The organism is Gordonia prachuapensis, assembly GCF_036350515.1.
Taxonomy (GTDB): domain Bacteria; phylum Actinomycetota; class Actinomycetes; order Mycobacteriales; family Mycobacteriaceae; genus Gordonia; species Gordonia prachuapensis.
On record NZ_JAZDUE010000020.1, the window covers coordinates 1 to 57,671 of the forward strand.

General features: G+C 67.4%; 49 protein-coding genes and 3 tRNA genes (1 of these 52 running past the window's edge). 24 read left to right on the top strand and 28 right to left on the bottom strand.

The features are described 5' to 3' along the window. Positions 1-93: 93 nt before the first annotated feature. Both V1Y59_RS20265 and V1Y59_RS20270 read right to left on the bottom strand, forming a co-directional pair. Positions 94-504, bottom strand: a complete 411-nt coding sequence (locus V1Y59_RS20265; protein WP_330506852.1) for a type I restriction-modification system subunit M N-terminal domain-containing protein — start codon at positions 502-504, stop codon at positions 94-96. Between the two features lie 404 nt (positions 505-908). Then, a tRNA-Leu gene (locus V1Y59_RS20270) sits at positions 909-994 on the bottom strand. Between the two features lie 413 nt (positions 995-1,407). Between V1Y59_RS20270 and V1Y59_RS20275 the strand changes: the two genes are divergently transcribed. The 7 genes from V1Y59_RS20275 to pknB all read left to right on the top strand — a co-directional run bounded on the left by V1Y59_RS20275 (position 1,408) and on the right by pknB (position 11,106). Further along, on the top strand, positions 1,408-2,673 hold the full coding sequence (locus V1Y59_RS20275; RefSeq protein WP_330506853.1) for an FHA domain-containing protein: 1,266 nt from the start codon (positions 1,408-1,410) through the stop codon (positions 2,671-2,673). Between the two features lie 178 nt (positions 2,674-2,851). Then, positions 2,852-3,319: an FHA domain-containing protein FhaB/FipA gene (locus V1Y59_RS20280; RefSeq protein WP_330433578.1), complete on the top strand. Its 468-nt coding sequence runs from the start codon at positions 2,852-2,854 to the stop codon at positions 3,317-3,319. Next, a complete protein-coding gene (locus V1Y59_RS20285) occupies positions 3,316-4,758 on the top strand; it encodes a PP2C family protein-serine/threonine phosphatase (RefSeq protein WP_330506854.1) in 1,443 nt (480 codons plus the stop codon). Before V1Y59_RS20280 ends, V1Y59_RS20285 begins: the two co-directional genes overlap by 4 nt. Beyond that, positions 4,759-6,189 (top strand): FtsW/RodA/SpoVE family cell cycle protein, encoded by a 1,431-nt coding sequence (locus V1Y59_RS20290; protein WP_330506855.1) that lies wholly within the window; start codon positions 4,759-4,761, stop codon positions 6,187-6,189. Beyond that, positions 6,186-7,691, top strand: coding sequence for a penicillin-binding protein 2 (locus V1Y59_RS20295; protein WP_330506856.1), 1,506 nt, complete (start codon positions 6,186-6,188; stop codon positions 7,689-7,691). The genes V1Y59_RS20290 and V1Y59_RS20295 overlap by 4 nt, the downstream gene beginning before the upstream one ends. After that, positions 7,691-9,094, top strand: coding sequence for a serine/threonine-protein kinase (locus V1Y59_RS20300; protein ID WP_330506857.1), 1,404 nt, complete (start codon positions 7,691-7,693; stop codon positions 9,092-9,094). The genes V1Y59_RS20295 and V1Y59_RS20300 overlap by 1 nt, the downstream gene beginning before the upstream one ends. 86 nt (positions 9,095-9,180) lie before the next feature. Continuing rightward, the gene (pknB, locus tag V1Y59_RS20305; protein ID WP_330506929.1) at positions 9,181-11,106 is read left to right on the top strand and encodes a Stk1 family PASTA domain-containing Ser/Thr kinase; all 1,926 of its coding nucleotides are present in this window, start codon (positions 9,181-9,183) and stop codon (positions 11,104-11,106) included. 10 nt (positions 11,107-11,116) lie between these two features. Here pknB and V1Y59_RS20310 read toward each other — a convergent pair whose 3' ends face one another. Further along, complete coding sequence (locus V1Y59_RS20310; RefSeq protein ID WP_330506858.1) at positions 11,117-11,800, bottom strand: aminodeoxychorismate/anthranilate synthase component II; 684 nt, start codon at positions 11,798-11,800, stop codon at positions 11,117-11,119. 211 nt (positions 11,801-12,011) lie between these two features. On the opposite strand from V1Y59_RS20310, the gene crgA reads away from it, so the two are divergent. Both crgA and V1Y59_RS20320 read left to right on the top strand, forming a co-directional pair. After that, positions 12,012-12,302, top strand: coding sequence for a cell division protein CrgA (gene crgA, locus V1Y59_RS20315; protein WP_330433585.1), 291 nt, complete (start codon positions 12,012-12,014; stop codon positions 12,300-12,302). A gap of 100 nt (positions 12,303-12,402) precedes the next feature. Further along, positions 12,403-12,909: a PH domain-containing protein gene (locus V1Y59_RS20320; protein ID WP_330506859.1), complete on the top strand. Its 507-nt coding sequence runs from the start codon at positions 12,403-12,405 to the stop codon at positions 12,907-12,909. A 6-nt stretch (positions 12,910-12,915) separates the two neighbouring features. Here V1Y59_RS20320 and V1Y59_RS20325 read toward each other — a convergent pair whose 3' ends face one another. Continuing rightward, positions 12,916-13,863, bottom strand: coding sequence for a rhomboid family intramembrane serine protease (locus tag V1Y59_RS20325; RefSeq protein WP_431309247.1), 948 nt, complete (start codon positions 13,861-13,863; stop codon positions 12,916-12,918). Next, positions 13,860-14,381: a peptidylprolyl isomerase gene (locus V1Y59_RS20330; protein ID WP_431309243.1), complete on the bottom strand. Its 522-nt coding sequence runs from the start codon at positions 14,379-14,381 to the stop codon at positions 13,860-13,862. Before V1Y59_RS20330 ends, V1Y59_RS20325 begins: the two co-directional genes overlap by 4 nt. A 125-nt stretch (positions 14,382-14,506) precedes the next feature. On the opposite strand from V1Y59_RS20330, the gene V1Y59_RS20335 reads away from it, so the two are divergent. Then, on the top strand, positions 14,507-14,689 hold the full coding sequence (locus V1Y59_RS20335) for a hypothetical protein (RefSeq protein WP_330506861.1): 183 nt from the start codon (positions 14,507-14,509) through the stop codon (positions 14,687-14,689). A 646-nt stretch (positions 14,690-15,335) separates the two neighbouring features. After that, on the top strand, positions 15,336-15,848 hold the full coding sequence (locus tag V1Y59_RS20340) for a DUF4190 domain-containing protein (protein WP_330506862.1): 513 nt from the start codon (positions 15,336-15,338) through the stop codon (positions 15,846-15,848). Between the two features lie 24 nt (positions 15,849-15,872). Here V1Y59_RS20340 and V1Y59_RS20345 read toward each other — a convergent pair whose 3' ends face one another. The 3 genes from V1Y59_RS20345 to V1Y59_RS20355 form a co-directional block, all read right to left on the bottom strand. Next, the gene (locus V1Y59_RS20345) at positions 15,873-16,580 is read right to left on the bottom strand and encodes a hypothetical protein (protein WP_431309244.1); all 708 of its coding nucleotides are present in this window, start codon (positions 16,578-16,580) and stop codon (positions 15,873-15,875) included. Between the two features lie 112 nt (positions 16,581-16,692). Beyond that, a complete protein-coding gene (locus V1Y59_RS20350; protein ID WP_330506863.1) occupies positions 16,693-17,982 on the bottom strand; it encodes a hypothetical protein in 1,290 nt (429 codons plus the stop codon). A 67-nt stretch (positions 17,983-18,049) separates the two neighbouring features. Next, the gene (locus V1Y59_RS20355; protein ID WP_330506864.1) at positions 18,050-18,910 is read right to left on the bottom strand and encodes a DUF8176 domain-containing protein; all 861 of its coding nucleotides are present in this window, start codon (positions 18,908-18,910) and stop codon (positions 18,050-18,052) included. Positions 18,911-19,640: 730 nt separating this feature from the next. On the opposite strand from V1Y59_RS20355, the gene V1Y59_RS20360 reads away from it, so the two are divergent. Next, entirely contained in the window at positions 19,641-20,420 is a 780-nt protein-coding gene (locus V1Y59_RS20360) for an ABZJ_00895 family protein (RefSeq protein WP_330506865.1), read from the top strand. A gap of 68 nt (positions 20,421-20,488) precedes the next feature. Here V1Y59_RS20360 and V1Y59_RS20365 read toward each other — a convergent pair. The 10 genes from V1Y59_RS20365 to dnaA form a co-directional block, all read right to left on the bottom strand. Further along, positions 20,489-20,564: transfer RNA gene (locus tag V1Y59_RS20365), tRNA-Ala, on the bottom strand. 7 nt (positions 20,565-20,571) lie between these two features. Continuing rightward, positions 20,572-20,648, bottom strand: a tRNA-Ile gene (locus V1Y59_RS20370). Positions 20,649-20,712: 64 nt separating this feature from the next. Next, positions 20,713-21,546, bottom strand: a complete 834-nt coding sequence (locus V1Y59_RS20375; RefSeq protein WP_330506866.1) for a DUF3566 domain-containing protein — start codon at positions 21,544-21,546, stop codon at positions 20,713-20,715. An 86-nt stretch (positions 21,547-21,632) separates the two neighbouring features. Next, entirely contained in the window at positions 21,633-24,119 is a 2,487-nt protein-coding gene (gene gyrA / locus V1Y59_RS20380; protein WP_330506867.1) for a DNA gyrase subunit A, read from the bottom strand. A 138-nt stretch (positions 24,120-24,257) separates the two neighbouring features. Beyond that, complete coding sequence (gene gyrB / locus V1Y59_RS20385; protein ID WP_330506868.1) at positions 24,258-26,336, bottom strand: DNA topoisomerase (ATP-hydrolyzing) subunit B; 2,079 nt, start codon at positions 26,334-26,336, stop codon at positions 24,258-24,260. A gap of 360 nt (positions 26,337-26,696) precedes the next feature. Beyond that, positions 26,697-27,260 (bottom strand): DUF721 family protein, encoded by a 564-nt coding sequence (locus V1Y59_RS20390; protein ID WP_330506869.1) that lies wholly within the window; start codon positions 27,258-27,260, stop codon positions 26,697-26,699. Then, positions 27,257-28,441 carry a DNA replication/repair protein RecF gene (recF, locus tag V1Y59_RS20395; protein ID WP_330506870.1) on the bottom strand — a complete coding sequence of 395 codons (1,185 nt, stop codon included), beginning with the start codon at positions 28,439-28,441 and terminating at the stop codon, positions 27,257-27,259. Before recF ends, V1Y59_RS20390 begins: the two co-directional genes overlap by 4 nt. A gap of 1 nt (position 28,442) precedes the next feature. After that, complete coding sequence (gnd, locus tag V1Y59_RS20400) at positions 28,443-29,366, bottom strand: phosphogluconate dehydrogenase (NAD(+)-dependent, decarboxylating) (RefSeq protein WP_330506871.1); 924 nt, start codon at positions 29,364-29,366, stop codon at positions 28,443-28,445. A 68-nt stretch (positions 29,367-29,434) separates the two neighbouring features. Next, a complete protein-coding gene (dnaN, locus tag V1Y59_RS20405; protein ID WP_330506872.1) occupies positions 29,435-30,598 on the bottom strand; it encodes a DNA polymerase III subunit beta in 1,164 nt (387 codons plus the stop codon). Positions 30,599-31,136: 538 nt separating this feature from the next. After that, positions 31,137-32,654 (bottom strand): chromosomal replication initiator protein DnaA, encoded by a 1,518-nt coding sequence (gene dnaA, locus V1Y59_RS20410; RefSeq protein ID WP_330506873.1) that lies wholly within the window; start codon positions 32,652-32,654, stop codon positions 31,137-31,139. A gap of 539 nt (positions 32,655-33,193) precedes the next feature. Between dnaA and rpmH the strand changes: the two genes are divergently transcribed. The 9 genes from rpmH to V1Y59_RS20455 all read left to right on the top strand — a co-directional run bounded on the left by rpmH (position 33,194) and on the right by V1Y59_RS20455 (position 40,367). Beyond that, positions 33,194-33,337 (top strand): 50S ribosomal protein L34, encoded by a 144-nt coding sequence (gene rpmH / locus V1Y59_RS20415; RefSeq protein WP_330433603.1) that lies wholly within the window; start codon positions 33,194-33,196, stop codon positions 33,335-33,337. Positions 33,338-33,390: 53 nt separating this feature from the next. After that, entirely contained in the window at positions 33,391-33,813 is a 423-nt protein-coding gene (rnpA, locus tag V1Y59_RS20420; RefSeq protein WP_330506874.1) for a ribonuclease P protein component, read from the top strand. Continuing rightward, positions 33,810-34,157 carry a membrane protein insertion efficiency factor YidD gene (gene yidD / locus V1Y59_RS20425; protein ID WP_330506875.1) on the top strand — a complete coding sequence of 116 codons (348 nt, stop codon included), beginning with the start codon at positions 33,810-33,812 and terminating at the stop codon, positions 34,155-34,157. Before rnpA ends, yidD begins: the two co-directional genes overlap by 4 nt. Positions 34,158-34,160: 3 nt before the next feature. Further along, positions 34,161-35,468 carry a membrane protein insertase YidC gene (gene yidC, locus V1Y59_RS20430; protein ID WP_330506876.1) on the top strand — a complete coding sequence of 436 codons (1,308 nt, stop codon included), beginning with the start codon at positions 34,161-34,163 and terminating at the stop codon, positions 35,466-35,468. Between the two features lie 141 nt (positions 35,469-35,609). Further along, positions 35,610-36,290 (top strand): Jag family protein, encoded by a 681-nt coding sequence (locus tag V1Y59_RS20435; RefSeq protein ID WP_330506877.1) that lies wholly within the window; start codon positions 35,610-35,612, stop codon positions 36,288-36,290. A 324-nt stretch (positions 36,291-36,614) separates the two neighbouring features. Beyond that, positions 36,615-37,199, top strand: a complete 585-nt coding sequence (gene rsmG, locus V1Y59_RS20440; RefSeq protein WP_431309245.1) for a 16S rRNA (guanine(527)-N(7))-methyltransferase RsmG — start codon at positions 36,615-36,617, stop codon at positions 37,197-37,199. Between the two features lie 146 nt (positions 37,200-37,345). Continuing rightward, on the top strand, positions 37,346-38,293 hold the full coding sequence (locus V1Y59_RS20445) for a ParA family protein (protein WP_330506879.1): 948 nt from the start codon (positions 37,346-37,348) through the stop codon (positions 38,291-38,293). A gap of 52 nt (positions 38,294-38,345) precedes the next feature. Then, positions 38,346-39,395: a ParB/RepB/Spo0J family partition protein gene (locus tag V1Y59_RS20450; RefSeq protein ID WP_330506880.1), complete on the top strand. Its 1,050-nt coding sequence runs from the start codon at positions 38,346-38,348 to the stop codon at positions 39,393-39,395. 141 nt (positions 39,396-39,536) lie between these two features. Further along, entirely contained in the window at positions 39,537-40,367 is an 831-nt protein-coding gene (locus tag V1Y59_RS20455; RefSeq protein WP_330506881.1) for a hypothetical protein, read from the top strand. A 66-nt stretch (positions 40,368-40,433) separates the two neighbouring features. Here V1Y59_RS20455 and V1Y59_RS20460 read toward each other — a convergent pair whose 3' ends face one another. The 6 genes from V1Y59_RS20460 to V1Y59_RS20485 form a co-directional block, all read right to left on the bottom strand. Beyond that, positions 40,434-41,612: an N-acetylmuramoyl-L-alanine amidase gene (locus V1Y59_RS20460; protein WP_330506882.1), complete on the bottom strand. Its 1,179-nt coding sequence runs from the start codon at positions 41,610-41,612 to the stop codon at positions 40,434-40,436. Between the two features lie 216 nt (positions 41,613-41,828). Continuing rightward, a complete protein-coding gene (gene trxA, locus V1Y59_RS20465) occupies positions 41,829-42,167 on the bottom strand; it encodes a thioredoxin (protein WP_330506883.1) in 339 nt (112 codons plus the stop codon). A 68-nt stretch (positions 42,168-42,235) separates the two neighbouring features. Beyond that, entirely contained in the window at positions 42,236-43,228 is a 993-nt protein-coding gene (gene trxB, locus V1Y59_RS20470; RefSeq protein WP_330506884.1) for a thioredoxin-disulfide reductase, read from the bottom strand. Positions 43,229-43,383: 155 nt separating this feature from the next. After that, positions 43,384-44,148, bottom strand: a complete 765-nt coding sequence (locus V1Y59_RS20475; protein WP_330506885.1) for an anti-sigma factor family protein — start codon at positions 44,146-44,148, stop codon at positions 43,384-43,386. A 147-nt stretch (positions 44,149-44,295) separates the two neighbouring features. Then, positions 44,296-44,856: an RNA polymerase sigma factor SigM gene (gene sigM / locus V1Y59_RS20480; protein WP_330506886.1), complete on the bottom strand. Its 561-nt coding sequence runs from the start codon at positions 44,854-44,856 to the stop codon at positions 44,296-44,298. A 118-nt stretch (positions 44,857-44,974) separates the two neighbouring features. After that, a complete protein-coding gene (locus V1Y59_RS20485) occupies positions 44,975-45,676 on the bottom strand; it encodes a TetR/AcrR family transcriptional regulator (protein WP_330506887.1) in 702 nt (233 codons plus the stop codon). Positions 45,677-45,794: 118 nt separating this feature from the next. Here V1Y59_RS20485 and V1Y59_RS20490 point away from each other — a divergent pair, with 118 nt between their 5' ends. Next, positions 45,795-46,766: a sterol desaturase family protein gene (locus V1Y59_RS20490; protein WP_330506888.1), complete on the top strand. Its 972-nt coding sequence runs from the start codon at positions 45,795-45,797 to the stop codon at positions 46,764-46,766. Here the strand turns inward: V1Y59_RS20490 and V1Y59_RS20495 are convergent. From V1Y59_RS20495 to V1Y59_RS20505, 3 genes are read right to left on the bottom strand one after another with little or no spacing between them, the layout of a single operon-like run. Further along, a complete protein-coding gene (locus V1Y59_RS20495; protein WP_330506889.1) occupies positions 46,745-50,527 on the bottom strand; it encodes a murein biosynthesis integral membrane protein MurJ in 3,783 nt (1,260 codons plus the stop codon). The genes V1Y59_RS20490 and V1Y59_RS20495 overlap by 22 nt on opposite strands. After that, positions 50,524-53,259, bottom strand: coding sequence for a hypothetical protein (locus tag V1Y59_RS20500; RefSeq protein ID WP_330506890.1), 2,736 nt, complete (start codon positions 53,257-53,259; stop codon positions 50,524-50,526). The genes V1Y59_RS20495 and V1Y59_RS20500 overlap by 4 nt, the downstream gene beginning before the upstream one ends. Continuing rightward, a complete protein-coding gene (locus V1Y59_RS20505) occupies positions 53,252-54,415 on the bottom strand; it encodes an NUDIX hydrolase (RefSeq protein ID WP_330506891.1) in 1,164 nt (387 codons plus the stop codon). Before V1Y59_RS20505 ends, V1Y59_RS20500 begins: the two co-directional genes overlap by 8 nt. Positions 54,416-54,560: 145 nt before the next feature. Between V1Y59_RS20505 and V1Y59_RS20510 the strand changes: the two genes are divergently transcribed. Next, positions 54,561-55,994, top strand: coding sequence for a CCA tRNA nucleotidyltransferase (locus tag V1Y59_RS20510; RefSeq protein WP_330506892.1), 1,434 nt, complete (start codon positions 54,561-54,563; stop codon positions 55,992-55,994). A 15-nt stretch (positions 55,995-56,009) separates the two neighbouring features. Here the strand turns inward: V1Y59_RS20510 and V1Y59_RS20515 are convergent, their stop codons facing one another. Next, complete coding sequence (locus V1Y59_RS20515) at positions 56,010-57,011, bottom strand: AraC family transcriptional regulator (RefSeq protein WP_330506893.1); 1,002 nt, start codon at positions 57,009-57,011, stop codon at positions 56,010-56,012. 127 nt (positions 57,012-57,138) lie between these two features. On the opposite strand from V1Y59_RS20515, the gene V1Y59_RS20520 reads away from it, so the two are divergent. Then, on the top strand, positions 57,139-57,671 hold the beginning of the coding sequence (locus V1Y59_RS20520) for a flavin-containing monooxygenase (protein ID WP_330506894.1). The gene runs 952 nt beyond the window's last position; the window shows 533 of its 1,485 coding nt (coding positions 1-533); the start codon lies at positions 57,139-57,141; its stop codon lies beyond the right edge, outside the window.

The following is a 57,671-nucleotide window of genomic DNA, read 5'->3' on the forward strand; positions in this document are numbered from 1 at the left end:
GCCGCATCCACACCGTCATCGTCGACATCGACGGCCACCCGCTGACCGCACGCACCCCGCTCGACGACGACGCCGAAGCGATCATCGCCGCTATCAACGCCAGGCACTAAGGAGGTCCAACTCAGGTTCGAGCTTCTGGTAGCCGCGCGGGAGGATGTCTTTGAGTTCGGGGTTGGCAGCCTCGATTGCCTTGATTGCCTCGTCGACTGCCTTGCCAATGTCGTCGCCCTCTGGCAGGTCATTGAGGTACGAGAGCCGCGACTCGGCGGGGACATACAGCACCGACTTGGCCTTGTAGTCCGCGATCGTTGCAGGGTTGCGGGCAGATGCCGTTGCCTCGATTTCGCCGCGGACAGCCTCGAAGCGGTTCTCCGCGTAAGCGAGGAACACTAGGCCGAGAACCGGGTTGCGATACTGCACCGGCGTCAACTTGGAGTTGGCACGCAGTTCGTCGGCAGCGGCCCAAAGGGTGTTGCGCACCTTGGCGAGGTCGGTCGTCTTCAACCATGTTCCGTTCTCTCAGGGCTTAGACGTCACGACGCATTCTGCTGCCCAGCGCACTGTCAGGCACCAGAAGGACGATGGCGTCTCACTGGCTGCACGTATTGAATGAAGCGTGCGCACCTTAGCCGTCTCGACGCATTAGATCGTATAACCGCTGCGGCGGGATGGAGTCGGGATGCTCGTCGTGGAGCCTCGGCGTGGCGCACCCTCGGCTTGCTGATTTGCACGCCGAACTGCTTTCCGGCACCGACCTGTCGCGCAGGGTCCGCACGTCGACCTCCTGGTGACGGCTAGTCCGGGAATCGCACCCCATCCGAGGCCGGGTCGATTGAACGGCGCAAAACAAAAGGCCAGGCGCATTCCGCAACCTGACCTGATGTACCGCTTTGAGCTGAACTGCTCCGTGGTGGGCGAAGGGGGACTTGAACCCCCACGTCCCGAAGGACACTGGCACCTGAAGCCAGCGCGTCTGCCATTCCGCCACTCGCCCGTGGCTGTCCGCGTGAGACTGGAAGACGATAGCAAGGGCGGGGGTGCGGAAGCAAAACACAGTTCTCGGGTGCCCAGTGGACGGGATCTGGCGCACAGTCGACGGGAAACGGCACCCAGTCGACGCGAAACGGCGCCCAGTCGACGGGAAAGGGGGCACAGTCGACGGATCGGGACGCGCGTTTGCCGAGGTAAATGTACCCATTCGTGATCGGAAATACACGGGTATGCGCTGGTCAGGGGCTATGCGGCGGGTAGGGTGGACCCCACGACGTCGGTGAGACTGATGTTGCAGGCGTTGCTGCATTGACGTCAACCCGGGCTCAAAGGGCAGAATCGGTATCATCTATCAAGGCCATACGCACGGCGACACGCCACGACCGTGTGCACGACGCCGCGAAGGGAGGGTCGCCGGTGGGTATTTTGCAGCGTATCGAACGCAAGCTCGAGGGAGCTGTCGACGACAGCTTCGCGCGAGTCTTCGGGGGCCAGGTCGCTCCCCAGGAGATCGAGAACGGACTCCAACGCGAGGCCCAGGAAGGTCTCCGAGATCTCGGTGACGGCGCGATCCTGGCGCCGAACAGCTACTCGCTGGCGTTCAGCTCCACCGACTTCAAGCACGTCGCGGCCGACTACGAGCTCAATCGCAAGACCTTCTCCAAGCACCTGGAGAACTTCATCGCCGACAACGGTTGGCAGACCTACGGCCGGGTCGTCGTAGAGTTCGACGAGTCACCGTCCTTGCACACCGGTATCTTCCGTGCCCACGGTGCGGTGAACCCGGATGTCCGACCCCGTCCGATGTCGCCCGGCCCGCAAGAACCTGCGCCGCGCGCACACGCAGAACAGCACCCAGGAAGTGCACACCGACAAGTAGGAGCCCCACAAATGACCAACAACCCCGGATACGACCAGCGCAGGGGCAGTGACCCGGCGTATGACCAGGGTGGCCAGCAGGGTGGCTATGACTACCAACAAGCGGACTACCAACAAGCGGACTACCAACAAGCGGACTACCAACACGCCGACTACCAGCAGGCCGGCTACCCACAGGGCTATGAGCAGCAGGGTTACGACCCGGCCTACGCACAGCAGGGCTACGGCCAGCCCGGGTACGACCAGGGCTACCAGCAGGGGTACGACCCCGCCTACGCACAGCAGGGTTACGCCGACCAGGGTTACGCACAAGGGTATGACCAGGGCTACGCACAGCCCGGCTACCCGCAGGGCTACCAGCAGGGCGGTTACGACCAGGGGTATGCCGACCAGGGGTATGCGCAGGGCGGCTACGACTACCAGCAGGGCGATTACCAGCAGGGCTACGGCCAGCCCGCCTACGGTTACGGCCAGGGTGGCTACGACCAGGGATACGGCCGCCCGGCCGGCTACGCGCCCGCCGCGATCACGCTGCTCCTCGAGGACGGCAGCAACCGCACCTTCCAGCTGCGGGAGGGCTCCAACATCATCGGCCGCGGCCAGGACGCCCAGTTCCGACTTCCGGACACGGGCGTGTCCCGCCGGCACGTGGAGATCCGCTGGGACGGCAGCGTCGCGATGCTGACGGACCTGAATTCGACCAACGGCACCACCGTCAACGACCTGCAGGTGAGCAGCTGGGAACTCGCCGACGGCGACCGTATCCGCGTCGGCCACTCCGACATCACCGTCCGGTTCCAGTAGTCACCTGTCATTCACCCGGTCTCTCACAGCGAGACCGGGCGTTGATACTGAACTGTCACATCTCGATGCCGGCGAAACCTCAGTCTGCCCATAAGATGCAGTCGGGTCCGTTTCTACGACCGGCGCCCGGGGTGGAACGAGCGGGCCGAGAAGTGATGGCGCTGGAGGTGAACACTTAATGCAGGGCTTGGTGCTGCAGCTGACCCGAATCGGGTTCCTGCTGCTGCTCTGGCTGTTCGTGTACGCCGTCATCCGGACCCTGCGCGCCGACATCGCATCGGCCGGCGGGAACCGTCTGACGCGACACACGCGGGCCGACAAGCGCGACCGGTCCAACACGCGCGCCGCGCGGGGATCCGCGCGCTACCTGGTCGTCACGCAGGGCACTCTCGCCAACACCCGCATCACCCTCGGTACCCAACCGGTGCTGCTCGGTCGTGCCGACGACTCGACCCTGGTCCTGACCGACGACTACGCCTCCGAGCGGCACGCCCGGCTGTCCCGCCGCGGAGACGACTGGTACGTCGAGGATCTCGGATCCACGAACGGCACCTATCTGGACCGGTCGAAGGTGACCACGGCGGCGCGTGTCCCGATCAACACGCCGATCCGGATCGGCAAGACCGTGATCGAGCTGCGCCCGTGACCTTGGTACTGCGCTATATCGCGCGAAGCGACCGAGGTCTGGTCCGCTCCAACAACGAGGACTCCGTGTATGCCGGGGCGCGGCTCCTCGCGCTCGCCGACGGCATGGGCGGACACGCCGCCGGGGAGGTCGCCAGCCAACTGGTGATCCAGGCGCTGCGCACCCTCGACGACGACGAGCCCGGCGGCGACCTTCTCGCCCAGCTCGACCGGGCCACCCACAACGGCAACTCGGCGATCGCCGCCCAGGTGGAGCACGCTCCCGAGCTCGAGGGAATGGGCACCACGCTCACCGCGATCCTGTTCGCCGGCAGCCGGATCGGCCTGTGTCACATCGGCGACTCGCGCGGCTACCTGTACCGCGATGGCCAGCTCACCCAGATCACCCGCGACGACACGTTCGTGCAGACCCTCGTCGACGAGGGACGCATCACTGCCGAACAGGCCCACTCCCATCCGCAGCGGTCGCTGATCATGCGGGCGCTGACCGGCCAAGAGGTGGAACCCACCCTCACCATCCGCGAGGCCCGCGCCGGTGACCGTTACATGCTGTGCAGCGACGGACTGTCGGATGTGGTCAGCGAGGAGACCCTGGCCGACACCCTCGGGTCGATCCCGGACCACAAGGAATGCGCCGACCGGCTCATCGAACTCGCGCTGCGTGGCGGCGGTCCCGACAACGTCACCGTGATCGTCGCCGACGTCGTCGACACCGAATACGGCGACTCGCGGCCCATCGTCGGCGGCGCCGCCGGAGACGACGACGACTACACGCCCAATCCGTCCACCGCGGCCGGTCGCGCAGCGGCACTGCGGCCACCTGCGGAGAAGCCGCAGCGACCCACCATCATGGCCGACGATGACAGCCCGCCGCCGCACCGGCCGTGGCGCCGCTGGGTGTTCGCCGGGACCGCGCTGGCCGTCATCGCACTGCTCATCGCCGGCTTCTTCGTCACGAGGGCGATGGTGCGCAACAGCTACTTCGTCGGCGCCGAGAACAGTGAAGTGGTGATCTATCAGGGGTCTCCGGACCAGGTGCTGTTCGTCGACCTGAGTTCGGCCAACCAGACGGTCTGCGTCACCGGTCTCGATCAGGAGCAACCGCAGGTGGAGTTCGTGGACTACCAGTCCTCGGACACCTGCACCCCGCTGCAGACCTCGGATCTCGCCGAGCTCGACCGCAATGCGGTAGAAGGCAACTCGATCCGCAACATGCCGCTCGCCGACGCCGAGGACCGCGTCGAGCAGTTGACGTTCCTGCCGCTGTGCCCGGAACCGCTGCCCGCGCCGGCACCCACACCGTCGCCGGCACCCCGCCCCGGACAGCCCGAACCCAGCCCCGCACCGGCCAGCAGTCCGGCGCCGGTCACCACGACCGAGTCGACCTCGACGTCACCGCAGTACGACAACGACGGCAACAAGATCTGTCGGGGCCACTAGATGAGTGAATCGTCCGCGACCGTCCACGCACCACCGCGCCAACCACCCGAACAGACCGGCCGCACCGCCGAGATGCTGCTGCTCGGTTTCGCCATCGGGCTGGTGACGGTGGCACTGCTGATCGTGCAGTCCGCCCAGGAACAGACCATCACCTGGGACCTGGCGAAGTACGTGCTCGCCTACACCGCGTTGTTCGCGGTCGCGCACCTGGTGGTGCGCCGGTACGCACCGCACGCCGACCCGATCCTGCTGCCGGTGGTCGCCGTCCTCAACGGGCTCGGTCTGGTCTTGATCCACCGACTCGACCTCGGCACCGGTGCGACCGGTGAATCCATCAACACCACCGACGTCACCAACAACGCCGACCAGCAACTGCTGTGGGCGGTGCTGGGCATCATCGCGTTCTCGGCGGTGCTGATCTTCATCCGCGATCACCGCACACTGTCGCGGTACGCCTACACCCTGGGCCTGGCCGGCCTTGTCCTTTTGATCATCCCGGCGGTGCTGCCGTCGTCGATGTCGGAGATCAACGGCTCGAAGAACTGGATCATCCTGCCGTTCTTCTCGATCCAGCCCAGCGAGTTCGCCAAGATCCTCATCATCATCTTCACCGCGGCGTTCCTGGTGTCCAAGCGCGATCTGTTCACCACCGCGGGAAAACACTTCCTGGGCATGGACTTCCCGCGTGCCCGCGATCTGGGACCACTGCTGGTGGCGTGGTTCGTGTCGATCGCCGTGCTGACCTACTCGTCGGATCTCGGTAGCTCGCTGCTGATCTTCTCGACCATCCTCACCATGGTCTACGTCGCGACCGGACGGGCCAGCTGGCTCGTGCTCGGCGTCTCGCTGTTCGTCGTCGGCGCGTTCATCGCCTACCAGATCTTCGGTCACCTGCAGGTCCGCGTGGAGATCTGGCGGGATCCGTTCAGCGACTTCGACGGTTCCGGCTACCAGATCGGGCAGAGCCTGTTCGGGCTGGCCACCGGCGGACTGTTCGGCACCGGATTGGGTTCCGGGCGGCCGAACATCGTGCCGTTCGCCAACACCGACTTCATCATCGCCACCGTCGGTGAGGAACTCGGCCTCACCGGGCTGGCCGCGGTTCTGGTGCTGTACATGATCTTCGTGATGCGCGGTCTGCGCACCGGCGTCGCGGTCCGCGACAGCTTCGGCAAACTCCTCGCGACCGGACTCTCCTTCACCATCGCGGTACAGATCTTCGTCGTCGTCGGCGGCGTCACCAAGCTGATCCCGCTGACCGGCCTCACCACCCCGTTCCTCTCCTACGGCGGGTCGTCCCTGCTGGCCAACTACATCCTGGTGGCGCTGCTCATCCGGATCTCCAACGCCGCACGCGAACCCGACCCGACCCGGCGTCGGCCGCCGCCCAAGAGCATCGAATCGCTGCCGACCCAGGCGGTGCGCCGATGAACAAGCAGATCGAACGGGTGTCGATCGCGGTGATCGTGATGGTCGTCGCGTTGCTGGCCAACGCCACCTACGTGCAGGTGTTCAAGGCAGACGAACTGCGCTCGGATCCCCGCAACAACCGGGTGCTGCTCGACGAGTACTCCCGGCAGCGCGGCGCGATCACCGCCGGCGGCGGTTCGGTGGTGGCGGTGTCGGTACCGACCGACGGCCGCCTGCGGTTCCTGCGCACCTACCCGCCGAACGGGGCCGAGGCGTTCGCGCCGGTCACCGGTTACTACTCGTTCCAATACGGCAGCACCGGCCTCGAGTTGTACGAGAACTCGATCCTCAACGGCAACGACGACCGGCTGTTCGGGCAGCGGTTCACCGACATGTTCGCCGGCCGCGATCCCCGGGGCGGCAACGTGGTCAGCACGATCATGCCGCGGCTGCAGCGGGTGGCCTACGACGGTCTGCGCAACGGCTGCCAGGGCGGATGCCGCGGCGCGGTGGTCGCGTTGCAGCCCAACACCGGCAAGATCCTGGCGATGGCGTCGTCGCCGAGCTACGACCCGAACCGGCTGGCCAGCCACGACCAGGAGGTCCGTGAGCGCAGCTGGGCGGCATGGAATCAACCGGGCGACATCAACAATCCGATGCTCAACCGGGCCATCAACCAGCTCTACCCGCCCGGGTCGACGTTCAAGGTGGTCACAACCGCGGCCGCGCTGCGCGACGGCGTGAACCCCGATATCCGGCTCACCGCCGCACCCGAGATCACCCTGCCCGACACCGTCACACCGCTGAGCAACTACGGCGGCCAGACCTGCCCCGGGTCGTCGGGCGGTACCGTGACGCTCTCGCAGGCATTCCAGTACTCCTGCAACACGGCCTTCGTCGACCTGACGACGAGCAAGATGAGGGACCCGATCACCGTGTTCAGTGAGACCGCCAACCGATTCGGCCTCGACGAGGAGCAGCCCGACACCCCGCTACCGGTGTCGCAGTCGACGGTCGGCGCGATCCCCGATCTCGCCGCGCTCGGCCAGGCGTCCATCGGCCAGCGCGACGTGCGGGTGACGCCGATGCAGATGGCGATGGTCGCGGCGACCGTCGCCAACGGCGGCGTTCGCATGCAGCCCTACCTCGTGGATCGGCTGCAGGCGGCAGACCTGCGTACCCTGCATACGACACAACCGGCCACGATCAACGAACCGATCAGCTCCGACCAGGCGGCGACGCTGACCTCGATGATGATCGATTCCGAACGCAACACCCAGGGCGCCGGCGGACCGGTGTCGATCGCGTCCAAGACCGGCACGGCCGAACACTCGTCGAGCTCCGACGTGGAGTCGGAGACCCCGTTCTCCTGGTACATCGCGTTCGGACCGTCGTCGAACGCTCAGGTCGCGGTCGCCGTTGTGGTGGAGAACGGAGATCCGGGTCCCGCATCAACCGGCGGGACCGTCGCGGCGCCGATCGGACGCGCCGTGATCAATGCAGTGGTGGGAGGTGCAAGCTGATGACGTTGCAGAGCGGCACCACCATCGCCGACCGCTACCGGCTGATGCGGCTGATCGCGACCGGTGGCATGGGTCAGGTGTGGGAAGCCCTCGACGCCCGACTCAATCGGCGGGTGGCGGTGAAGGTACTCAAGGCCGAGTACACCCACGACCCGGAGTTCACCGCACGGTTTCGGACCGAGGCGCAGACCACCGCCAAGCTCAATCACCCCGGCATCGCCAACGTCTTCGACTACGGCGAGACACCCGACCGCGGCGGCGGCGAACCACTGGCCTACCTGGTGATGGAGCTCGTCGACGGTGAGCCGCTGAACTCGGTCATCTCCCGGATGGGTCGACTGTCGTTGACCAACACCCTCGACATGCTCGAGCAGACCGGGCGGGCGTTGCAGGCCGCGCACACCCAAGGGCTGGTGCACCGCGACGTGAAGCCGGGCAACATCCTGATCACGCCCACCGGGCAGGTCAAGATCACCGACTTCGGCATCGCCAAGGCGGTCGACTCGGCGCCGGTCACCCAGACCGGCATGGTGATGGGCACCGCGCAGTACATCTCCCCGGAGCAGGCCACCGGCGACGAGGCGACCGCCGCGTCGGACGTGTACTCGCTCGGCGTCGTTGGCTACGAGGCGCTGACCGGTCGGCGGCCGTTCCTCGGGGACGGGGCGATCACCGTCGCGATGAAACACATCCGGGAGATGCCGCCGCCGTTGCCGAACACCGTTCCGGGCAACGTGCGCGAGCTCATCGACACCACGATGGCCAAGGACCCGAAGCAGCGCTACGCCAACGGCGGCGAGTTCGCCGATGCGGTGGCCGCCGTGCGCGCCGGGCACCGTCCGCCACGTCCGGGCATGATCGCGGGCGCCGCGGCCGCCGGTGCCGTGGGTGGGGCCGCTGCCGCAGCCGCGATGCGCCCGTCGCAGACCCGCGCGATGACCGGGTCGTCGACGCAACCGTCGACCGCACGCACCACCAGCCGCCCGCCGAGCCGCCCGATGCCGCCGGCCGACGACAACAGCTGGACCACCGGGCAGAAGGTGCTCGCCGGGGTCGCCGGCGCGTTGCTGCTCGCCGCGCTGGTGCTGATCGGCTACTGGTTGCTGAACCTCGACTCGTCGTCGCCGGAGGCACCCGCGACGTCGTCGACGACCACGATCACCGAGACCACCACCGCGGTCCCGGAGACCACCGAAGAAGAGGTGGAGCCGGAACCGGAGACCACGACGCGGGAGCGGCCCACCACCACGGAGCCGACGCCGGAGCCGACCACCGAGGAACCGACCGTCACCGACACCCCGCCGGACACCACCGATCCGGGTGCGCCGACCGCGGAGCAGCCGGTGTTCCCGTCGTTCACGATCCCCGGGCTGTCGGACCGCACTGATGGCGATAATGGATGAGGTGTCGGTTGTGAGGACGGTCCAGGGTTGCCCGCCGCTGGGCGGTGCACCGGATCGGAGCTGTGAAAGATGGTGAGCGCAAGGTGATGTCGACGCCGCACCATCTCTCCGATCGCTACGAACTCGGGGAGACGCTCGGGTTCGGTGGTATGTCGGAGGTCCATTTCGCCCGGGATCTCCGACTGCACCGTGATGTGGCGATCAAGGTGCTGCGCGCCGACCTGGCCCGCGACCCCACCTTCTATCTGCGCTTCCGCCGTGAGGCGCAGAACGCCGCCAAACTGAACCATCCGACGATCGTGCAGGTCTTCGACACCGGCGAGGCCGAGACCGAGGACGGCCCGTTGCCGTTCATCGTGATGGAGTATGTCGACGGGGACACGCTGCGCGACGTGCTGCGGTCCAACGGCCCGGTGTCGCCGCGTCAGGCCATGACCTGGATGGCGGATGTGGCTGCGGCGATGGATTTCTCCCACCGCAATGGCATCGTGCACCGCGACATGAAGCCGGCGAACGTGATGATCGACAAGGCCGGCGCGGTGAAGGTGATGGACTTCGGCATCGCCCGGGCCATGAGCGACACCACGTCGACGATGACGCAGACGTCGGCCGTCATGGGGACCGCGCAGTACCTGTCGCCCGAGCAGGCGCGCGGCATCAAGGTCGATCCGCGCAGCGACATCTACTCGATGGGCTGCGTGCTGTTCGAACTCCTCACCGGTCAGCCGCCGTTCACCGGCGATTCGCCGGTCGCCGTCGCCCATCAGCATGTGCACGAGGACCCGGAGTGGCCGTCGTCGATCCGCACCGAGATCCCGCGGGAGCTGGACTCGGTGGTCCTCAAGGCGATGAGCAAGAACCCCGCCAACCGGTATCAGTCGGCGGCGGACCTGCGGTCGGACCTGATCAAGGTGCTCGCCGGCGGCAAGCCCTCGGCCCCCATGCTGATGTCCGACGAGGACCGCACGGAATTCATCGACAGCACCTCGCGTCGCTCGTTGACCGACTCCGGTCCGCGCCGGGTGGTGCCGGCCGGCGGGTCGCATCGTCGCGAGGACACCGAGGATGTGGATCCGCCGCAGCGGCGCCGGTTCCGTGGGCTGGTCGTCGGGGCGATCGCCCTGGTCGCGGCGTTGGTGACGGGATTGCTGTTGTGGTCGCCGTGGGGGTCGGACACCGCGCGGCAGATTCCGGTGCCCGCCGTTGTCGGGATGCCGTCGGCCGAGGCGCGTGACAGCCTGCGCGAGGCCGGTTTCACGGTCACCGAACTCGAGGAACCGAGCTTGGAGGTGGCCGAGGGATCGGCCACCCGATCGGCGCCGGCGGAGAACGTGCTGGCCACCGAGGGTTCCGAGATCACGCTGTATGTCTCGTCGGGTCCGCAGCGCCATCCGATGCCCGACCTGCGGGGTCAGTCACCCGACGAGGCCACCGAGGCGCTGCGCGTCCTCGGGTTCTCCAACGTCCGCACCGACCGGGTCGACTCCACCCCCGAGCTGTTGGACCGGGTCACCGGGACGACGCCCCCGGTGGGCACCGAGGCCCCGGTCAACGGCGCGGTCGTGGTTCACATCGGCAGCGGGCCGAAGGAGGTCACCGTCCCCGACGTCACCGGGCAGACCGAGGAGGCGGCCCGCACGGTGCTCGAGCAGATCGGTTTGGAGGTGGTCGCCGTCGCCGGGGACTCGCAACTGCCGGCCGGTCAGGTCGTCAGCAGCTCCCCGGAGGCCGGCGCGACGGTCGAGCAGGGTTCGACGGTGCAGATCGTGGTGTCGCGCGGGAATCTCTTCGTGATGCCCAACCTGCGGGGCCAGACACCACAGCAGGCCCGGGCGCGACTGGTCGCCGCCGGCTGGGAGGACAACACCCTCACCCGCACCAACCGCAACGTGCCGATCACCAGCCCCGACGACGGCCGGGTCATCAGCCAGACCCCGGAACCGGGGTCGCGGGTGCGCAAGGACGGGTCGGTGTCGATCGTGGTCGGTCAGGCCAGCCTGCTGCCCGGCTGACGCCGCTGGATCAGCCGAGGGCGGCGGCCATCTCGGCTTCGAGCACGTCCACCCGGGACTCGGGGATGTCGATGCCGCATACCGCGAGCCAGTTGGCCAGCATCCGGTGTCCGCCTTGGGTGAGGACGCTCTCCGGGTGGAACTGCACGCCGTGGATGGGCAGCTCGCGGTGCGCCATCGCCATCACGATGCCCGACTCGGTCCGGCCGGTGACAACGAGTTCGTCGGGGATGGTCTCGGGTACCACCGTCAGTGAGTGATAGCGGGTGGCAGTGAACGGGCTGGGCAGGCCGGCCAAGACGCCGAGGCCGTCGTGCACCACCTGCGATGTCTTGCCGTGCAGCAGCTCGGGTGCGCGGTCGACGGTGCCGCCGAATGCCGCGCCGATCGCCTGATGGCCGAGGCACACCCCGAGCAGCGGCATCCCCGTCTGCCGCGCCACGCCGACCATCGGGATGGTGACGCCGGCGCGCTGCGGGGTGCCCGGGCCCGGGCTGAGCAGCACGCCGTCGAATCCGTCGACGGCCGCGGCGGGGTCGGTGAGCTGCGGGTCGTCGTTGCGCCAGACCACGGCCTCGACACCGAGTTGGCCCAGGTACTGGACCAGGTTGTAGACGAAGCTGTCGTAGTTGTCGATGACGAGGATGCGGCCCGCCGCGGCCCCGGATCCCTGCTGCACAGACGGCTGATTCACCCCGCCAGGCTACCCCGGGACCCATCGGGCCGGTCCACGGGATTTCCCGGTGCGTGAAGTGGCGGAATGCGGCGTTGCCGGGTCGGCGACCAGGTGAGATACCGTAGAGGAACACCTTTTGCGAGCGACGGACCGCCGCCCGGCGGATCATCCCGGTACTGTCGCGCCCGACAGACAGCCCGACGAGCTGTTCAGCACTACAGAGGAAGTCATGCCGAAGTCAAAAGTCCGGAAGAAGACCGACTACACCATCAACCCGGCCAGCCGGACTCCGGTGAAGGTGAAAGCCGGGCCGTCGAGCAACATCTACGTGTGGCTCATGCTCGGCCTGATGCTGTTGGGCCTGGCCTGGCTGATCGTGTTCTACCTGGTCGCGACACCGACCGCGCTGGGTGCCGAGGGCGAGATCCTGAACTGGATGTACGAGCTCGGCCCCTGGAACTTCCTCATCGGATTCGCGCTGATGGTGGTCGGCCTGCTGATGACGATGCGGTGGCGCTGACGCGGCCGGCGCTGACATTTCCGCCTGCTCACACCCGTGTGATTCATCCACACTGTGGAAATCACATGTGTGTAAGTCATCCCCACTGTGAGTAACACCTGTGGATAACTTTGCCGACTTGTCCACACATGAGTGGGCGACGCCGCGCCCGGCCGGCGCTGCCCTGGGAATCGGTGGCGTGTTCCTTCTGGTCGCCGCCGTCTTCGCAGCCGGCGACCCGGCCGGGTTGGTGCTGATGGGGGCCGCCGGGCTGCTGCTGCTCGCCTTCTCGGCTTATGCGTTGACCGTGCGTCCGCGTCTCGCCGTCACGACCGCGGCGGACGGTCAGCCGGCCATCTTCGTCCGCACCATCGGCGGTTCGCACACGTATCCGCGGGACCGGATCGACCGCATCCGGCTCCTCGACTTCCGTCGGATCGGGCGGCGCACGGGCCAGCTGGAGTTCGACTTCCTCCACGACGACGCCGCCCCGATCCCCCCTGCCGACGCGCTGCGCGACGACACGCGCCTGGTGGTGTTCAGCCGGTGGGATCTGGGCGCCGACCTGGGAACCGTCGCCGATGAACTACGGCGAGCCGGGTTCGTGGTGGAGGACCTGCGGAAATAAGGGCAGTCAGCCCACGTACACCCGGATGCCGCCGTAGGACATGCCCACCACGACACTGACCGCGAGCGCCATGACCATGAGCGCCGCGATGGCGAACCATCCGACCCGTGCCGACGCGGCTGCGGTGCGCCGTTCCGGAGTGAGCAGCCACTGCGGCAGGAAGATGATCGCGGCGGTCGCGGCGGCGCCGAACACCAGACCGCCCACATGGGCGAGCAGGGAGATGTTGGGCACCGTGATCGACAGCACCAGGTTGAGCACGATGATCGAGATGACCGGGGTCGGCGAGGCCCGCGCCTTCAACACGACGACGAGTACCGCACCCATCAGCCCGTAGATGGCACCGGACGCGCCGGCATTGATCGAGACGTCGGGTCCGAAGGCCATGACCGCGGCGCTGCCACCGAGCAGGGCGGTCATGTAGACGCCGAGGTAGCGCGGGATGCCGATCGCCAACTCGAGGTCACGACCCAGGATGAACAGTGACAGCATGTTCACCGCGACGTGCGTGATGGAGAAATGCAGGAAGCCCGCAGTCAGGAGTCGCCAGTACTCGCCGTCGGCGACCAGTGGCTTGACCAGCGCCCAGTCGAGGAACAGCGACGACTGCAGCATGTCGAAGCCGCCGGCCTGCATCGCGCACAGCGCGAAGATCGCCAGGTTGAGCGCGATCAGCGTGTACGTCGCGTAGGGACGCGACGCGACCATCGGCTTCGCAACCATCGGGCGGATGCCACGGTCACCAAACGTGGGGGCCGCGACGGATCGTTGGACGCCGTCGTTGCGCAGGCATTCGACGCAGTGCTGTCCGACGGCAGCAGGCCGCAGACACTCCGGGCACGCCGGCCGTCCGCATCGACTGCAGGCCAGTCCGGTGGGACGGTCGGGATGCCGGAAGCACACCGCCGGCGGACCGGCGGTGTGCGGAGGGCCGGGGTACTGCGGGCCGGTCAGTTGATTTCGATCTTCTCGATGACCACCTCGTCGAGCGGGCGGTCGGCACGATCGGTCGAGGTGGTGGCGATGGCGTCGACGACCTGCTGCGACTTCGGGTCGGTGACCTCACCGAAGATGGTGTGCCGACGGTTCAGGTGCGGGGTCGGTCCGACGGTGATGAAGAACTGCGAGCCGTTGGTGCCGGGTCCGGCGTTCGCCATGGCGAGCAGGTAGGGGCGGTCGAACTGCAGCTCGGGGTGGAACTCGTCGGCGAACTGGTAGCCCGGGCCGCCGCGGCCGGTACCCGTCGGGTCGCCGCCCTGGATCATGAAGCCCTCGATGACGCGGTGGAACACCGAGCCGTCGTAGAACGGTCCGCTGTCGCCACCGGATGCGTTCGGCTGGCTGTAGTCCTTGGAGCCGTCGGCGAGGCCGGTGAAGTTCGCGACCGTCTTGGGTGCGTGATTGCCGAACAGTTCGACAACGATGTCGCCGCGATTCGTGTGCAGGGTCGCGGTCTGCTTCTGAGTAGTCACGTCCTCCATCCAACCACTTCTGGCGCCGGCGGGACCCGGCCATGGGCCTGTACCGGCGCAAACGACGGGCCTGTCCGGCCACTCCGAGGTGACAGGCGGTCGGGAAGGCTGGCACGCTGTTAGGCATGTCGAAGAAGTACGTGTGGGCCGGGGCGTCGGCGCTGGCTGCGGTGTTCGCGACCGGGATCACCGCGGTGGTCGTCCGCAGGTCGCGTCGGGAACCGCCGCCGGTGTCGGCGACGGTGCCGCGAGTCGAGGATCTCACCGTGGTGAGCGACGGCGAGGACTCCGGCGCTGTGGCGTCGTGACGCTGTGATGAATCAGGCAATCGCGGCGGCGGCCACATCGGCCACCGCACGGTCGGCGAACCGACAACAACGGTAATTTGGAACAGTGACCTCCGACGACAACTCACGGCCTACGCCCGAGCCGGATGACAGCCCGGCCGGTGCGGCCGGTGATGCGGCGCCCCCGAGTCCGTCGGTGGCGGCGCCGTGGGAGCGTCCGCCTACCGCACCGGTGACGGCACCGGGTGCCCGGCAGCCACAGAATCGGCCGGAGCCGCCCCGATCCGACCGGGGCGCACCACAGGCACCTCCCTCGGGTCGTTTCGGTCCACGCCCGCCGCAACCGGGTGGCCCGCCGACCGGCGGGGCGCCACGGAACCTACCGCCGCGAGGTCCCAACGGGCCTGCCCCCGGAGGTCGTCCCGGTCCCGGTCCTGCTGGAGGCCTCCCGCCGTGGAACACCGGTCCCGCAGGTCGTAACGGTCCGCCGCCCTACCGCGGTGGACCTCCGCCACCGGGCTATCGGCCGCCGCCGGGACACCGGCCTCCCCCACCGCCTCCGGGTGCCGGCCGTCCAGGTCCGCCGCCTCCGCACGGCGGGCAAGCCGGTCCGCCCCGCCCGCCGTCATCGCGGGTGTTGCCTCCCGGCGATCTTCCGACCCGCACGGTGTCGCCCGCGGTCGCTGCGGAAGTGGCCGCCCAGGCCACGCGCCAGGGCGAGTCCGCAACAGACGCCGCCACCGAGGTCCGGCCGGCGCCCTCCCCGGACGCCGACGACTTCCGGCCCCTCGACGTCCCGGAGCGGACCGAGAAGTTCGACGCTCCTGCCGAACGGCCTCAGGCGTATTCCAGCATCAAGACCGACGACAACCCGACCATCGACGACGTCCCGGAGGAACAGGTGCCCACGCGGAGCCAGCCCGCCACCGCCCGGTCGTCGCGGCCCGCGAAGTCGCGCGGCACCAACAGAACTGCGATCTGGGCGTTGGTGCTGTCGATTTTGGGGATCACCTCACCCATCGGTCTGTACCTCGGCTATCGCGCTCGCGGCGAGATCGCCCGCACCCGTGAACTCGGTGAGCCTTTTGCGCGCGTGGCCATCTGGATCGGATGGCTGTACCTCGCGGTGATCGTGCTCGGGTTGCTCACGTACTTCTGGATATCGGGGCAGGGCGCGTAGGGGCTGCTCCGTCGCGAACCGGCGCTATCGCACCACGGTTGACGCGGCCAAACGCTGCAGAGATTCCCATGTGGTCGGCAGGAACTGTTGCTGCGCAACCTTGTCCAGCGATGTCCCCGCACCGAGGACCGGCTCGTATTCCATACCGATGACCCCGGCAACCTGGCCGGTCACCGCATCGGTGAGCATGCCGGTCAGCGCCTGATGATTCAGAGTCGGTACCTGGCAACAGATCACCACGATGGTGCGCTGCAGTAGCCCGGCATGCTCCCACTCGCTGAACACCTCACGCGACCGGTTGAGCAGGTCGGGTCGAGGTCCGACGACGAGAACTGGTGTGACGTCCGATAGTTCGGGTTCACACAGCTCAGGCAGCACTGTCAGTGGACGAGCGCCCGCGTCGACAACCGGAACGGCTCCGAACCGCCAGGCATGGACGACCACATCGGTGATCGCGGCCTCCGGCGCCGGCAAGAGTCCGGTCCCCGCAGCGGTGCGGAGCAGTGCTTCGTCGCCGGTGGCGCGCAGTCTCTGGTGAAGGTCGCCGTCGTTGCCCGCGGCATCGACCCACCACGAGGCGCCCCCCAGCGAGGTGGCAGCGCGGTATTCGGCCAAGAGGGCGGATATGATCGAGGTTCCCACTCCCCCGGCCGTCCCACAGACCACCACACTGCGCTCGTTGGTCGACGGTGGTGAGACGGGACCACCGTGTCCCTGCATATCCTCGCTCATCGTCACTTCCGAACTCGGTCTCGTCCCGACAGGCGACGTGCCCGGGACCGTGCTGGCTGTGACCCGCCGGTCAGCGGGCCACAGCCAGTCTAGGGTGAATGACTCCGCGAAATCAGTTCGCGGGCGCCGTCTCCTGCGGCCACGCCACCTCCAGGCCCGGAACCGAGTTCTTGGCCTGATCGGTACGCTGCTTGGTCGCCTGCTGTGCGGACTTCTCGGCCTGCGGGCCGGAAGCGCCGAGCAGCCCGTACGGCGCAAGAGCCTGCTCCACAGACCAGTTTGCCTCTATGCCGTTGACCGAGGCGTGCACGTCGCCACGCGAGTTCACGACGTACTCGACGGCCGGCAGACCTGCCTTCTGCGCATCCTCGGGCGACAGCTTCAGTTCGAACTGGTTCGCGTCGGGGTTCGGCAGCGGCTCGGCCTCCGGCTTGTCCTGCTTCCACGGCTCATCGGGGTTCGCACCCGGATCGCCGGCGCCGAGGGTGTAAGCGGCTGCACCGCCGATCGTTCCGCCGATGACGGCGCCGGTGGCGGCGCCTGCGGCCGCGCCCGCGGCCGCACCGATACCTGTACCGATACCCGCTCCGGCAAGCGCGCCGAGTCCGATCAGCTGCCCACCAGTAGGAATATTCCATGCGTTGAAGAAGACTCCGTTGTAGATCGCCCCGGCAATCGCACCCACCGGAAGACCGATAGCCGCACCTGCGACTGCACCCGGTACCGCCATCGCGGCCGCACCGGCGGTTCCACCCGTCGCCACCCCGATGATCGTCGCTGCCGCCTGCCGCGAGGCCTCATCCGCCGGTACACCGACCGAGATCAGACCCTGTGCGATCTTGGCCTCGCCGTAGGCAGCCCAGGCGTTGATCGAGTTGACGTCGCGATCGGGCATGCCCTCGGGGATATCCGTGATGAAGTTGCCGACGCGGATCTTTTCCGGCGGCGGCGCGATGGGGCGCACCGGTGCCACCGGCTTCGGTGCCGTCAGAGGCTGCTGGGGTACCGGGTTGTAGGCGTTCTCGTAGGTGCTGGGCTCGGTGTAGACACTCGGCCCGGTCTGAGTGCTGGGCGCCGTGTAGGTGCTGGGCGCGACGTAGGGCTGGTAAGGAGCCTCCTGCGGCGGGGCCGGGATCGCGCCCGGCCCTGGGACATTCACCGGCGCGACATCTGGTGTCGGTGAGGTGCCGCCCTGCTCGGGCACGTCGGCTTCGGGCGTGATTCCGCCCTGTTCGGGCACGCTGGGACTGGTCCCGCCTTGCTCGGGTACCGCGTATGCCGCACCGGCACCGAGTCCGGTGGCGATGGTGGCCGCGAGTGCCGCGGTGGTCATCGTCTTGCGGAACGGTGCGCGACGCTCGCAGCTCTTGTGGTGGCGTCCTCGTTCTGGCGGGTTGGCCATGGTTGTCTACTCCCCCTTGTAGGTTGAATCCACGTCGGATTCGTTGTCAGGCTGGACGATTCGTCCGCTACTCCCGCTTCTTGATGGAAGCGATGTATGTCTGGCCGTCACGTTCGACGGTTGTGATGATCTGTGGGTACACCACGGATTCGGCGCCAGCACCGGGCGGTGTCTCGGTCAGATCCACGGCATAGGTCCCCGGCTCGAGCTCGGTGATCTCGAGGCAATGCTCTGTGCCGCGCGGAACTTGGGTGTCGATATAGTTCTGAAGATCGTCCTCAGAGTTCACGGCGTTCGGCAGCGCGGCTTCTCGCGCTTCGCGAGCTGAGCGAGTGACGTAATAGCCGTAGTTGAAAGCCAGGATCGCGCCAGGACCAGACTGCTGGTCACCCGGTCCGTTGCCGGTCGTCACCGAGCCGTCCGAGGATGCCGAGCAGTCGGCAGCCGAAGGCGCGGCACTCGTGGACTCCGAAGGGGTGGACTGTGCCGCGACAACTGCATTGTCTGCGGTGCCCGACTCCTCGCCGCGACCGGAGACCAGGCCGATCGTCACAGCGCCGCCGATCGCCATCACCAGGACTATGGCCGCAGACCCGATCAGCGCCACTCGATGTTTCGCGAGGAAGCTCTCCTGCGTGTCCTTCGGCTTGACCGCACGAACCCGCATCTGTTCGAACGGGTCGCCTTCTGCCGGTTCTGTTTCGAACTCGTCCTGGGTCGAGACTGCCCACTCGCCCTCTGGGACAGGGGATTCAGACCAATGCTGAGGGGACGGGGACGTCTCCTCTATCGCCGGCTCGGACGAATTTGACCGATCCGCTCCGACCACCTTTGCTGCCGTCAGCTCGCGGGCGAGCTGGTTCGCAGGAAAGCCTTGGCCCGCGGGCCAAGAAGGCACGTCATCAAACCAATTCTGAGGTCCGGTCATTGCGTTCTCCCGTCGACTGCACGCCTGAGGGAAGAGGGACACCCGAACGCAGCGCCTGGTCCGACGTGTAGGGGTGAGGGCACGAGCGGAATTGCGGCGGTGCGTCGCGAGCGGCTAGATACTCGGCAGCGTCCCATGGCTGAAGTGCGCACAAACAGACTGGTCACGGTCGCTGAATTCGACCCCCCGGGTCCCATCGACCCCCGATAACACGCATCACTATCCTCACCCCGACAATGCTTGCTGCACGATAGCGGATCGTGGTTCCGATCTCATAATCGTCTGTTGTCGGGATTGTGCCAGCTTGACCCGGGCGTCTGCCTGGACGGGAGAGCGCAGGTGGTCGGTTTCGCCGTTCAATTCATTCGTTCGGTGGACCGGCGGGGCAGAATTGCCGCGTGAGTCACGGAACGATTGTGAGGAAGCTGACTCCACCGTAGGGGACCGGAACACGGACGGGCTGGTCCGGCACGTACGTCGCTACTCCAAAGCCTGCGGGTCCTGAACCTGAAATGATCTCCTTCACAAACTTCTGCCCGGGGCGAGGTCCGAAGGAAACGGGGTGGAAAGTCTCTCGACTGAGCGGGTGATTCGGACTGATCTCGTTGAACGACAGCAGAATGCGACAGCGCGGATTACTTCGCCAACCCGGCCCGTCGCCTGTGAACCCGTGAGAGGTCACCGTGATCCGGATCTTGCCGCGAGTTCCTTGTGGCGCCACAGCACTCACATGCATCGCTCCGCGGCAACCAGCGTGATTACCGACGGTGCCAAAATTGTCGCTGTACAGCATTATTCGCGGCAACTGCGGCTCCGCCGACGCGGCACCAACCCCCAGAAGCGTCAACGCTCCCACGACGACGGCAAGCAACGCCGAGAGCAACTTACGCATGATGATCGAGACCCCCATCGAATCGTCAACAACCCGTCAAACTTAATACACGCTCGGCGCGGGATCGCAAACCGGATGCACGACGGCAGGGTCGACTGCGCGAATGACCCCGCAGCCGACCTTGGTCAGCAAAGCGGGACAACGTCTTCGGGAGCTGACATCATCACCGCCATGTCAGTCACCGCCGTATCGCTGGGCAAGTACTTGGGTTGGTTCGCCGGGTCCTACGCCGTGCTGGCGCTGATCGTCGGTGCGATCGGTGAGTTCATCGACATCGGCTCAGGCGCATCGGTGATCGTGCCGATGCTCGCAGCGATGCTGGCCGGCGACCGGTTCGTCGCAGATCATGAGCGCCTGCCGTCGAAGCCGGAGAAGCGGGCACTCATCAACGGGTCGTTCGCGATCTCCATCGTCATCGCCGCCATCACGCTGGCAGTCATGGTGGTCGCGATACCAGACCTGACAACTGCGGTCGAGGACTCGCTGGGGTGGCCGCTGACCATCGCGATTCTGGCAGTCGGCTTCGCGCTGAACTACCTGTTGATCTGGTTCGGCTACGGCCCGATGACCAAACGGATGCTCGCGAGCCGGGAGCGGAAACTCCAACGCCAGGGCTGAGAACCCCACCACCCCGAATACACAACACCACCTTGCTTCAGAAGCAAGGTGGTGTGATCGAGACGAGGTGGTGGAGCCTAGGAGATTCGAACTCCTGACATCCGCCTTGCAAAGGCGGCGCTCTACCAACTGAGCTAAGGCCCCGGGTCCGTGGTGGGCCTAGGAGGACTTGAACCTCCGACCTCTTCGTTATCAGCGAAGCGCTCTAACCGCCTGAGCTATAGGCCCGTGAACCGAAGTGAGAGATTACCCGACCGGGGGTCGCAGGAGCAAAACGGGTGGTCAGAGCCCCTCAGTCCAGGTCGGCGAGAGTCACCTCGGCACCACCCACGAGGTCGGCGCACAGGTTGTAGATGTAGGCGCCGACGGTGGCCAGAGCGGTGAGCAGGATGGCGTTGATCGCGCCGATCAGCGTCGCCCAGCCGAACACGGTGCCGGCACCGATGATGTCGCCCTCGCTGGTGGAGCCGTCGGCGGTCACCAGCGTGCCGAACGAGCTGTTGACCTGATCCCACACACCCATGCCGTCGAGGATCAGATACAGCACGGCGATGGAGATCATCCAGATGAGGAACCCGGCCACCGACAACACGGCCGCGACCTTGAACGTCGCCCACGGATCGATGCGACGCAGCTGCACCGCCGCCCGCAGCGGCCGAGCACCGATCTCGGCGGGTGCCGACCGCTGCGGCGCGGGAGTCTGCGCAGGCGCGGGATCGTTCACGTGATGGATCGCGTCCAGATTGGGGAGCTCCTCAGCCGGCAGGTCGCCACGATCGATGTTGCGCGTCGGTGACTCGACGAACTTCTCACCGCGGGTGTCGGACTTGGTGGTCGTACCGCCACGCGAGGCACCGGCCTCACGCGGATCGTCGAGCTTGGTGATCGGTGCCTGCTGACCGGCCATGCTCGCCGCCGCGGTGACGATCCCTCGCGGCGGCGGACCGGGCTGGCGCGCCGACCCGTTGGGTGCATCCGACTGGTGACCCGCCCCGTTCGGCCCGCGTTGCCACGGCGGCACCAGGCCACCGGGAGCAGTCCCCTGCTGCCCCGGACCCGAGGCCGCGTGGGGACCGGAGTCCCCGTTGCTCGGCTTCTTGTCGTCCGGTGTGTTCGGTGAGCTCACTGGCACATCCCTCATTCGGTGGTCGTATGACCCACACTAACCGCTAGCAGTGGCCGATCCCGGTCACCACTGGCCGGAATCCGGGCCTACGTGGCGGCTTCTTCGTCCTGCTCGTCCGCATTGCGTGCAATGGCGATGACGGTGGTGCCCTCGTCCAGGTTCATCAGGCGCACACCCTTGGTCTGACGGCCGGCCTTGCGGACCTGTTTCGCACCCGTTCGGATGACGCCGCCGCCCGAGGTGATCGCATACAGCTCCGAGTCGTCGTCGACGATGAGCGCACCGATCAACTCGCCGCGTCGACGGTCGTGCTGGATCGTCAGCACACCCTTGCCGCCGCGGCCCTGGACCGGGTAGTCGTCCATGCCCGTGCGCTTGGCGTAGCCGCCCGACGTCGCGACGAGCAGATAGGTGCCGTCGCGGACCACGTTGAGCGACAGCAACAGGTCGTCGCCGTTGAAGCGCATGCCCTGCACACCAGAGGTCTGGCGGCCCATCGGACGCAGCGCCTCGTCGTCGGCGTGGAACCGGATCGACTGCCCCTTCTGCGACACCAGCAGCAGGTCGTCGTCGGCACTGCACAGCTGCGCCCCGACGAGCTCGTCCTCGCCGCGCAGGTTGATCGCGGCGATGCCGCCGGACCGGTTGGAGTCGAAGTCGACCAGCTTGGACTTCTTCACCAGACCGTTGCGGGTGGCCAGCACCAGGTACGGCGCGTCCTCGTAGGTCTTGAGCTGGATGACCTGCGCGATCCGCTCCTCCGGCTGGAAGGCCAGCAGGTTCGCGACGTGCTGACCGCGCGCCGTGCGGTTGGCCTCCGGCAACTCGTACGCCTTGGCGCGATACACGCGGCCCTTGGTGGTGAAGAACAGAATCCAGTCGTGGGTGGAGCTGACGAAGAAGTGCTTGACGATGTCATCCTGCTTGAGGCCTGCGCCCTGCACGCCCTTGCCGCCTCGACGCTGGCTCCGGTACAGATCCGAGCGGGTGCGCTTGGCGTAGCCGGTCTCGGTGATGGTGACGACCACCTCTTCGCGCGCGATGAGGTCCTCGTCGCTGACGTCGCCGTCGGCGGCGATGATCTTGGTGCGACGCTCGTCGCCGTACTTCTCGACGACCTCGGCGAGCTCATCCCGCACGATCGCGCGTTGCCGCTCCGGCTTGTCGAGGATGTCCTTGTAGTCGGCGATCTCACGCTCGATCTCGGCCAACTCGTCGATGATCTTCTGTCGCTCCAACGCCGACAGACGACGCAGCTGCATCGCCAGGATGGCGTCGGCCTGGATCTCGTCGATGTCGAGAAGATCCATCAACCCCGTGCGCGCAGCCTCGGTGTTGGCCGACGAGCGGATCAGCGCGATCACCTCGTCGAGGGCGTCGAGCGCCTTGACCAGACCGCGCAACACATGGGCGCGTTCCTCGGCCTTGCGCAGCAGATACCTTGTGCGACGGACGATCACGTCGATCTGGTGCGCCACGTAGTACCGGATCATCTGATCCAACCGCAACGTGCGGGGCACACCGTCGACGATGGACAACATGTTGGCACCGAAGCTGGTCTGCAGCTGGCTGTGCTTGTACAGGTTGTTCAGCACCACCTTGGCGACCGCGTCGCGACGCAGCGTGATGACGATGCGCAGGCCCGCACGATCCGAGGACTGATCCTCGATCCGGCTGATGCCCTTGAGTTTTCCTTCGTTGACCTGCTCGGCAACCGACTGGATCAGGTTGTCGGGATTGACCTGATACGGCAGCTCGGTGACCACGAGCTGTGTGGTGCCCTTGTTCTCCTGGATGTCGACCACGCTGCGCATCCGGATGCTGCCGCGACCGGTGGTGTAGGCATCCTTGATGCCCTGGCTCCCGACAATCAGTGCGGCCGTGGGGAAATCGGGACCCTTGATCGCCTCCATACAGGCGTTGAGCAACGACTCGTCGTCGGCGTCGGGATGCTCCAGGGCCCAGAACACCGCGGCGGCAACCTCGTTGAGGTTGTGCGGCGGGATGTTGGTGGCCATACCGACCGCGATGCCGCCGGATCCGTTGATCAGCAGATTCGGGATCCGCGAGGGCAGCACCGTCGGTTCGTTGGTCTTGCCGTCGTAGTTGGGGATGAAATCGACGGTCTCCTTGTCGATGTCCCGCAACATCTCCATCGCCAGCGGCGTCAGCCGGGCCTCGGTGTAACGCATGGCGGCCGCTCCGTCGTTGCCGCGCGACCCGAAGTTGCCCTGCCCGTCGATCAGCGGATACCGCATCGACCACGGCTGCGCGAGGCGCACCAGGGCGTCGTAGATCGCGCTGTCGCCGTGCGGATGGTAGTTACCCATCGTCTCCGCAACGGGTTTCGCCGACTTCACGTAACTGCGGTCCGGGCGGAAACCGGCGTCGAACGACGCGTAGAGCAGTCGGCGGTGCACCGGCTTGAGGCCGTCCCGCACCTCCGGCAGCGCGCGACCCACGATGACGCTCATCGCGTAGTCGATATAGCTGTTCTGCATCTCCTGGCCGAGGTCGACCGGTTCGATGCGGTCGCCCTCTCCCCCGGCGGGGGGCAGTGTGGTGTCAGTCATGGGAATCTCTTTCGTTCAGACTGTCGGCGGGCGGTCGTGGTGGTTTAGAGGCTCGTACCTCAGCCACCCGGGGAATCGGCCGCGGAGGTTTCGAGGCTCGTCGCTAGCGCTCCTCGCACCTCAACCAGCGACAGGAGGTCAGACGTCGAGGAAGCGAACATCTTTGGCGTTGCGGGCGATGAAGCTGCGGCGTGCGGCGACGTCCTCACCCATCAGGATCGAGAACAGTTCGTCGGCGGCCGCGGCGTCGTCGAGGGTGACCTGCCGCAGGACGCGCACGGCCGGGTCCATGGTGGTCTCCCACAGTTCCTTGGCATTCATCTCGCCGAGACCCTTGTAGCGCTGGATACCGTCGTCGGAGTTGATCTTCTTGCCCGCGGCGCGACCGGCCTCGAGCAGGCCGTCCCGTTCCCGGTCGGAGTAGGCGAACTCCGGTTCGGACTTCTGCCACTTCAGTTTGTACAGCGGCGGCTGCGCCAGGTAGACGTGACCGTGCTCGATGAGCGGCCGCATGAACCGGAACAACAAGGTCAGCAGCAGCGTCGCGATGTGCTGGCCGTCGACGTCGGCGTCGGCCATCAGCACGATCTTGTGATAGCGCAGCTTGGCGAGGTCGAACTCGTCGTGGATGCCGGTGCCGAACGCCGTGATGATCGACTGGACCTCGGTGTTCTTGAGCACCCGGTCGATGCGGGCCTTCTCGACGTTGATGATCTTGCCGCGGATCGGCAGGATCGCCTGGTACATGGAGTCGCGTCCCGACTTGGCGCTGCCGCCGGCCGAGTCGCCCTCCACGATGTAGACCTCGCACTTGGTGGGGTCGTTGCTGCGGCAGTCGGCCAGCTTGCCGGGCAGTCCGCCGATGTCGGTTGCGGTCTTGCGGCGCACCAGTTCTCGCGCCTTGCGGGCGGCCATGCGGGCCTGCGCGGAGTCGACCGCCTTCTTGATGATGATCTTGGCCTCGGCCGGATTGGACTCGAACCAGTGCGCGAGATGCTCGTTGCAGGTCTTCTGCACGAAACTCTTCACCTCGGTGTTGCCGAGCTTCGTCTTGGTCTGACCCTCGAACTGCGGGTCACCCACCTTGACCGAGATGACCGCGGCCAGACCCTCCCGGATGTCGTCGCCGGTGAGCTTCCCGTCCTTCTCCTTCAGCAGCTTCTTGTCGTAGGCGTACTTGTTGACGGTGCTGGTGAGCGCCGCACGGAAGCCCTCTTCGTGGGTGCCGCCCTCGTGGGTGTTGATGGTGTTGGCGAACGTGTGCACCGACTCTGAATAGCCGGCGTTCCACTGCATCGCGATCTCCACCTCGTGGCCGGTGCCCTTGGCGGTGAAGCCGACCACCGAGTTGTGGATGGCGTTCTTGGTCCGGTTGAGGTGCTTGATGTAGTCGACCAGCCCGTCCGGGTAGTGATAGGTGCGGGTGCGGACCTTGGCGGCCTTCTGCGCCTTCTCCTCTTCGGACTTGATGGTCTCCGCGGCGTCGTCACCCTCGGGATCCATCTCCGCCTCGGCGACCGCGGCCTCGTCACTGAGCCGGTTGTCGGTGAGCGTGATGGTGAGTCCCTTGTTCAGGAACGCCATCTCCTGCAGGCGGCGCGCCACGGTCTCGGCGCTGAACGTGGTGGTCTCGAAGATCGAGGAATCCGGCCAGAACCGTACGGTGGTACCGGTTTTGCGGGTGGCGTCACCCTTCTCCAGCGGACTGGGCTTGGCGTTGTTGTACTCCTGCTCCCAGTGGAAACCGCCGTAGTTGATCTCCAGCTCGACGCGTGTCGACAGAGCGTTGACCACGGAGATGCCGACACCGTGCAGACCGCCGGACACCGCATAGGCGTCGGAGTCGAACTTGCCGCCGGCGTGCAACTGCGTCATGACGACCTCGACGGTCGGGCTGCCGGTCTTGTGCATGTCGGTGGGGATGCCACGACCGTCGTCGACGACCTGGACGCCACCGTCTTCGAGGAGCGTGACCTCCACCTTGCTGGCGTAGCCCGCCATCGCCTCGTCGACCGAGTTGTCGACGACCTCCCAGATCAGGTGATGGAGGCCGCGCTCACCGGTGGAACCGATGTACATGCCGGGCCGCTTGCGGACCGCCTCGAGACCTTCCAGGATGCTGATCGAATCCGCGCTGTACTCGCCCGGTTTCTTGGACTTCCGGGCCTTCTTCGCCGCAGCGCTGTCGGACCCGTTGGTGTCGTTGGTGTCGGCCACGAGGTGCGTCCGCTCCTGTTCTGTCTCGGTGAAACCGACAGGACGGAACCGGACACACGGCCTTCAGACACACGGTCCATGGACACACGCCGGCCCATCCGCGCGGTCGCGCGGACGAGATCGGTATGCATCCCGGGCATGCAACCCGGTCGATGTCCACCCCTGTCGGGACAACTGCATACATACTACTGCCTCACCCGACCAGAAACGGTCATCCGGGGCCGCTAACAACCTCACAGATCGATTTTTTTCGTTCGATGCCGAACGACTTGTGGACAAGACCTGATTCTGCCGTCTGGCGAACGCTGGCTCGCTACCGCAGACCCCTCCGTGGAACCCGTCCGGCGAACACCCTCCCCGTCACCCGTAGGTGTCGCGCGGCCCGCGGCCGGGCACGTGTCGGGGGCCCTTGCGCCACGACGGTTGCTTCGGTCCGGTGATCCGCAGACTGGTGACCATGCCGTCGCCGGCCGCGGCGGCGATCTTGGCGAGGATCTGCCCCTGCATGTAGCGCAGCTGCGTCGCCCACGCGGTCGACTCTGCCGAGATGTGTAATACGTTGTCGTGCAGCGCGGTTGGTCTGGCATGCGCGGCGACATCGGGTCCGACGATCTGATCCCAGAGTCCGAACACCGTGCCCTGGCCGATCTGCGACTGCCAGCCGCGATCACGGGCCAGGCTCCCGGCGAGCCGACCGAGCGGCTGCGGATCCCGGGAGTCCGGGCCGGACCCGGACCAGCTGCGGCGCCGCACCGTCGTCCGACGACGATCCGTGACCGGGGACGATCTGCCCTGACCGACCGACTTGCCGGCAGCGCGGGCTGCGGCGCGGGCCTCCTCGAGTGCACGCCGGGCCAGTTCGTAGCCGGACGAGTGGCCAGACGACGGATCTGCCGGACGCCCGGCCGGTTCCGAATCGCTCATCCCGCGTCCTCCCCTGGCGTGAGATCACTCACCACGGAGTGCCGTTGTCCATTGTCCTCCACGACGCCGACACTCACGCGCGCACCGCCGATCGTGTCGGGGATGTCGTCGGGTACCGCCGCGGTGACCAGCAGCTGTTCGGCGGACTCGGTGAACGCGACGAGCTGGGCGCGGCGCTGCGCGTCGAGTTCGGCGAACACGTCGTCGAGCATGATGACCGGTTCGATCCCCTCGGCACGCACCAGTTCCACGGATCCCAGCCGGAGCGCGAGCGCCAGCGACCAGGACTCACCGTGGCTGGCGAAGCCCTTGGCGATCTCGTCGCCCAGCACGATGTCGATGTCGTCGCGGTGCGGGCCGACCAGGCTCACACCCCGGTCGATCTCCTTACTGCGCAGCTCGGCGAGTCGCCCGAGCAGGATCTCGGTGATGTCGGACGCGTCGAAGGCCTCGACGGCGATCTCCGGCCCGGCGGCCGCTCGATACCGCATTGTCGCCGGCCGTGAGTGTGGCGCGATCGACGCATACGACTCGGTCACGTGCGGCCGCAGGTCGTTGAGGACCTCGATGCGTGCGGCGGTCACCTGACCACCGAGATCGGCGAGCTGACCGTCCCAGACGTCGAGCGTGCTGATCACCGAGTCGGCCTCGGACCCACCGCGCCGTAACGCGGCGCCGGCGGTCTTGAGCAGTGCAGACCGCTGCCGCAGCACCCGGTCGTAGTCGGAACGGGCTGCGGCCCAGCGTGGTCCGCGCTGCGCGACCAGTTCGTCGATGAAGCGCCGGCGGTCGGACGGATCACCGCGGACCAACAGCAGGTCCTCCGGCGCGAACATCACCGCACGCAGGATGCCGAGGATGTCGCGGGCCCGACGCGCCGGACTGCCGTTGACCGTGGCCTTGTTGGCGCCCTCGGCATTGATCTGGACCTGCACCGTCAGTTCGCGGCCGACGTTCTCGACGGTCCCGGTGACACTCGCCGAGGACGTGCCGCTGTGCACCAGCGGTCCATCGGTACCCACCCGATGCGACCGCAACGTCGCGAGATAGTTCACCGCCTCGAGCAGATTCGTCTTGCCGAAGCCGTTGCGGCCCACGAAGATCGTCGGTCCGGGGCGCAGCGTCAGATCGATCTCCCGCCACGAACGGAAGTCGCGCAGTGCCAGCTCGCGAACGAACACGTCAGGTGGACGGGGTTCCGGACTCGCCGACCGACCGACCGGCGGTGTCACGCACCGAGTGCCCGCCGAACTGATTGCGCAGCGCGGACACGGCTTTGAGTGCCGGCGAGCCCTCGTCCTGGCGGGACGCGAAGCGCGCGAACAAGGCTGCGGAGATGACATTGGCGGGCACCGAATGCCGGATCGCCTCTTCGACGGTCCAGCGTCCTTCACCGGAATCGGTTGTGTAGTCGGAGATCTCGGAGAGTCCCGGGTCCTCTTCGAGGGCGCGGACGAGGAGTTCGAGCAGCCACGACCGCACCACGGTCCCTTGGGTCCAGGCCCGCAACGTGCCCTCGACATCGGTGATCAACGGTTCGGCGCTGAGCAATTCGTAGCCCTCGCCGTAGGCGTGCATCAGCCCGTACTCGACACCGTTGTGCACCATCTTCGCGTAGTGTCCGGCACCGACCGGACCGGCATGCACGAAACCGTCCGCTCTGTCACCCGGTGGGCGCAGGGCGTCGAAGATCGGCATGACCTGGGCGACGTCCCCGTCACTGCCGCCGACCATCAGGCCGTACCCGTTGCGCAATCCCCAGACTCCGCCGGACACGCCGCAGTCGAGGTAGCCGATTCCCTTCTCCGCCAACAGCTGTGAGTGTGGAAGGTCGTCGGTGTATTTCGAGTTGCCGCCGTCGATGACGATGTCGCCGGATTCGAGGACCCCGGCCAGCTGCGTGATGGTGCTTCGGGTCGGGTCCCCGGACGGCACCATCACCCACACCGCGCGCGGCGCGTCGAGCGCGGCCACCATCTCCGCGAGGGATCCGACGTCGGAGACCTCGGGTCGCGGATCGTAGCCGACCACCTGATGCCCGGCCTCCTGGATGCGGGTGCGCATGTTGGCGCCCATCTTTCCGAGGCCGACGAGCCCGAGTTGCATTCACGTTCCTTCGGTCGGGTGGTGCAGGTTCGCCGATTTCGTGGTCGGGTCGTGCCGAGAGCGGGGGCTCAGCCGGGTAGGCGCACCGGCATCAGCAGATAGGTGAACACGCTGTCGGGTGCGACGAAGGCGCCGGACTCGTCGGCGACAGGTTCCTCGCCGCTGGACGGGCGCAGGACCGCGGGCCGGCTGGGGGTGGTGAATCCGAAGTCAACGGTCGGCACACCGATCGCCGAGAGGCCGTCCTGCAGATATCCCGGGTTGAACGCGATGGTGAGCGGCTCGCCGTGGAACTGCACCGGCAGCTCCTCCTCGGCCTTGCCGGCCTCGTCGCCACCGGCGGTGAGCACGAGCAGCCCCTCACTGAACTCCATGCGCACCTGGGCACCGCGTTCGGCGACCAGCGCGACACGCTTGATCGCGTCGAGCAGCGGCGCACTGTCGATGGTGGCGACCGCGGTGTGACTGGCCGGCAACAACTGACGGAACTTCGGGAACTCGGCGTCGAGCAGACGAGTGGTGGTGCGTTTGGTCTCGCCGAGAATCCCCAGGATCCCTTCGCCGCCGATGCCCGAGCCGGTGCCGAACGCCAGCGACACCTCGCCGGTACCGGTGCCCGCGGTCTTGGCACTCTCGGACAGGGTCTTGGCCGGGACCAGCACCGCGCCGGTGGTGCCGGCGCCGCTGGGCTGCCATTCGAGTTCACGCACCGCGAGCCGGAAGCGGTCGGTCGCGGCCAGCACCACCCGGTTGTCATCGATCTCCACCCGCACGCCGGTCAGCATCGGCAGGGTGTCGTCGCGGCCGGCGGCGACGGCGACCTGGCCGATCGCCTCGGCGAAGACCTGGGCGGGGATGGTGCCGGTCACCGCCGGCGACTCCGGCAGCTCCGGGTAGTCCTCCACCGGCATGGTCGGCAGGGAGAACTTCGCGCTGCCGCAGGTGATGGCGACCCGGGAGCCGTCGAGGCTGACGTCGACCGGCTTGTTGGGCAGCGCCTTGGTGATGTCGGCCAGCAAGCGGCCGGAGACCAGGACCTTGCCCGGCTCCGCGATCTCGGCGGCGATCGATTCCTGGGCTGAGACCTCGTAGTCGAACCCGGATACCTCGAGGCCCTCGTCGGCCGTCAGAACCACACATCCGAGCACCGGGACGGGCGGACGGGCCGGCAGGCTACGGGCGACCCAGGCAACTGATTCTGCGAACTCGTCACGCGCGACACGGAACTTCATGCTGGGTGGTTGCCCTTCTCTGTTCAGCTGCTCTCGCCACACCCACCTTCGTCCGCCGAGCACGTTCTGAGGATCGGTGGGATTTCCAGATGGGATTCCAACTGTAGAACGAGCCTGCCAGACGGGGAGCGAATGGGGGCGAAGTGCGCGGTCGGCGATCCGACGTCGGCAGGACGGTTCTCGCTCGCTGTGCACAAGAACTTCTTTTGAAAGATTCTCTTTGGAGAGGGATCCATCTCAGTCATAGGGGCTGTGAATCTGTGCACCACAGCGATTCCGCGCAGGTCATCCGGCGTCACAGTGTGTGGATGGTTCGTGGACAACACGTGAGGGGATCCGGACCGCTGTGGGCGGCGAGGAGACTGTTCGGCCTCTGTCCACGGATGGTGCACACACGGTCCACCGTTATCCCGAGGTTTATCCACAGCTGGTGATGAACCGATCGGACGCGCGACAAACCCGGGATCCGTGGGATCCCGGGATGACAAACCCTGTGGTTCGAGTTGAGAGTTGACGGTTTTCGGGTCGAAGGAACCCGTCAGACCGCGCGCTGTTTGATGCGGGCGGTGAGTTCCTGGACGTGGTCGTAGACCTTGCGACGCTCTGCCATCTCCTTGCGGATCTTGCGCTCGGCGTACATGACCGTCGTGTGGTCGCGGTCGAACGTCTCACCGATCTTCGGCAGCGAGAGGTCGGTCAGCTCACGACACAGGTACATCGAGATCTGCCGGGCCTGGGCGATGGAGCGGGTCTTGCCGGGCCCCCGCAGCTCCTCCACGGAGATGTCGAAGTACTCGGCGGTGATCGCCAGGATGCTCGCCGCGCTGACCTCCAGCGTGCCGGAGTTGGGCAGCAGCGCCTGCAGCACCACTTCGGCGAGCGCCTTGTCGAGCTCGGCGTTGTTGAGCGACGCGAATGCCGTCACCCGGATCAGTGCACCCTCGAGCTCGCGGATGTTGCGTTCGATCTTCGATGCGATGAGCTCGAGGACGTCGTCGGGGACAGCGATGTTGTCCATCTGCGCCTTCTTGCGCAGGATGGCGATCCGGGTTTCCAGATCCGGTGGCTGGACATCGGTGATCAGCCCCCACTCGAATCGGGTCCGAAGCCGATCTTCAAGGGTGGCAAGCTGTTTCGGCGGTCTGTCCGACGAGACGACGATCTGCTTGCTGGCGTTGTGCAGCGTGTTGAAGGTGTGGAAGAACTCCTCCTGGATACCTTCCTTGCCGATCAGGAACTGGATGTCGTCCACCAGCAGTACGTCGACGTCGCGGTAACGGCGCTTGAACGCGACCCGGCGGTCGTCACGCAGCGAGTTGATGAAGTCGTTCGTGAACTCTTCCGTGGACACGTACTTCACCCGCATGCCGGGGAACAGCCGCTGGGCGTAATGGCCGGCCGCATGCAGCAGATGCGTCTTGCCCAGACCCGACTCCCCCCAGATGAACAACGGGTTGTAGGCCCGGGCAGGGGCCTCGGCGACGGCGACCGCCGACGCATGTGCGAAACGGTTGGAGGCGCCGATGACGAAGGTGTCGAACGTGTACTTCGGGCTGAGATTGGCGCTCGACGGCGATTGGCCGGCCGTGGGCCGCTCGGCGAAGTAGGTCGACCAGTCCGACGCGTCGGACGCCGCCGGGCGGTCGACCCGGCCGTCGAACCCGGTCGGTGCGGTTGCCGGCGTCGGCGCGCTCGTCGGAACGGCGGCGACGGTCGGATCGTAGTGGTGGGAGGTGACCGGTGCCGGTGGCTCGGGAACGGGATCCTCCACCATCGGGGTGGCGATCCGGACGCCGAGATCCACCGGTTGACCGAGGTGTCGGCTCAGCGCGGAGCGGATCGTGTCGCGCAGATTGCGTTCGATCTGCTCCTGCACCAGCGGCGTGGGAACGGTGAGGAGAGCGAAGCCCTCGGCGAGCGTCAGTGGCTGGACGAGGGAGAGCCACGCCTTCTGCTGGCGGGTCAGCGGCTCGTGGTGATGAGCTGAGGCATCGTCGTTGAGTTCGGCGACCACGCTCTGCCAGACCTCACCGAACGAATCACGGTCACTCACCACGGTGCTGCGCCCCTCCTGCCGGAACCACTAACGACCAGCTCTGGTCACGAGGATGCCACCATGCCGCACGGGTGCCGAGTTGTCCACATGGTTGTCCACAACTGTGTACAGATCTGGGGGTAGCTCGAGATCTGGCGGCCGGAAGGGGGTCCACTGAATCGTCTCCAGTGTCGAATCTGCGCCGTTGAGTCTGCGCCGAAGTTAACAGAGTGCAGCGCCCCCGACAAAGTGAATCGGCGGATTACGATCATCGGAGTGACAACCCGCCGCACCGTGGCCGTCGGGGTCGCTCGAAACCGCCGGTGACGGCTGCCGATGTGGCCGGCGTCACCGTGATCGGGCTTCGTATCCGCTCGTTTGATTTGCGGGGGCGTACTCAGTAGTCTCGACTGGTCATCCAGGTTACGGATTTGCGTGATGGCCCAGGTCATCCACCCGACGTCAGTTCGGCACCGCACCGGGATCAGCAGACCACCAAGAAGGATGTGGTTCGCGCGTGCTGTCGGCGCGAGATCACACAGGAGCACAAGGAGTCACCCATGGCCAAGGGAAAGCGGACCTTCCAGCCCAACAACCGTCGCCGCGCACGCGTCCACGGTTTCCGCCTGCGGATGCGTACGCGCGCCGGACGGGCAATCGTCAACGGTCGCCGCACCAAGGGCCGCGCGAAGCTCACGGCCTGAGTCGACTGCGATGTCACCGGCGGTGGCGTGACCACCGCCGGTCTTTCGTATCGATGGTGGCTGCAGCGCATCGGATCTCACGTGGATCCGACTTCGATCGCACGCTGAGAGCCGGTGTGCGGGTGACGACACGTGACCTCGTCGTCCATGTGCTCCCCCTCAGTACGGTCCCGACCGACCTCGGGGATCCGCGCAACAGCGGTGTGGCCGTGTTCGGCGGCCCCTGGCTCGGTCTCATCGTCAACAAGGCGGTGGGCAACGCCGTCGTGCGTCACCGGGTGGCGCGACGACTGCGGGCCGCGTTCGCGAGTAGCCGTGACAGTTTCCCGATCACCGAGACGATGATGGTGGTGCGGGCCCGGCCGTCGGCCGCGGACTGCGACAGTCCGGCACTCGCGGGTCAACTCGTCGAGGCGCTCGGGCGCCGCCGGGTGCGTGACGCGTTCGCGAGCACCGAGGATCGGATCCTCCGATGAGTTCGACCGAAGACGCCGACGACGCGATGACCTTGTCCCGCCGGCTTCATCTGCTGCCCCGCCGGGTGATCATCTTCCTGATCGAGCTCTACCGCACCTTCATTTCGCCGATGCGTCTGCCGACCTGTCGCTTCGAGCCGACATGTTCTGCCTACGCCGTGGAGGCCCTCACCCGACATGGATTCTTCTACGGCGGGTGGCTGTCGGTGCTCCGGCTGCTCAAGTGCGGCCCCTGGCACAAGCCAGGTTATGACCCGGTTCCCGAGCGCGGGTTCCGCCAACTCTTCATCACCAGTGATCGAACTGTCGACGAACCGACACCGTCAGAGGTTAGGGGTAACTGACCCGTGCTGAACTTCATCTACTACCCGGTCTCCTGGATCATGTGGGTCTGGCATTGGCTGTTCAGCCATGTCACGCCGGACTCTCCCGGCGGCGACGGGGTGGCATGGGCGCTGTCGGTGGTGTTCCTCGTGTTCACGCTGCGCGCGATCCTCTACAAGCCCTTCGTGCGTCAGATCCGCACCACGAAGAAAATGCAGGAGATCAATCCTCAGCTGCAGGCGATCCGCAAGAAGTACGCCAAGGATCGCGTGAAGATGACCGAGGAGATGCAGAAGCTGCAGAAGGAGCACGGCTTCAATCCGCTCCTGGGCTGTCTGCCGATGCTGCTGCAGATCCCGGTGTTCATCGGTCTGTTCCACGTGCTGCGGTCGTTCAACCGGATGGGTACCGGATTCGGCCAGCCCGGGATGTCGGCCGAGGAGACCCGAGCGGTCGGCAACTACGCGTTCAGTCCGGAACTCGTGCAGAACTTCCTCGACGCGCGACTGTTCGGGGTTCCGCTGTCGTCGTTCATCACCGAACCGATGTCGGAGTTCCAGGCGTTCGTGGAGCCCGGATCGCCGATCGACTTCACCCGGACCCAGATCGCCATCGTGGTGGTCCCGATGATGATCATCGCCTCGATCGCCACGCACATGAACTCCCGGGCGTCGGTCGCGCGGCAGCCGGAAGCGGCGCTGGAGAACCCGCAGACCCGCATGATGAACATGCTGGCGCTCTACATCTTCCCGCTCGGCATCCTGGTCACCGGTGTCTTCTTCCCCGTCGCGATCCTCCTCTACTGGATGAGCAACAACCTCTGGACCTACGGTCAGCAGCACATCGTGTTCGGCCGCATCGAGAAGGAAGAGGAAGCGGCCAAACTGGCGAAGCAGGAGAAGCTCAAGGCGAACGCGCCCAAACCGGGCGTGCGACCGGATCGTGCGAAGAAACCCGCCGACACCGCGGATGCAGTTGACGATGACAGTGACGTCACCGCCTCGTCGACGGCGGTGGCCACGGCAGCACCGGCAGGCCCCTTTGCCGGACTACAGCGGCTGCTCGGCATGGATCGATCCAAGGCCACCGCGAGCACGGGGTCACCGAACACGGAGGTGACCGCAACGGACCCGGAGACCGACGCCGCCGATGAGGTGCCCTCGGAGTCGGCTGAGACCACCGCCAGCCCGCAGTCGCCTCCGGCGGGTCAGAAACCGGCGCCGGGAGCCAAACCGGCGGCACAGAAATCCGGTACCGCGCACGTGGCGGCCAAGAACCGCAAGGGTGCGTCGCGACGGAAGAAGGGTGGCCGTCCCGGCGGACGGCATTGACCGCGAGGAATCGCAGTCAAGGCCCCATTGGAGGCACGGGCAGGTGTTCTTCCAGGACAGCCGAGAGGGTGGCCACTCCCCCAGCCCGGACGAGTGAGTACACAGACGTTGGATGAGAAGCACAGTTAGGTGGAATGTGAGATGACAGCAGAGACCGCCGCGCACGACGAGCGCGAGATCCAGGACGTCACCGACCCGGTGGCCGGTGAGGCGACCGAAGCCGGGACGGCAGCGACCGTGACGGAAGGGACCGACCCGACCCCTGCGGCTTCGGACAGCACGGGATCGGCCGAGGACGACTCCGTCGCAGAAGATGCGGATGCGGATTCCGATGACGAGGACTCCGAGGGCGACGAGGAGGATCGTCTCGTCGAAGAGGGCGAGATCGCCGGCGACTACCTCGAGCAGCTCCTCGACGTGCTCGACTTCGACGGGGACATCGATCTCGATGTCGACGGTGACCGCGCTGTGGTGAGCATCGACGGGGGCAACGATCTCGACCGGCTCGTCGGCCGCAAGGGTGAGGTGCTCGACGCACTGCAGGAGCTGACCCGTCTGGCCGTGCAGCAGTCGACGGGTGTCCGCAGCCGTTTGATGCTGGACGTCGCCCGCTGGCGTGCGGATCGCCGTGATCGGCTTGCCCGGCTCGGTACCGAGGTGGCCGAGCGTGTGGTCAAGTCCGGTGTCCGCGAGGAGCTGGATCCGATGACGCCGTTCGAGCGCAAGATCGTCCATGACGCCGTGGCTGCGGTCGACGGCGTGGTGAGCGAGAGCGAAGGCGCGGAGCCGAAGCGGCGCGTGGTGGTCCTCCCGAGCGCCTGACGTTCACTCGATATTCTCAGCAGAGTCCCGGCCGATGGCCGGGACTTTGTTGTCTCTGGAGTGGGAATTACACGTCTGTAGTTAGGCCGCCGTCGGCTGTTTCACGTGAAACGACACGACCTGGTTTCACGTGAAACACCGCGAAGGATGAGCGGCCGGGAGCCACACAGTGAAAGGATGTTTCACGTGAAACGGGACGATGACGCTGGGGTGCCCGGCGCGGACGACTCTCCACCAAAGGCACCGGACGTTGCGTCACGACTGTTTGGCGCAACCGTCGATCGGGCTGAGGCGTACTGCGCGTCGCTTGCCACAGACGGAGTCGTGCTGGGACTCATCGGGCCCCGCGAGGTCCCCCGCCTCTGGGAACGCCACATACTCAACTGCGCGGTCATCGGTGAGGCGATGCCGCCGTCGGCGAGCGTCGTCGACATCGGGAGCGGGGCCGGTCTGCCGGGCATTCCACTCGCCCTCGCGCGTCCGGATCTCCGCATCACCCTGGTGGAGCCGTTGCTGCGGCGGAGCGACTACCTCCAACGGATCGTCGACGAACTGGAACTGGACGTCCGGGTGATCCGGGGCCGTGCGGAGGAGAAGTCGATTCGCGCACAGGTGGGCGGAGCCGACGTGGTGACCTCGCGAGCGGTGGCGCCGCTGGAACGGCTGACGAAGTGGTCCGCTCCCCTGATCGCCGACGGTGGTCGACTCATAGCCATCAAAGGGTCGTCCGCCGAGGAGGAGATCGCCCGCGACGGTGACGCCGCGCGGCGGGTGGGGGTCGTCGACCTTCACGTGGAACAGTGCGGGGTCGAGGCATTGGAGGTCCCGACGACCGTTGTCGTCGGGACGAAACGAGGTACCGCCGGCGCGTCGAAGCGACGCGCTGGTGCGCCGAAACGGAAGAGGTGATCGGATTGGTGTGGAGTCCGCGGAGGGCGCAGAATGGACGGCAGACCGATGATCGATCGGTGGCCGTCGATGTCGCGGAGTCCTCAGCCTCGGATGCGACGGACGGCGGTGTCGGAGGATTCGTAGTCGGGCGAAGGAGTCCAGGCGTGGTCGAACAGGACCGAAGTGTTTCACGTGAAACGTCCGTCGGTGGGAGCTCCTCCCCCGCATCGGTCCCCGGGTACGACGACACCCCGATCGCTGCCGCGGCTGCCCGAGCGAGTCAGGTACTGACCCCGGGTGGTGCCGGCGAGCTCCCTCGGCCGTCATCGCCACGCATCATCACCATCGCCAATCAGAAGGGTGGCGTCGGCAAGACCACCACCACAGTGAACATCGCTGCCGGTCTCGCCTTGCATGGACTGGGTGTCCTCGTCATCGATCTCGACCCCCAGGGCAATGCCAGCACCGCACTGGGCATCGATCACCGGGTCCCCGATCTCGCGTCGGTGTACGAGATGCTCCTGGGCGAGGTCTCCCTGAAGGAGACGATCCAGCGCAGCCCCAACAACGACAAGCTCTTCTGTGTCCCCGCGACCCTCGACCTGGCCGGAGCCGAGATCGAACTCGTGTCTCTCGTCGCCCGAGAGAATCGCCTCCGCAACGCCATCGACGAGAATGTGCTGACGGATCTCGGCATCGACTACGTCCTGATCGACTGTCCCCCGTCGTTGGGTCTGCTGACCGTCAACGCGATGGTCGCCGCGAAAGAGGTGCTGATCCCGATCCAGTGCGAGTACTACGCGCTGGAGGGTGTGGGTCAGCTGCTCCGCAACATCGAGCTGGTGCAGGCGCACCTGAACCCGGGACTCCACGTGTCGACGGTGGTCCTCACCATGTATGACGGACGCACCAAACTCGCGGATCAGGTCGCCGAAGAGGTCCGCCGGCACTTCGGCGAGACCGTGCTCAACACGATCATCCCGCGCAGCGTCAAGGTGTCGGAAGCGCCCGGCTACGGGATGACCATCATCGAGTACGACCCGGGCTCACGCGGCGCGATGAGCTACCTCGATGCCTCGCGGGAGATCGCTTTGCGGGGCGTGTCGGCATGACGGTCGGTTTCACGGGAAACCGTTTCACGGGAAACATCGGGAGAGGACAACAGTGACTCAGCGAGATTCCGCACAGCGTCGAGGCGGCCTCGGCAGAGGACTGGCCGCTCTGATCCCGACCGGTCCCCCGGAGGGCGCCGGGCCTTCGGGCCCGCGACTGGGCACGGCCGCCGCGGATGTCGTGATCGGCCGGGGCGTGGCGGTCGACGATCCGTCGGCGAAGCCCGGTGACGCCGACGGCGTGACGGAAGGTGTCGTGTCCGACGACGTCGGCGCCGTGTACCGCGAGATCCCGCCGTCGCAGATCCAGCCGAACCCGAAGCAGCCGCGCTCCGTGTTCGACGAGGAAGCCTTCGCCGAGCTGGTGCACTCCATCAAGGAGTTCGGGCTGATGCAGCCCATCGTGGTGCGACCGCTCCCCACCCCGACCGACGACGGCGTGCGATACCAACTGGTGATGGGTGAACGCCGGTGGCGGGCCAGCAAAGAAGCCGGCTTCGACACCATCCCGTCGATCGTGCGGGAGACCGCAGACGCAGAGATGCTTCGGGACGCGCTGCTGGAGAACATCCACCGCGCGCAGCTGAACCCGCTCGAAGAAGCGGCCGCCTATCAGCAACTGTTGGACGAGTTCGGCGTCACCCACGAGGAACTCGCCAACCGATTGGGCCGGTCCCGACCACTCATCACCAACATGATCCGACTCTTGAAGCTGCCGATCTCGGTGCAGCGACGCGTCGCCGCCGGGGTGCTGTCCGCCGGACACGCGCGTGCCCTGCTGTCCCTCGAGACTGGCAGCGACGCCCAGGAGGCGCTGGCGGCGCGGATCGTCGCCGAAGGCATGTCGGTGCGGGCCACCGAGGAAGCGGTGACCCTGGCCAACCGCGGTGACGATCAGCCCGGCTCCCCCGCCGGGCCCGCCAAGCGCAAGCCGATGCAGATGCCCGGACTTCAGGACGTCGCCGAACGGCTGTCCGATCGACTGGACACGAGGGTTACAGTCAGTCTCGGGAAGCGAAAGGGCAAAGTCGTGGTGGAGTTCGGTTCGGTGGACGACCTCGAGCGGATCGTCGGCGTGATCGACCCCGGAAAGGCCGGATGACGGGCTGATCGGCGCACACCCAGGTACCCGCACGTTACGTCACAGTGACACTTCACCAGCGAGGACGACAGTGAAAGTACGAAACCCTTTGTCGGACATCACTTTCGACGCTTCGCGCGACTGCGGACCCAGGCCGACGGCATGAACCTCGCGGTGACCCGGCTGGATCTCGAGTCCTTCGACACACTGCCGCTGCACACTCGGCGATGCGTGTTCTGGGAGGTCGATCCGGCGTCGACCCGCGACACCGAGAAGAGCATCTTCGGGGATTTCGGCTCGTTCGAGAGCGAGTTCGACAAGGAGGCGTGGATCTCCGGCGTCATGCTCGAATGGGGCACCTGCGCACAGGTCGCGGTCGAGGGCCAGACCGGTCACGTCGTGGGCAACGCGTTCTATGCGCCGCCGCGACGGGTGCCGCGGTCGACCCTCTTCCCCACCTCGCCGGTCAGTGCGGACGCGGTTCTGCTGACCTCCATCCGCACCGAGCCCGGATTCGAGGAAGCGGCACCGATTCTGCTCGATGCGGTCGTCACCGATCTCGTCCGTCGCGGCGTCCGGGCGATCGAGGCGTTCGGCGTGGTGCGGGTGCCGGGTGAGACCGAGGCCGGAACGGCGGGACCGGCGCCGGCAGCGCACCCGGAGGACGTCGCGGATCTGGGCGCGCTCGAGACGATGACGACTGAGATGCGGCTGTGGGCCGACGAGGCGATCGTGGAGATCTCCCGCACCATGCATGACAGCCCGCAGCAGGGTTTGTGCCTGCAGTGCATCATCGACGCGGACTTCCTCAAGGACTCCGGATTCGACGTCGTCGCCTCACACCCGCGGTTCCCCCGGTTCCGGCTCGAGCTCGACGAAGGTCTGGGCTGGAAGCACGAAGTGGAACACGCTCTCGAGAAGCTGGTGGTGATGGCCGCACTCGATCTGGCCGGCCGGGAACGCGAGGCCGCTGTGCCGGTGGGTCGGCGCTGAGGTGACCCGGTAGCACCGAATCCGACACAGCCGAATCCGACAGTGCCGGAAGAAGTTTCCGGGGATTCAGCTCGAAAGGCGCTCGGCGGCAAGAAGTTCGGCGAAGGTGAACGAGCCGGTGGGACGGTCGTCCTCGCCGAGCAGATACAGCCGCTTCACGGCGACGAGAATCGCCTCCGCGATCACATCGCGCATCTGCGCGTCGTCGAGGGTGGCCACGTCGGCGGAGTTGGTGATGTACCCGATGTCGATGAGCGCCACCGGCATCCTGGTGAGTCGCAAGACATCCCATGTCCGCTCGTGTGTGCGGCAGTCGGTGAGCGGAGTGCGCGCGACGATCTCGCGTTGGACGAAGCCGGCGAGATTGCGGCCGATCGTGGAGAACGAACCGTGCGAGTTCCCGAAGTAGAACGAGGCGACTCCGTGTGCGCGCTCGTTCGGGTAGTGGCCACATCGGAGCGAGACCATGAGGTCGGCGCCGACCATGTTCGCGACCCGGGCGCGCTCCTCGTCGCCGGGGCGGCCACGGCCGTCGTGCGACAGGAACGTCTCCATGCCGGCCGCGGACATCCGACCTTCGAGCCGCGCCCCGAGATCCCAGAGCACCGCAGATTCCGTCTCGGCGCGGGCGCCGGTCGAGAGTTCATGTAGCCCACCGGAACCCGGATCGATCAGGATGCGTTTGCCGGCCAGCTGCGGGCCGGACCGACGGACGTGCTCCTCTTCGCGGATGGCGTGCGGTGACCCGCCGGTCACGCGGGTGCCGAGACGTTCCAGCGAGCGCAGGGTAGACGGACCGCAGATGCCGTCCGAGGAGAGGCCGAACTCACTCTGGTACAGACACACCGCGTTGTGGGTGGTCTCCCCGAACGTGCCGTCCACGAGGCCGGTGTAGTAACCGAGGTTCTGGAGGCGACCCTGGAGGGTGGCGACGTCGTCGCCGACCATCGGGGCCGACAGTCGGTACAGCAGGACCCGGGCGCCGAGCTGGTACGAGGCCTCCCGCAGTACCCGGTAGGTGGCCGGGCCGACGATGCCGTCGACGATGAGGCCGCGCTGTTGCTGGAACGCGCGCACGGCGCGGTCACACGCGTCGTCGAACACCGCCTCGGGCGGATGCCAGCCACTGATCGTGCCCGATAGACTGTCCGGCGCGGGGGTGGACGTGAGCAGCCCGAGTCCGACGAGAATGTTGCGGATCTCGGCGACAGCCGAGCCATGATCCCCGCGGCGGAACAGCGGCATCGGCAACTCCTCGTTCGTTCGGTGCGGTCGTGGCACGGGTCTCGGCATGGGTGTCAGCGTCCCCCCGGTCGGTGCTCACCGCGCACCGGCGCAAACACCAGGCATTCTTTCAGGTCGTGACGGCACGACCAAATGATGGCGCCGCTCGGGGCGCCATCATCGGTTGTCGGGATGACGTCCGCCTCGGGCGGAATGCCGTCTTCCCTGGTCGGTGGGTTATGCGGGGGATCCGACGACGTCGTCGAGCTCGCGCAGCAGCGCGGCCTTGCCCTTGGCACCGACGATCGTCTTGGAGGGCTTGCCGCCCTCGAACAGGATCATGGTCGGGATCGACATGATCTTGAAGTCACGCGCGACGGCCGGATTCTCGTCGACGTCGAGCTTGGCGACGGTCAGTTTGTCGGCGTGATCCCGGGCGATCTCCTCCAGGACGGGCGCGACCATGCGGCACGGGCCGCACCAGGTCGCCCAGAAGTCAACGAGCACCGGCTTGTCGGAGCCGAGGACCTCGTCGGCGAAGGTGGCGTCGTTGACGGCGACGGTGTTTGCTCCCATGGTGTCCTCCTATGGACTTCTCGGATGGGTGGTTCAGATCAAGCAGGGTGGCTCAGGCAGGCGAGTGGTCAAGCACTGGCGTCGACGACGTACATGTCGCTCTCGACCGACGGCGCGGCCAGGCCTTGGTCGGCCAGCCAGCGTTCGGCGTCGATCGCGGCCGAGCATCCGCTGCCGGCGGCCGTGATGGCCTGGCGGTACGTGTGGTCGACAAGGTCACCGCAGGCGAACACGCCGGGCACCGAGGTGTAGGTGGTGCGGCCGTCGACCTGTACGTAGCCCTCCGCGTCGAGGTCGATCTGCCCCTTGACCAGCTCGCTGCGCGGATCGTGGCCGATCGCGACGAACATGCCGGTCACCTCGAGCGTGCTGGTGTCCCCGGAGACGGTGTCGGTCAAGCCGAGGGCGGTGACCGATCCGTCGCCGACCACCGAGGTCACCGCCGAATTGGTGACGAACCGGATCTTGTCGTTGGCGCGGGCACGTTCGAGCATGATCTTCGACGCACGGAACTCGTCGCGCCGGTGGATCAGCGTGACGCTGCGCGCGAACTTGGTGAGGAATGTCGCCTCCTCCATCGCGGAGTCGCCACCGCCGATGACCGCGATGTCCTGGTCCTTGAAGAAGAAGCCGTCGCAGGTGGCACATGCCGACACCCCGCGTCCGAGGAGCTCCTGCTCGTTCTCGACGCCGAGGTAGCGGGCGGCGGCACCCATCGCGAGGATCACGGCGCGGGCGCGGAACACCTCGCCGCCCACCTCGACCTCCTTGACGGGACCCTCGAGCCGGACGGTGTCGACGTCTTCCATGCGGAGGTCGGCACCGAAGCGGATGGCCTGCTCACGCATCTCGTCCATCAGCGCCGGTCCCTGGATTCCGTTCTGGAAGCCCGGGAAGTTCTCGACCTCGGTGGTCGTCATGAGGGCGCCACCGAACTGGGTGCCCTCGAAGACGATCGGTGCGAGTTCGGCGCGCGCCGCGTAGATCGCGGCGGTGTAGCCGGCGGGACCCGATCCGATGATGATCAGGTCGTGGATCTGCTGGCCGTCTGCGTGGGTCATCCGTCCTCCGTGTCGACGACGCGGGTCGTCGGTGTGTGCTGCCGCGTCTCTAGGTTCTCGGCTGTGTCAACATCAGGGTAAAGGCAGATGTTCCCCGCGGTCGCGGGCGTGCCGGACGCGTCACATCAGGCGCATCAGATCACTGGGCCAGCGGTTCAGTTGCCGATCAGCGTGCGCGAGATCGTCGAGGGATTGCCGGTGGTGCAGTCGGGACCCACGACCAGCGCGTCGAACCGGCCGGCGACCCCGGTGGCCAGCAGGATCACCGCGGCCGGCCGATCGCGCAGGGTGATGGGACCCGAACCCACCACGGCCGTGCCCTCGGGCACGTCGTTCGCCGCGGTACAGCGGCGCAGCTCCGCCTCGGAACCGAATGGGGCGGCATCGTCGCGGCCGAGGACAGAGAGCATGGCCATCCGCTCCCCTGGTTCGGATGTTGCCGAGGGGACGGTTGGCTGCGCCTGTCGGGCGGGCTCCTGGGGGCCCGGTGAGCGGAAGAGGCCGACAGACACCGCTACCACCACGGCGACCGTGGCGGCACCGGCCAGCCCGGCGATGGCGAGACGGCGAGAGCGCTTCGCGCGGCCTTGATCCGGGCGCGTCAGTGGCACCGCGGTGTGCCCGCCCGCGGCGGCGACGTCGGCGCTGATCCGGTCGAGGGTCTCGCTGGTCCGCGCAGCCACCGTCGGGGGGACGGACACCGGATCGGGCGGGGCATCGCGGAGACCCGCAGTCGTGCGGTCGAGCGCGGCCAGCACCGAACGGGCCTGTGGATCGTCGGGGAGATGGGATCGGACGTGATCGGCGACCTCGGGTGGCAGGGCGTCGGCGTGCAGATCGGCGAGCAGGTCGACGGAGAACGGGGGCTGCGGGAGGTGCGACGCGTCACTGCGGTCGTTGTCTGCTCCCGGCGGGACCATCGCTCCACTCTCCCACTTCTCTGGCCATCCGATCGGCCCCTGGTCGGGGGCGGTGATCGTGCTCGTCCACTCTAGGACGCACCGGGCCACGGTCCGGTTCCATCGGGATCGGATGTGATCGGCGCGATGGATGTGGGTTCGATGTGATCAGGAGTCCCGGAGGTGGCCGAGGGACTGCGCCAGGCGGAGGCGACCGCGAGCGCAGCGGCTCTTGACGGTGCCGATCGGGACACCGAGCCGTTCCGCGGCCTCCTTGACCGAGAGTCCCTCGACATCGACGGCGACGACGGCCGCCCGCTGGTCCGGTGGCAGCGCGTCGAGGGCACGGCCGATGGACACCGACAGGTCGACGGCGGCCATCTGGTCCCGGTCGTCGGCCAGCGGCGCGACGTCGAACTCCGGAATCGGCACGGTCAGGCGCACGCGGTTGCGGCGTATGCGGTCGAGACAGGCGTTGACCACGATGCGGTGCAACCAACTGGTGACCTTCGCATCGGATCGGAACTGCTCGGCCATCCGATGGGCATTCATCAGCGCATCCTGCAGCGCGTCCGCCGCGTCGTCGGGGTTGTCGCTCGTCCGACAGGCGACCGACCAGAGATACGCGTGGTGACGTTCCACCAGCGCGGAGAATGCCCCCGGGTCACCGCGCACGTGTGCGAGCAGCAGATCTTCGTCGCTGCGCGCGTCGATGCTCCCCCGAGGCATGCGATGAAGGTTAACGGACGTGAACCGTCGATGTGCCACTGACCTGCGGGTTGTCCACAGATCAGGGGACACCGGTCAGCCTGTGGATCGACGCCCGCGATGCCCTCCGAGAAGGACGTCAGCCGAGAAGACTCCGGTAGGCCGCGACGAACAGGTCGACGCTGACGTCGAGGATCGCGTCGAGCTCGAACAGATCGCTCTCGGTGACGTCGCCGGGTGCGAACTCCCCCGCCGTGCTCGTGTACCAATCGACCAGCAGCTGGGTGACCGCCCCGACGAGCCCGATCGCGGTCAGTCGCTGCGACCGATCGGCCGACCGCTCCCCCAGTGCGAGCGACAGGATGAGGTCGGCCCACCGGTGGATCGCCGCCAGTCGTAGGCGTTCGATGTCCGGACTCACGCCGACGACCTCGACCAGCATCACCCGCGCGCGCGGGGGGTTGTCGGCCAGGGTGCGCACGAAAGCGCTCAGCGTCGCCCGGGCGACCGCCGCCGCGTCACCCGCCGCGATGCCCGCCTCGCGGGTCCCCTCTCCCCTGTCGCCGGCCACGAACTCGGCACCCGCGGTGATCGTGGCATCGCGGGCGAATGCCACACAGTCGTCGTACACGTCCGCGAGCAGCGCGAACCGGTCACGGAACGATTCGTAGAAGTAGCGCTGGGTGAGTCCGGCGTGGTCACAGATCCGCTTCACCGAGACGTTGGCGAACCCCTCCGTGCCGAACAGTTCCAGGCCCGCGGCGATCAGCTCCGCGCGTCGGCGGTCGCGGCGTTCGTCGGCGTCGGCGCCACCGTAGCGGCGGCCCTCGGCGCTGCTCATCAGGACGGCTCCTCGTGTCGGCACCCTTTACAGCTGGTCATCTGACACGCTACCGTGTCAGACCATCAGGTATCTGACACGCATTCATGTCAGATAACGGCACGAGTCAGGAGTTCCCATGATCGATCTCCTCCCGGAGGCGATGCGTGAGCCGACGGTCCTTGCCATCCCCTTCTTCGTCGTGATGGTCGGACTCGAATGGTGGGCCGCCTGGCGCCTGGACCACACCGACCACGAGCGTCCTTCGCAACGGGCACAACGGGTTCCGGCAGAGCGCGGCACCTACAACCCGAGAGACTCACGCGCGAGCCTGCTGATGGGTGTCGTGTCGATCGGGACCAGTGCGGCGTGGAAGGCGTTGGCACTCTTGGCATATGCTGCGATCTTTGCGTACGTGGCACCGTGGCAGTTGCCCGCCGACGCCTGGTACACATGGGTCATCGCCATCGTCGGGCTCGACTTCCTCTTCTATTGGGAACACCGACTGGCCCATCGGGTCCGTCTGGTCTGGGCCACACACCAGGCCCACCACTCGAGCGAGTACTTCAACTTCACCACCGCGCTTCGGCAGAAGTGGAACAACAGCGCCGGGATCGTCATGTGGCTACCACTCCCCCTGCTCGGCGTGCCACCCGCCCTGGTGTTCGTCGCGTACTCGCTGAATCTGGTGTATCAGTTCTGGATTCACACAGAGCACATCGACAGACTCTGGCGGCCAATCGAATTCACCTTCAACACGCCATCACACCACCGCGTTCATCACGGCAGCGACCGCGACTATCTGGACCGCAACTACGGCGGCACGCTGATCATCTGGGATCGCATGTTCGGCACTTTTGCGCCCGAAGCCCAGAGGCCCACCTACGGGCTCACCACGCCGGTGGACACCTACAACATCTGGCGGCTGCAAACCCACGAGTATGCGGCGATCGCCCGAGATGTGCGTGGCACCAGGGGATTACGGCAGCGGCTCGGATTCGTGTTCGGGCCGCCGGGATGGGCGCCGGAGATCGCGGATCGGGATTCTGTCGGCGAAAACAAGGTTCCGTCGGCGGGGGCGGCGGGGGATCAGCCCGCCATCGAGACCTGACCGATCTGCGCCTGGAATCCTCCGCCGGAGGCGGGCAGTGACGTCAGCCAGATCATCAGGAACGGACTCGACTGCGGTTCGGGGATCGTGATGGTGGTCGTCGGCTGTGACACCTGACCGGTGGCGACCTCGGTCGTATCGGCGAAGGTCGGTTGCGCCGACGACGCGGTCCGCAGCGACACCGCGAAGCCGGGCGTGGGCGTACGAATGGTCACCGTCGCGACGGACTGCTCGCCACCGAGGTCGAACATCAACCCGAGCCCGTCTTTCAGTCCGCCGAAATCCGGTGAGCCACGGTAATTGTCGGTGCTCCAAGGGGGAGCGGTCCCGCTGATCACGTTCGCGACGTTGGCCGAGCCGTCCGGCGGCTGATTGGAGAAGTCGAGCACGCTCACCGACCGCAGCGGGATAGGGGCCGGTGCCGCGGGTGGCGGCGCACCCTGGTTCTGTTCGGTCGGGGCGGCCGGCTCGGACGTGGTGGGCAGGATGGAGTCGATGTCGGACGATCCGTCGTCCCCGCCGAAGATGTTGGTCGCCCACACCACGACGGCGATGATCACGAACAGCGCGAGCAGGCCGGCGCCGGCCATCAGTGCGGTGTTGCGCCGACCGGCCGGCTCGGACTCGGTCGATGAGGTGCGCGTCGCCGGGGGACTCATCGCGATCGGTGCCTCGCCGGTCTCGATCACCGGCAACATGTCGGTGTTGAGATCGAGCACGGTGGCCTGGTCGAGCACATGCTGCACCGTCCCCGCGGTGCGGATTCCACGACGACCGTCCAGCGCGCGGGCGGCGACCGCGGAGATCTCGAACGGCGTGTCCGGTCGTACCGCGCGCGGTTCGACCGGGTTGCCGTCCTCGCCGGGTTCGGCGATCCGTAGCCCGCCCACCGGTTCGGTGGTGTCGGCGGTGGTCACCAGCCGGGAACCCGTCTGACCGTCCAGCGGCCATCGGGCCATCAACAACGCGTAGAGCACCGCGCCGAGCCCCCGGACATCGGTGGACTTGTCGTCGCCCGCGAGGGTGCCGGGGAATGCGAGGACCGCGTTGCCGTCGGTACTGATGCGGATGCGGTCGGGGTGATCGATGGACAGCGCGCCACCGGATCGGTGCGTGGCCTCGGCGGCCGCGGCCAGCGCGCGTACCGCGCGGGCGGCGCCGATCGGGGAGGGCTCGGACCGGGCCACCTCGGTGAGCGACGATCCGGGCACCCACTCGCTGACCACGATCCCGCCGGACGAGCCGCGCACGACGTCGAGGACCCGGGCGACCCCGGCCGACGAGATCTGTCCGAGGCGCAGGGTTCGGGACAGGACTCCCTGGGGTCCGTCGTCGGTGACCTTGGCCGTCTCGCCGCGCCGCGGCGGTGCGGCGAGCTGGTCGGCGTCGACGAAGGTCAGCGCCACCTCACGGTCCAGGTTGATGTCGAGGGCGCGCCAGAACTGCAGTCCGCGGGTCCCGCCGTGATGTTCGAGCAGGCGATACCGTCCGCCGGCGACGGCGGCGCCCGGAACCAGGCGCGGCCCGCGCGGACGCGGCGCCGACGGGGACGCCGTGGGGGAGGCGGGCGGTGCGGTCTGGGCAGATTGCGTTGCCGCGCCGGACTTCTCGGCGTCCGCCGACTTCGCCTCGGCAGGAGATTCGTCGACACTGACCGAACCATGCTTGTCGGACGGGGAGTCCGGGATGATCTCGGTGTCCTGCGTGGTCCCGATCTCGTTGTCACTCACGCGCCGAACTCCTCTCCTGCGATAGCGCATGTCGCGGGGCGCGTGGATCCGCATCTCGCCACCATCGCGAAGGCGCGCGGCTCCACCGCTGTGAACCGAGTACGACTGCCATGTGGCAGTGCCCCGGTCGAATCTCCGGAGCACCTGTACTTGACCAGAGTACGGGAGCGATTCGTCGGTAGAGGTCTGCGGAAACGCAACCGTGATCGTTGGAGTGGATTCTCTTACCGGCGTCTCAGGAGGCGCCAAGGCGGGGATGAATCTGCCCAGGACGCGGCGCACGGTGGTCCCGATCGAGACGACATCGGGCAGGCGGGCGGCGGCCAGGCCGGCGTAGGTGACGCCGAGTGCGACGACGGCGGTCAGGCCCAGGTAGACCAGCGACCCGAGCTTGCCGACGTCGGTGCTCAGCAGGTGCAGCCCGGACAGCTCGGAGACCAGCCACACGATGCCGGTGACGCCCACCGACACCACCAGGGTGACGACCGTGGTGCGCGACACGTCGGTCAGTCGTGCACCGTCGAGCCGTTTGCGCAGCAGGAAGTGGCCGACGATGGCGCCGACGAGGTAGCCGAGACCGTTGGAGAGCGCCAGCCAGCGCACCACGAGTTCGGGGTCGGAGAACAGCACCGGACCGAGCAGCGACGCGGCCACCTTGACCACCGTGATGCCGAGGACCATCGCGGTCGGGGTCCAGGCGTCCTCGCGGGCATAGAACACCCGGAGCTGGACCAGCGTCATCGAGTACGGGATGAGGGTGAACGCGCCCCACGCGAGCACCGAACCGAGCTGCGAAGCGGTCGCGGCGTCGAATCGGCCGAAGTTGAACACCGCGATGCCGATGGCGGGCCCGAAGAAGGTCATGTACGCGACGATCGGGACCAGCGCGACCATCGTCAGGCGGGTGGCCAGCGACAGGTCCGCGACCACCGCGTCGTCGTCGTTGGCGGTCGCGTTGCGCGACAGTCGCGGCATGATCGCGGTCAGGATCGTCACGCCGAGCACGCCGTACGGCAGCTGCAGCAGCTGCCAGTGGGTGGCGTAGACGCTGATGCCGGACGCGTCGGCATGGGCGGCGATGCGGTAGGTGATGACCATCCCGACCTGCAGGATGGCCACGTACAGCACGATCGCGAGGGCCATGTTGCCGAAGCGGCGCAGCCGGGCGTCGAGGCCCCACTCGAAGCGCAGCCGTACCCCCGCGCGCTTGAGCCAGGGCAGCAGGATCCCGGCCTGCACCACCACACCCAGGGTGGTGCCGATACCGAGGACGAGCAGCTGCGGGTCGGTCATCCGCACCGGGTTGAGGGTGATCTCCCCGGGCATGATCGCGTACAGCACCAGCGTGGCGATCTGGATGATGTTGTTGAGCACCGGGGCCCAGGCACCGGGCTTGAAAAAGCCCTTCATGTTCAGGATCGCCATGAACAGGGCCGACAGGCCGTAGAAGAGGATCTCCGGCAGCAGCAGGTAGGCCAGCGCGGTCGTGAGGTCGCGGTTGACGTCTCCGTCGCCGACGTTGAGGAAGGTGAGCAGCGGCGCCGCGATCAGGGCGATGATCGTCGCCACGCCGAGCGTGGCCACCGACAGGGTGAAGATGCGGTTGATGAACGATCTGCCGCCGTCGGCGTCCTCGGCCTCGGCGCGCGCCAGCACCGGGATCACGATGGCGGTGAGCACCGCCCCGAGCACCACTTCGGCGATCATGCTGGGCAGCACATAGGCGGCCTGGAACGCCGACGCGATCGCCGGGCCGAGCATCGCCAGCACCAGGACGGTGCGGATGAAGCCGGTGATGCGGCTGGTCAGCGTTGCGAGCGCGATGGAACCGCTGGTCTCGAGGATGCTGGCGTCGGAGTCGCGCTCGAGTCCGGTGGGGGATTCGTCGAGGTCGGTGCCGCCACGAGAATCAGATCCGCGGGGATCAGATCTGCGGGGATCAGGCCGCGCGGGCGGCCCCGGGGGCATCCCGCCCGGTTGAATTCGGCGGGGCTGGGCGCGGCGCGGCGGCGGAGGTCCCGGCCGGCTCATCGCCGGTCCCCGTCGCTCGTGGTCGTCGTCGTGGGCTCCTGGCTGTCGGGGTCGAGCGGGCCGGGATCGTCGTACGGGATGTTCTCGGCCTCCAGGTTGCGCCGCCGCTCCTGGTACGTGGTGCGGGCGAGCAGCCGGTCGTGTTCGTCGGGATCGGGCCGGTCCTGGTCGGCGGGATCCGGCTGACCGCGGAAACGATGCCACAACCTGCGCGCGACCAGCAGGACCAGGGCGACACCGGCGGCGATCGTCACCCAGAACAGTGGCTTGCCGTAGGCGTTGGCGTTCACCGACAGCCGGATCGGCGAGCCGACGGAGATGCCGCTGGATGTGGTCAGCCCGATGGTGACGGTGATCGCCTCCTCCGATGTCTCCGCCCGGGTGGGCAGTTGGATCTGGCGGGTGCCGCGCGCCGGGATCTCGATGACGCCGAGGTCGCCGACGTCGAGTTCGGGTGGCGCATCGACGTCGATCCGTACCCGGATCGGCAGGGACAGGTCGTTGCGGACCACGAGCAGTAGCGGGCTGCGTTCCGACGCGAGGGTGTAGCGGCCGCCCGGATCCAGGATGGTGACCGCATTGCGCATCCGTTGCAGAGTGGCGTCCACCGCGGTGAGCCGGGCCGCACGCTGGCCACGCAACTCGGCGCGAACGGCGGGTGAGGTGGTGTCGGGTGTGCGGATCGCGCGCAGCATGTCCTCACGCAGCGGCGCCACATACCGTTCCGGCGTCGCGGCGACGTCGGCGGAGCTCATCAGCGACGCCTGCAGCTGGAAGGACAGTGCCGCGTGTTCCTCGATCTCGGCGGCGACCGGATCGGTGACGGACATGCCGAGCGCGGAGAGCGGACCGACGCCGGCTGGCCGCACGAGCCGGCCGGGGGTGGTGGTCTCGTCGAGCCGGGTGACGACGTCGGCCAGCGGAGCAGGCGTGGCCGCACCCGATTCGAGCAGCAGCGTCGCGGTGGTGAACAGGGCGTTCGTGTCGTCGGCCGACGGTGCCCAGTAGGTCGGCGGCACCACGAACTCGCCGCGTCCCGCGGTGGTGTCACCGCCACCGCCGGCGGTATCGGCGGGAACGTCGATCGCCGGGTAGGCGAGGGCGGCGACCGCGCTCTGCCGGCGCGCCGCGTCGGACTCGCCGACGAACGACACCTCTTCGTCGGCGGGGGTCAGGGGAGTGGTCTGCGGGTTCCCGCCGAGGGCGGCGAGCGCCGCGGTGACGGGTGCCTGAGTGGTCTGCACCGTGAGGTCACCCACCCGGTAGCCGCCGGCGGCATCCGGACGTTCCGCGTCGACGCTGCTGGTGGAGGTGACCGCCTTGCCCACCGACGCGTCCTGGAGGACCTCGGCACCCGTGGCATCGACGGTGCCGAGGGCGGGCACGGCCAGGCCGCGCACGCTGCGCACACCGAGAACCGCGTCGACGATGTCGGCGGGGCTGGACAGTGCGGCCGCGGTCAGGCCGCTGTCTCCGACGCGTGACAGTGAGGTCAGGTCGGCCTGGGCGAACGGCAGAGCCACGACGCACATCCCGGCGGCCAGCTCACGCAGCTCGGTCAGCCATTGCAGGGCGGCGGGCTGACCGGTGCCCGGCGTGGTCGTTGACGTCGGGTCCAGCGGGTCGTCGGAGACGACGTAGCCGAGCGACATCGCGCGCACCGTCACCAGCAGGTCCGGGTCCACGGCCAAACACATGCTCCGGGCCAGCCGGGACTGTTGGCCGGCGGCAGGCGCCGCCTCGTCCGGCGTGGGTGCCGCCGAACCTGGGGAGGGGGATGCCGATGCGGCGGGCGACGATGCCGGCGGACTCGCCGGCGCCTCCGACGCACCGGCCTCGTCGCCTGTGTCGTCGCCGTCGGCGGGTTCGCCGGCCACCGACCTCGCGGCCGCCAGCAGGGTGTTGAGCCGGCCGCCGGCGGACAGCGACCGGGCGAGATCCTCGCCGACCAGACGCACCGGTTCGGTGTTGCCGCCGAGCACACCCGGGGTGAGCTGCGGCGGAGCGGCGAGCGGCCACAGCATGGTCAGCTGCGACGGGCTCGACAGGTCCGCGGACACCGATCCGTCGGCGCCGAGATCGTTGTCGATGTTCGCGCCGTCGACGTCGGTGCTCGGATCGACGTACTGCTCGGCGCGCGTCGGGTCCGGCGGCAGCGACAGCACCGGCAGCAGGGTGCGGGACTGCGCGAGCTTGGCCGGGTTGCCGTAGTCGGGGAGACCGTTGACGTTGACGTTGATCGGGAAGACGCCGGTGCGTTGGATGTTCAGGCCATCTGCGGCCGACAGACGGGTGGTGAAGCTGAACGTGTCGGTGTCACCGGGACCGAGCTCGTCGGCCAGGGGCCGGAACGCGGTGGCCGCGCTGACCGGCACCGGCCGCACCGCGAGGCTGCTGCGCAACCCGGCCGCGTCGTCGATCGCCTCACCGCGTTCGACGCGGATCGACAGGTTCTGCAGCATCCGATCGCCGATGTTCTCCAACCGCCCGGTGACGGTGACGTCGGCGCCACCGCTGCTGGTGACGATCGACGGCGTGATCTCGTCGATCGACAAGCGCAGGAAGCCCTCCGAGTCGTCGCCGGCGTCGTCGGACACCGGCGCGGCGTCCGCGAACCCGGCGGCCGGGTTCCCGGCCAGTGCACACAGCCCGACGACGGCGAGGATCGCCACCCAGGTGGGTGCCGAGCGACGCAGACGAGACCAGAGGCGGACGCGCCGCGGGTCAGGCATCGCCGGCCGGCGGACGGCGAGACCGCCGCCGACGCCGACGCGACCGCGCCGGGGGCAACGGTTCGTTGCGGCGCTGATTGCGTGCGGCTGCGGCTCTCTCATAGGCGTTGGGTTCGGTGCGAATGCTCTCGGCCTCGGATTGGGCCAACCGATTGGGGTCGGCGGCGAGATCGGCGATGACGCCGCGGGCCATCCGGGCCAGTCGCCGCTCGTCAGAGTACGTGAGCTTTCGGGGCAACTCGTCGAGCGGCACCCACGCCACCTCGCTGACCTCGTAGTCGGCGTCCGACAGCTCGCCACCGATGCTGCGCAGGAGATAGTGGTGCACCGTCTTGTGGATTCGTTTGCCCTCGCTGACGAACCAGTAGTCGATCTTGCCGAGCGGTGCCACGACGGTGCCGCGGATGCCGGTCTCCTCGGCCACCTCGCGGATCGCGGTCTGTTCGGCCGTCTCACCGGTCTCGATGTGGCCCTTGGGCAGCGACCACATCATCCGTCCCCGGCGGTCCATGCGGCCGATCAGCGCGGCGCACAGTTCGGCGGCCGGGAGATCGAGGTCGGAGATGACCAGGCCGCCCGCCGACGTCTCGCGGACCGTGCGCAGGCGTTCCTGGCCACGGTCGACCCCCTTGCCGTTGCGGCGCCGGTTCTTCGACTTCGTCGCCGACGTGGTGGCGTCGGCGTTGACGGTGTGCGTCAGACCGGTCTTGGTGATCTTCGCGGTGACCGCGACGAGGTCGGACGGCTTGGGCGGCGACACCCGGGTGTGGGTCGGGTGCAGCTCTTCCTCGACGTGTCCACCGCCGCCCGCGCGCTTCGGCATCTGGCCGGGGTTGGGGCCGTCACCGCGGTCGGCGGACTTGCCCTCGTCGTGCGGCGTCTCGGTGGTGTTGGAATGTGGCGGCCGGCGCCCCCGTCGGCGGCGTCCGCGTCGCCCGCGACGGCCGGTTCCGCTGGGGTCATCGGTGGCCGTCGCGGTGCCGCGTGAGTTCGCGCGCGCCAGGTCGGCCGGTGTCACCTGCCGCCGGGAGCCGGTGTTCGACACCCGCTCGGAATCCGGTTGCGCCTGCTTCCGCTCGGTATCCCTCGGGCCGCGCGCACCCGCCGTGACGTCGGCGGAGACGTCAGAGGGGTCGGTGGAGGGGTCGGCGGACACGTTTCCGATGCTAGCCGTTGGCCACCTGCCGTTTGCCTGGATGGGCCGCGCTGCGGCGGTGGTGTCGGTGCGGATGGTCGTCGGTGTGTGCGCCGTTTCACCAGGATTGCGGGGTGAGGATGCGGCGACGGTAGGCTGACTTGCCGTGACCGACCCGGAACGCCGTACCCGCCTGCTGGCCGGCGCGGCGGTGACCCTGCGTGGTCTGTCCGACGTGCTCGGTTCGCTCGGAGCGGTGTTCGCCGAGGCCGGCCATGAGCTCTATCTGGTCGGCGGATCGGTGCGGGACGCGGTGCTCGGCCGGCTCGGTGGCGATCTCGACTTCACCACCGACGCCCGACCCGACCAGGTCACCGCGCTGATGGCCTCCTGGGCCGACGCGCAGTGGGACACCGGCATCGAGTTCGGCACGGTCAGCGCCCGCAAAGGTGACGCGACCGTCGAGATCACCACGTTCCGGGCCGACTCCTACGACCGGGTCGGCCGCAACCCCGAGGTGGTGTTCGGCGACTCGCTCGACGACGACCTGGTGCGTCGGGACTTCACCATCAACGCGATGGCGGTTCGGATCGGCCCGGACGGGGCCGCCGACTTCATCGATCCGCTCGACGGGCTCACCGCGCTGCTGGCCGGCGTGATCGACACTCCCGCGACCCCGCAGGAATCGTTCAACGACGACCCGCTGCGGATGCTGCGGGCCGTCCGATTCGTCTCCCAGCTGGGATTCCGGGTGGCACCCCGGGTGTTCGACGCCATCACCGCGATGTCCGAACAGATCGATCGGATCACCGCCGAACGGGTGCGTGCCGAACTCGACAAGATGATCCTCGGGGAGCATCCCCTCGAGGCGATCGACGTCATGGTCGACACCGGTCTCGCCGAGCGCGTGCTGCCCGAGGTGCCGGGGATGAAGCTGACGATCGACGAACACCATCAGCACAAGGACGTGTATCAGCATTCGCTGACCGTGTTGCGGCAGGCGGTGGATCTCGAGGACGGCGATCCCGATCTGGTGCTGCGGTGGGCGGCGCTGCTGCACGACATCGGCAAACCGGCGACGCGGCGGCACGAGCCCGGCGGCGGCGTCAGCTTCCATCACCACGAGGTCGTCGGCGCCAAGATGGTGCGGCGGCGGATGCGTGCCCTGAAGTATCCCAAGGCGGTCGTCGACGACGTGTCGCAGCTGGTGTTCCTGCACCTGCGGTTCCACGGGTACGGCGACGGTGCCTGGACCGATTCCGCGGTCCGGCGGTACGTCACCGACGCGGGGCCGCTGCTCGATCGGCTGCACAAGTTGGTGCGCGCGGACTGCACCACCCGCAACCGGCGCCGCGCCCGTCGGCTGCAGGAGAACTACGACCACCTCGAGCACCGGATCGCGGATCTGAAGGCCGCCGAGGATCTCGAACGGGTCCGACCCGACCTGGACGGTAACGCGATCATGGAGCTCCTCGATCTGCCGCCGGGACCGAAGGTCGGTCAGGCGTGGCGGTATCTCAAGGAGTTGCGTCTCGACCGGGGACCGTTGTCGCGGGACGAGGCCGAGGAGGCGTTGCGCGAGTGGTGGGCGCAGCAGTAGCGAACGGCGCCGCACTCAGATCGAGCGTCGGAACGCGCGCGGCGACGTGGCGAACCACCGCCGGAACGCGCGGTTGAACGCACTCTGTTCGGTGTACCCCAGCAGGACCGCGATCTGCCCGACCTGCATCTCGGGTTGGCCCAGGTAACGGACCGCGAGGTCGCGGCGCTGCTCGTCGAGAACTGATGCGTAGGTGACGCCTTCGTCCATCAGGCGCCGCTGCAGGGTGCGCCGATGCAGGTGCAGGTGGTCGGCGACCACGTCCGCCGAGTAGGCGCCGGTCGGCAACAGCCGGCGGATCAGTTCGCCGACCCGGGTCGCCAGCGGTGCACCCGTCTGCGGGAACGCCGACTCCAGATAGGTGGTCGCCAATCGGCGGGTCTGCGGGTCGGCGGCATCGATGGTGCGCGCCATCACCTCTCGCGACACCGACAGCCCGCACCAGGTGCTCGAGAACGTGACCGGACAGCCGATGAGCCGTTCGTACGATGCGTCGGGACTCATCTGTGCGTGCGGAAGCCAGACCCTGGTGGGTCCGGACGTGCCACCGCTGAGCAGCCGGACGATGCGGGCGGAGTTCGCCATCGCCAGCTCGTTGGCCTGCCGCAGGTCGTGGACGGCCCGCCGGAGGACGTCGTATCGGATCCGGATGTCCGCGGCCGGTTCTGGTGGCTCGATCGCCAGGCGCAACGCCGGAGAGTGCGCCGGCATGAACCGCGCGATGGCCGCGATGCCGTCATGGACGGTGGCGGCGTTGCGGGCGATCACCGCCACGGGTCCCAGGATCGGCATGCCCTGGCGTTCGGCGAGCCGCATCCCGAAGTCGAGGCAGGACCGGTCGGTGGCCGCGAGGGCGATCAGCCCGGCGAGGGCGTCGAAGGAGATGAACGTCTCTTCGCGCTGCTCGATGCCCGGCGTCAGGCCGAATTGCGACCGCAGCGGCCCGGGGTCGCCGCCCATCTCGGCGACGAGTTCGTCGAAGCCGTGTAGGTTGATCGCCCGGATCAGATCGTTCACCGATGTCCCCGCATCCGCTGTCGCAAGAGGTCTCTACCGCATCAGAGGGACCATTGTCACGAATTGCCAGAAACCTGTCGCGAATTACCAAGTCAGAAATGTGTGAGCACTGACACACTCAACCGTCATGAGCACTCACACCACTCACGTCGACACCGTGATCATCGGCGCAGGACTCTCCGGCATCGGCACCGCATGCCATGTGTCCCGCGCATTCCCGGAGCGGTCGATTTCGATCCTGGAACGCCGGGAACGCGTCGGAGGAACCTGGGACCTGTTCCGCTACCCGGGAATTCGGTCGGACTCCGACATGTTCACCTTCGGTTACGAGTTCCGTCCCTGGCATGATCTGAAGGTTCTCGCCGACGGGTCGTCGATCCGCCAGTACGTCGAGGACACCGCTGCCGAGTACGACGTGCTCGACAAGGTGCAGTTCGGTGTCCAGGTCCGGACCGCCGAGTGGTCGTCGGCCGACGAGCGCTGGACGATCACCGCGGTTCACGAGGCCACCGGCGAGACCCGCGTGGTCACCGCGTCCTTCCTGATCAGCTGTACCGGCTACTACAGCCACGACGAGGGCCACCTCCCGGACTTCGCCGGCATCGACGACTTCGAGGGTCAGGTCGTGCACCCGCAGTTCTGGCCCGAGGATCTCGACCA

What these genes read in the sequence shown, in the direction of transcription:
- V1Y59_RS20335 (WP_330506861.1), top strand. Translation starts at nt 14,507, where the DNA reads ATGTCGAAGAAGTACGTGTGGGCCGGGGCGTCGGCGCTGGCTGCGGTG.
- dnaN (WP_330506872.1), bottom strand. Translation starts at nt 30,598, where the DNA reads ATGAAGTTCCGTGTCGCGCGTGACGAGTTCGCAGAATCAGTTGCCTGG.
- V1Y59_RS20495 (WP_330506889.1), bottom strand. Translation starts at nt 50,527, where the DNA reads ATGAGCCGGCCGGGACCTCCGCCGCCGCGCCGCGCCCAGCCCCGCCGA.
- rnpA (WP_330506874.1), top strand. Translation starts at nt 33,391, where the DNA reads ATGGTGGCTGCAGCGCATCGGATCTCACGTGGATCCGACTTCGATCGC.
- trxB (WP_330506884.1), bottom strand. Translation starts at nt 43,228, where the DNA reads ATGACCCACGCAGACGGCCAGCAGATCCACGACCTGATCATCATCGGA.
- V1Y59_RS20460 (WP_330506882.1), bottom strand. Translation starts at nt 41,612, where the DNA reads ATGCCGCTGTTCCGCCGCGGGGATCATGGCTCGGCTGTCGCCGAGATC.
- rpmH (WP_330433603.1), top strand. Translation starts at nt 33,194, where the DNA reads ATGGCCAAGGGAAAGCGGACCTTCCAGCCCAACAACCGTCGCCGCGCA.
- V1Y59_RS20280 (WP_330433578.1), top strand. Translation starts at nt 2,852, where the DNA reads ATGCAGGGCTTGGTGCTGCAGCTGACCCGAATCGGGTTCCTGCTGCTG.
- V1Y59_RS20390 (WP_330506869.1), bottom strand. Translation starts at nt 27,260, where the DNA reads ATGAGCGATTCGGAACCGGCCGGGCGTCCGGCAGATCCGTCGTCTGGC.
- V1Y59_RS20360 (WP_330506865.1), top strand. Translation starts at nt 19,641, where the DNA reads ATGCATCGCTCCGCGGCAACCAGCGTGATTACCGACGGTGCCAAAATT.
- V1Y59_RS20485 (WP_330506887.1), bottom strand. Translation starts at nt 45,676, where the DNA reads ATGAGCAGCGCCGAGGGCCGCCGCTACGGTGGCGCCGACGCCGACGAA.
- V1Y59_RS20345 (WP_431309244.1), bottom strand. Translation starts at nt 16,580, where the DNA reads ATGAGCGAGGATATGCAGGGACACGGTGGTCCCGTCTCACCACCGTCG.
- pknB (WP_330506929.1), top strand. Translation starts at nt 9,181, where the DNA reads ATGTCGACGCCGCACCATCTCTCCGATCGCTACGAACTCGGGGAGACG.
- V1Y59_RS20350 (WP_330506863.1), bottom strand. Translation starts at nt 17,982, where the DNA reads ATGGCCAACCCGCCAGAACGAGGACGCCACCACAAGAGCTGCGAGCGT.
- yidD (WP_330506875.1), top strand. Translation starts at nt 33,810, where the DNA reads ATGAGTTCGACCGAAGACGCCGACGACGCGATGACCTTGTCCCGCCGG.
- sigM (WP_330506886.1), bottom strand. Translation starts at nt 44,856, where the DNA reads ATGCCTCGGGGGAGCATCGACGCGCGCAGCGACGAAGATCTGCTGCTC.
- V1Y59_RS20355 (WP_330506864.1), bottom strand. Translation starts at nt 18,910, where the DNA reads ATGACCGGACCTCAGAATTGGTTTGATGACGTGCCTTCTTGGCCCGCG.
- V1Y59_RS20500 (WP_330506890.1), bottom strand. Translation starts at nt 53,259, where the DNA reads ATGCCTGACCCGCGGCGCGTCCGCCTCTGGTCTCGTCTGCGTCGCTCG.
- V1Y59_RS20300 (WP_330506857.1), top strand. Translation starts at nt 7,691, where the DNA reads ATGACGTTGCAGAGCGGCACCACCATCGCCGACCGCTACCGGCTGATG.
- V1Y59_RS20295 (WP_330506856.1), top strand. Translation starts at nt 6,186, where the DNA reads ATGAACAAGCAGATCGAACGGGTGTCGATCGCGGTGATCGTGATGGTC.
- gnd (WP_330506871.1), bottom strand. Translation starts at nt 29,366, where the DNA reads ATGCAACTCGGGCTCGTCGGCCTCGGAAAGATGGGCGCCAACATGCGC.
- V1Y59_RS20455 (WP_330506881.1), top strand. Translation starts at nt 39,537, where the DNA reads ATGAACCTCGCGGTGACCCGGCTGGATCTCGAGTCCTTCGACACACTG.
- V1Y59_RS20435 (WP_330506877.1), top strand. Translation starts at nt 35,610, where the DNA reads ATGACAGCAGAGACCGCCGCGCACGACGAGCGCGAGATCCAGGACGTC.
- V1Y59_RS20475 (WP_330506885.1), bottom strand. Translation starts at nt 44,148, where the DNA reads ATGGTCCCGCCGGGAGCAGACAACGACCGCAGTGACGCGTCGCACCTC.
- V1Y59_RS20290 (WP_330506855.1), top strand. Translation starts at nt 4,759, where the DNA reads ATGAGTGAATCGTCCGCGACCGTCCACGCACCACCGCGCCAACCACCC.
- gyrA (WP_330506867.1), bottom strand. Translation starts at nt 24,119, where the DNA reads ATGACTGACACCACACTGCCCCCCGCCGGGGGAGAGGGCGACCGCATC.
- V1Y59_RS20490 (WP_330506888.1), top strand. Translation starts at nt 45,795, where the DNA reads ATGATCGATCTCCTCCCGGAGGCGATGCGTGAGCCGACGGTCCTTGCC.
- crgA (WP_330433585.1), top strand. Translation starts at nt 12,012, where the DNA reads ATGCCGAAGTCAAAAGTCCGGAAGAAGACCGACTACACCATCAACCCG.
- trxA (WP_330506883.1), bottom strand. Translation starts at nt 42,167, where the DNA reads ATGGGAGCAAACACCGTCGCCGTCAACGACGCCACCTTCGCCGACGAG.